Source organism: Sorangiineae bacterium MSr11367, assembly GCA_037157805.1.
GTDB classification, from domain to species: domain Bacteria; phylum Myxococcota_A; class Polyangia; order Polyangiales; family Polyangiaceae; genus Pendulispora; species Pendulispora rubella.
In genome coordinates this window covers 6282519-6340189 of record CP089983.1, presented here as the reverse complement: position 1 = coordinate 6340189, position 57671 = coordinate 6282519, and the positions used below count along the sequence as shown (strand labels likewise).

Annotated in this window: 39 protein-coding genes and 1 tRNA gene (2 of these 40 cut by a window edge); 23 read left to right on the top strand and 17 right to left on the bottom strand. The window is 67.4% G+C overall.

The features are described from left to right. The 7 genes in view from LVJ94_24270 to LVJ94_24240 are tightly spaced (each overlapping or abutting the next) and all read left to right on the top strand, a layout consistent with a single transcriptional unit that may run on beyond the window. Positions 1 to 3600, top strand: partial view of an SDR family NAD(P)-dependent oxidoreductase gene (locus LVJ94_24270; protein WXB10332.1) — the 3' portion only. It extends 3483 nt beyond the left edge of the window; only the last 3600 of its 7083 coding nucleotides appear in the window; the start codon falls outside the window, past its left edge; it ends in the stop codon at positions 3598 to 3600. Continuing rightward, positions 3597 to 7910, top strand: a complete 4314-nt coding sequence (locus tag LVJ94_24265) for a 4'-phosphopantetheinyl transferase superfamily protein (protein ID WXB10331.1) — start codon at positions 3597 to 3599, stop codon at positions 7908 to 7910. Before LVJ94_24270 ends, LVJ94_24265 begins: the two co-directional genes overlap by 4 nt. After that, positions 7894 to 8223, top strand: coding sequence for a phosphopantetheine-binding protein (locus LVJ94_24260; protein WXB10330.1), 330 nt, complete (start codon positions 7894 to 7896; stop codon positions 8221 to 8223). The genes LVJ94_24265 and LVJ94_24260 overlap by 17 nt, the downstream gene beginning before the upstream one ends. After that, positions 8196 to 8957 (top strand): alpha/beta hydrolase, encoded by a 762-nt coding sequence (locus LVJ94_24255; protein ID WXB10329.1) that lies wholly within the window; start codon positions 8196 to 8198, stop codon positions 8955 to 8957. The genes LVJ94_24260 and LVJ94_24255 overlap by 28 nt, the downstream gene beginning before the upstream one ends. Next, on the top strand, positions 8950 to 9735 hold the full coding sequence (locus LVJ94_24250; protein ID WXB10328.1) for an alpha/beta hydrolase: 786 nt from the start codon (positions 8950 to 8952) through the stop codon (positions 9733 to 9735). The genes LVJ94_24255 and LVJ94_24250 overlap by 8 nt, the downstream gene beginning before the upstream one ends. Then, a complete protein-coding gene (locus tag LVJ94_24245; protein ID WXB10327.1) occupies positions 9732 to 10937 on the top strand; it encodes a hypothetical protein in 1206 nt (401 codons plus the stop codon). Before LVJ94_24250 ends, LVJ94_24245 begins: the two co-directional genes overlap by 4 nt. Next, entirely contained in the window at positions 10934 to 12766 is a 1833-nt protein-coding gene (locus LVJ94_24240) for a class I SAM-dependent methyltransferase (protein WXB10326.1), read from the top strand. The genes LVJ94_24245 and LVJ94_24240 overlap by 4 nt, the downstream gene beginning before the upstream one ends. Before the next feature lie 313 nt (positions 12767 to 13079). Here the strand turns inward: LVJ94_24240 and LVJ94_24235 are convergent, their stop codons facing one another. Next, positions 13080 to 13436: a four helix bundle protein gene (locus LVJ94_24235; GenBank protein ID WXB10325.1), complete on the bottom strand. Its 357-nt coding sequence runs from the start codon at positions 13434 to 13436 to the stop codon at positions 13080 to 13082. Positions 13437 to 13906: 470 nt separating this feature from the next. Here LVJ94_24235 and LVJ94_24230 point away from each other — a divergent pair, with 470 nt between their 5' ends. After that, positions 13907 to 14263, top strand: a complete 357-nt coding sequence (locus tag LVJ94_24230; protein ID WXB10324.1) for a four helix bundle protein — start codon at positions 13907 to 13909, stop codon at positions 14261 to 14263. Positions 14264 to 14481: 218 nt separating this feature from the next. On the opposite strand, the gene LVJ94_24225 is transcribed toward LVJ94_24230, so the two are convergent. Both LVJ94_24225 and LVJ94_24220 read right to left on the bottom strand, forming a co-directional pair. Beyond that, positions 14482 to 14979 (bottom strand): hypothetical protein, encoded by a 498-nt coding sequence (locus tag LVJ94_24225; GenBank protein ID WXB10323.1) that lies wholly within the window; start codon positions 14977 to 14979, stop codon positions 14482 to 14484. Next, positions 14976 to 16550, bottom strand: coding sequence for an FAD-binding oxidoreductase (locus LVJ94_24220; GenBank protein WXB10322.1), 1575 nt, complete (start codon positions 16548 to 16550; stop codon positions 14976 to 14978). The genes LVJ94_24225 and LVJ94_24220 overlap by 4 nt, the downstream gene beginning before the upstream one ends. A 71-nt stretch (positions 16551 to 16621) precedes the next feature. Between LVJ94_24220 and LVJ94_24215 the strand changes: the two genes are divergently transcribed. From LVJ94_24215 to LVJ94_24195, 5 genes are all read left to right on the top strand, one after another. After that, on the top strand, positions 16622 to 18526 hold the full coding sequence (locus tag LVJ94_24215; protein ID WXB10321.1) for a bifunctional homocysteine S-methyltransferase/methylenetetrahydrofolate reductase: 1905 nt from the start codon (positions 16622 to 16624) through the stop codon (positions 18524 to 18526). A gap of 15 nt (positions 18527 to 18541) precedes the next feature. After that, positions 18542 to 19852: a hypothetical protein gene (locus tag LVJ94_24210; GenBank protein ID WXB10320.1), complete on the top strand. Its 1311-nt coding sequence runs from the start codon at positions 18542 to 18544 to the stop codon at positions 19850 to 19852. Positions 19853 to 19895: 43 nt separating this feature from the next. After that, a tRNA-Ile gene (locus tag LVJ94_24205) sits at positions 19896 to 19969 on the top strand. A gap of 74 nt (positions 19970 to 20043) precedes the next feature. Next, positions 20044 to 20784, top strand: a complete 741-nt coding sequence (locus tag LVJ94_24200) for a C4-type zinc ribbon domain-containing protein (protein WXB10319.1) — start codon at positions 20044 to 20046, stop codon at positions 20782 to 20784. Between the two features lie 8 nt (positions 20785 to 20792). Further along, the gene (locus LVJ94_24195; protein ID WXB10318.1) at positions 20793 to 22256 is read left to right on the top strand and encodes a serine/threonine protein kinase; all 1464 of its coding nucleotides are present in this window, start codon (positions 20793 to 20795) and stop codon (positions 22254 to 22256) included. Between the two features lie 3 nt (positions 22257 to 22259). Here the strand turns inward: LVJ94_24195 and LVJ94_24190 are convergent, their stop codons facing one another. The 7 genes from LVJ94_24190 to LVJ94_24160 are packed head-to-tail and all read right to left on the bottom strand — an operon-like array spanning position 22260 to position 35750. Continuing rightward, a complete protein-coding gene (locus LVJ94_24190) occupies positions 22260 to 27125 on the bottom strand; it encodes a VWA domain-containing protein (GenBank protein WXB10317.1) in 4866 nt (1621 codons plus the stop codon). Continuing rightward, positions 27125 to 27994, bottom strand: a complete 870-nt coding sequence (locus tag LVJ94_24185; protein ID WXB10316.1) for a DUF58 domain-containing protein — start codon at positions 27992 to 27994, stop codon at positions 27125 to 27127. The genes LVJ94_24190 and LVJ94_24185 overlap by 1 nt, the downstream gene beginning before the upstream one ends. Next, on the bottom strand, positions 27991 to 29622 hold the full coding sequence (locus LVJ94_24180) for an ABC transporter permease (GenBank protein ID WXB10315.1): 1632 nt from the start codon (positions 29620 to 29622) through the stop codon (positions 27991 to 27993). Before LVJ94_24180 ends, LVJ94_24185 begins: the two co-directional genes overlap by 4 nt. Further along, positions 29619 to 30710, bottom strand: a complete 1092-nt coding sequence (locus tag LVJ94_24175; GenBank protein ID WXB10314.1) for an ABC transporter ATP-binding protein — start codon at positions 30708 to 30710, stop codon at positions 29619 to 29621. The genes LVJ94_24180 and LVJ94_24175 overlap by 4 nt, the downstream gene beginning before the upstream one ends. Then, positions 30707 to 32866, bottom strand: coding sequence for a hypothetical protein (locus LVJ94_24170; GenBank protein WXB10313.1), 2160 nt, complete (start codon positions 32864 to 32866; stop codon positions 30707 to 30709). Before LVJ94_24170 ends, LVJ94_24175 begins: the two co-directional genes overlap by 4 nt. Next, complete coding sequence (locus LVJ94_24165; protein WXB10312.1) at positions 32863 to 33897, bottom strand: AAA family ATPase; 1035 nt, start codon at positions 33895 to 33897, stop codon at positions 32863 to 32865. The genes LVJ94_24170 and LVJ94_24165 overlap by 4 nt, the downstream gene beginning before the upstream one ends. A 23-nt stretch (positions 33898 to 33920) precedes the next feature. Further along, positions 33921 to 35750, bottom strand: a complete 1830-nt coding sequence (locus tag LVJ94_24160) for a hypothetical protein (GenBank protein WXB10311.1) — start codon at positions 35748 to 35750, stop codon at positions 33921 to 33923. Positions 35751 to 36000: 250 nt separating this feature from the next. Between LVJ94_24160 and LVJ94_24155 the strand changes: the two genes are divergently transcribed. Beyond that, positions 36001 to 37644, top strand: a complete 1644-nt coding sequence (locus LVJ94_24155) for a hypothetical protein (GenBank protein ID WXB10310.1) — start codon at positions 36001 to 36003, stop codon at positions 37642 to 37644. A gap of 251 nt (positions 37645 to 37895) precedes the next feature. Further along, positions 37896 to 38771, top strand: a complete 876-nt coding sequence (locus LVJ94_24150; protein WXB10309.1) for a hypothetical protein — start codon at positions 37896 to 37898, stop codon at positions 38769 to 38771. A gap of 5 nt (positions 38772 to 38776) precedes the next feature. On the opposite strand, the gene LVJ94_24145 is transcribed toward LVJ94_24150, so the two are convergent. Continuing rightward, entirely contained in the window at positions 38777 to 39400 is a 624-nt protein-coding gene (locus tag LVJ94_24145) for a DUF4347 domain-containing protein (protein WXB10308.1), read from the bottom strand. A 182-nt stretch (positions 39401 to 39582) separates the two neighbouring features. Between LVJ94_24145 and LVJ94_24140 the strand changes: the two genes are divergently transcribed. After that, a complete protein-coding gene (locus LVJ94_24140; GenBank protein WXB10307.1) occupies positions 39583 to 40560 on the top strand; it encodes a hypothetical protein in 978 nt (325 codons plus the stop codon). Continuing rightward, on the top strand, positions 40557 to 41660 hold the full coding sequence (locus tag LVJ94_24135) for a M15 family metallopeptidase (protein ID WXB10306.1): 1104 nt from the start codon (positions 40557 to 40559) through the stop codon (positions 41658 to 41660). The genes LVJ94_24140 and LVJ94_24135 overlap by 4 nt, the downstream gene beginning before the upstream one ends. Before the next feature lie 18 nt (positions 41661 to 41678). Here LVJ94_24135 and LVJ94_24130 read toward each other — a convergent pair whose 3' ends face one another. Next, complete coding sequence (locus LVJ94_24130) at positions 41679 to 42209, bottom strand: hypothetical protein (GenBank protein WXB10305.1); 531 nt, start codon at positions 42207 to 42209, stop codon at positions 41679 to 41681. A gap of 280 nt (positions 42210 to 42489) precedes the next feature. Between LVJ94_24130 and ggt the strand changes: the two genes are divergently transcribed. From ggt to LVJ94_24115, 3 genes are read left to right on the top strand one after another with little or no spacing between them, the layout of a single operon-like run. Then, positions 42490 to 44370 (top strand): gamma-glutamyltransferase, encoded by a 1881-nt coding sequence (gene ggt / locus LVJ94_24125; protein ID WXB10304.1) that lies wholly within the window; start codon positions 42490 to 42492, stop codon positions 44368 to 44370. Then, a complete protein-coding gene (locus tag LVJ94_24120) occupies positions 44370 to 46217 on the top strand; it encodes an OPT/YSL family transporter (protein ID WXB10303.1) in 1848 nt (615 codons plus the stop codon). The genes ggt and LVJ94_24120 overlap by 1 nt, the downstream gene beginning before the upstream one ends. A 56-nt stretch (positions 46218 to 46273) precedes the next feature. After that, positions 46274 to 47779 (top strand): carboxypeptidase regulatory-like domain-containing protein, encoded by a 1506-nt coding sequence (locus LVJ94_24115; GenBank protein ID WXB10302.1) that lies wholly within the window; start codon positions 46274 to 46276, stop codon positions 47777 to 47779. A 9-nt stretch (positions 47780 to 47788) separates the two neighbouring features. On the opposite strand, the gene LVJ94_24110 is transcribed toward LVJ94_24115, so the two are convergent. Continuing rightward, positions 47789 to 48895: a hypothetical protein gene (locus LVJ94_24110; protein WXB10301.1), complete on the bottom strand. Its 1107-nt coding sequence runs from the start codon at positions 48893 to 48895 to the stop codon at positions 47789 to 47791. 2 nt (positions 48896 to 48897) lie between these two features. After that, positions 48898 to 49947 (bottom strand): hypothetical protein, encoded by a 1050-nt coding sequence (locus LVJ94_24105; protein ID WXB10300.1) that lies wholly within the window; start codon positions 49945 to 49947, stop codon positions 48898 to 48900. A 114-nt stretch (positions 49948 to 50061) separates the two neighbouring features. Here LVJ94_24105 and panC point away from each other — a divergent pair, with 114 nt between their 5' ends. Both panC and tmk read left to right on the top strand, forming a co-directional pair. Beyond that, complete coding sequence (panC, locus tag LVJ94_24100) at positions 50062 to 50988, top strand: pantoate--beta-alanine ligase (protein ID WXB10299.1); 927 nt, start codon at positions 50062 to 50064, stop codon at positions 50986 to 50988. Then, complete coding sequence (gene tmk / locus LVJ94_24095) at positions 50985 to 51650, top strand: dTMP kinase (GenBank protein WXB10298.1); 666 nt, start codon at positions 50985 to 50987, stop codon at positions 51648 to 51650. Before panC ends, tmk begins: the two co-directional genes overlap by 4 nt. A 21-nt stretch (positions 51651 to 51671) precedes the next feature. Here tmk and LVJ94_24090 read toward each other — a convergent pair whose 3' ends face one another. The 3 genes from LVJ94_24090 to LVJ94_24080 form a co-directional block, all read right to left on the bottom strand. Next, on the bottom strand, positions 51672 to 52472 hold the full coding sequence (locus LVJ94_24090; protein WXB10297.1) for a hypothetical protein: 801 nt from the start codon (positions 52470 to 52472) through the stop codon (positions 51672 to 51674). Between the two features lie 346 nt (positions 52473 to 52818). Further along, positions 52819 to 53871 (bottom strand): hypothetical protein, encoded by a 1053-nt coding sequence (locus LVJ94_24085; protein ID WXB10296.1) that lies wholly within the window; start codon positions 53869 to 53871, stop codon positions 52819 to 52821. Between the two features lie 8 nt (positions 53872 to 53879). Then, entirely contained in the window at positions 53880 to 56552 is a 2673-nt protein-coding gene (locus LVJ94_24080; protein WXB10295.1) for an MFS transporter, read from the bottom strand. 68 nt (positions 56553 to 56620) lie between these two features. On the opposite strand from LVJ94_24080, the gene LVJ94_24075 reads away from it, so the two are divergent. Beyond that, positions 56621 to 57671, top strand: the 5' portion of a protein-coding gene (locus LVJ94_24075; protein WXB10294.1) for a bifunctional serine/threonine-protein kinase/formylglycine-generating enzyme family protein. 1010 nt of this gene lie beyond the right edge of the window; 1051 of the gene's 2061 nt are visible here — the first part of the coding sequence; its start codon is at positions 56621 to 56623; its stop codon lies beyond the right edge, outside the window.

Sequence of the window (57671 nt, the reverse complement as noted above, 5' to 3'; positions counted from 1 at the left end):
GCATTGGTCGCCACGTCGATGGCCGATCTGCGCGACAAGCTGGCGGCGGTGCGCGAAGGGCGCACGGTCGACGGTGTGCACGTGGCGCATGCCGCGGCGGAAGGCGGCAACGTCGCCTTCGTGTTCCCGGGGCAGGGGAGCCAGCGGCCGGGCATGCTGGCCGACCTGTTCGTGACCTTCCCCGAGGTGCGCGAGCTCCTCGACATCGGGCGCGAATACGGCGATCGGCTGTTCCCCGGCGGGGCGTACCGGCCGGAGATCCGCAAGGCGCAGCAGCAGGCCATCACCGATACGCGGGTGGCGCAGCCGACGCTGGGTATCGCGGATCTGGCGATGGCGCGGCTGCTCAAGCGGGTCGGTGTCCGGCCGGCGATGACCGCGGGCCATAGCTACGGAGAGCTGGTGGCGCTCTCGGTCGCGGGGGCCTTCTCGGCGGATACGCTGCTGGCGCTCTCCGAGGCGCGAGCGCATTCGATCCTTGCCGCCGCCGGCGAAGAGCCGGGGACGATGGCGGCGGTGCGCGCGGCGCCGGAGCGTGTGCGCGAGGTGCTCGGCGAGGGCGTGGATGCCGTGCTGGCGAACCACAACGCACCCGATCAGACGGTGATTGCTGGGTCGAAGAAAGCCGTCGAGGAAGCGTGCGAGCTTCTGGCGGCGGCGGGCATCGGGGCGCGGGCCATTCCGGTGGCGTGCGCGTTCCACAGCCCGATCGTCGCAGGGGCGGTGGGGGCGTTCGCGGAGCATCTGTCCGCGGCGGACATCGAGGAGCCGCTCATTCCGGTGTACGCAAACGCGAGCGCGCAGCCGTACGCGGCGACCGCCGACGGCGTGCGTGAGACGCTGGCTTCGCAGATTGCGTCGCCGGTGCGGTTCGTGGAGGAGATCGAGGCGATGTACGCTGCGGGGGCGCGCGTCTTCGTCGAGGCGGGGCCGGGCGGCGTGCTCACCGAGCTGGTGGGGCGCATCCTGAAGGGCCGGCCGCACGTCGCCGTCGCGTGCGACAAGAGCGACATGCATGGCGTGACGTCGTTCTTGACGGCGCTGGCCCGCCTTGCGGCGGCCGGCGTTGCGATCGACTTGACGCCGTTGTTCGCGGACCGCGCGACGGGGATCGATCTCCACGCGCCGTCTTCCTTTGCCGCGCCGGCCACGGCGTGGGTCATCGATGGCGGGAGCGCGCGGCCGATCCGCGGCGAGCTGCCCGACTTTGCCATGCGCCCGCTTCCGGCGCCCGTTTCTTTGGTTCCACCGGTCGCGGCTGCGGCGGCTTCACCCTCTCAGAAAAGCTTCGAAGGTGCCTCCATGGATGATGAATCACAAAGTGTCATGCGCGAGTACCTGCGCTCGATGCGCGAGCTCGTGGACGCGCAGCGTGAGGTCATGCTGCGCTTCCTCGGTGAGAACTCGGCGCCGCGGGTGGAGCGCGTGCAAATGGAGCCCCGTACGCAGCGCGCCTCCGCGCCGCCGCCGAAGAGCAACGGTATTCATCATTCCAATGGCACGAATGGCGTTTACGCGAATGGGCACGCCGGCAACGGCGTAAACGGCCACGCGAATGGCCATTCCAATGGCTACCACGCGAACGGCCATGCCAATGGCCACGCGAATGGGCATACCAATGGCCACGCGAATGGGCATACCAATGGCCATGCGAACGGCCACACCAATGGGCATACGAATGGTCATACCAATGGCCACACCAATGGCCACACGAATGGTCATACCAATGGCCACACGAATGGATCGATCAAGCCGCCGCCCCCGGTGAAGTCGGCCTTCGAGATCCTCGTCGCCACGGTGAGCGAGCGCACGGGCTACCCGGCCGACATGCTCGACGCCGACCTGGACCTCGAAGCGGATCTCGGCATCGACTCGATCAAGCGCATCGAGATCCTCGGTGAGATGCGCGAAAAGCTGGGCATCCAAGGCGCCGACGCCGGCGATGTCCTCGTCGAGAAGCTCGCCGCCGCGAAAACGCTGCGCAGTATTGCCAAGCTGCTCGAACCCGAAACCGCGCCGGCCTCCGAGGTAAAGGCAGAGAAGGCGGAGAAGGTCGAAAAAATCGAGAAGGCCGAAAAGGTCGAAGAGCCTCCGCCAACCCTGGCGCCCGCGGCCCTGAAGGAGAAGCAGACGGCCGACAGCACCCCGCCGCCCTCCAGCGTGAAGCGTTACGTCATGGAGGTGGCCTCCGTGCCGCCGCCCTCGATGTCCAGCCTTCGCCTTGCGGGCAAGCAGTTCGCGCTCACCGCCGATGCCACGGGCGTCGCCCGCAAGCTCGTCGAGAAGCTCGAGCGCGAAGGCGCCAAGGCCCGCATCGTCGAGCCGGGCGACGAACTCGGCGAGGTCGATGGCCTCTTGCACCTGGCCTCGCTCGGCGACGGCTCGCCGGACACCCTGCGGCGCCTCTTCGTGCGCGCCAAGGAAGCCACCGCCCGCGGCAAGCTGCACTGGGTCGTCGCGGTGACGGGGCACGGTGGCCGCTTTGGGCACCACACCCATGCGCAGAGCCCGAGCTTCACCGCCGCCGGTGTTTCCGGCTTCCTCAAGAGCCTCGCCAAAGAGTGCCCCTCGCTGCACGTCCGCGCGATTGACCTGGACATGCACGAGGACGTCACCCAGCTCGCGCAGCATGTCATCGACGAGCTCCTCGCCGACGACAACCACCTCGAGGTGGGTTACGCCGGCGGCGAACGCAAGACCCTGGTCGTCGCCGCCCGCGCATCAGCCTCGTCGCCCGAGGTGCCGCTCACCATCGACGAGGACACGGTGGTGCTCTTCACCGGTGGAGCGCGCGGCATCACCGCGACGATTGCCCTCGCCATGGCGCGCCGCTTCCGTTGCACCATCGAGTTGGTCGGCCGTTCGCAGCTGCTCGCCAACGACGAGGACGACGCCGAGCTCCAGGGCGCGAAAGACGTCGCCTCCCTGCGGCGGATCCTCATCGGGCGCATGAACGGCGCAGGCCCCTCGAACCCGCAGGCCATCGACGCCCATGCGCGGCAGATCCTCGCCGACCGCGAGATCCGCGCCACCTTGGCGGCGATTCGCCAAGCCGGCTCGCCGGTGGATTACCACGCGGTGGACGTGCGCGACGAAGCGGCCTTCCAGGCCGTCATCGACAAGGTGCGCGCGCACCATGGTCGCATCGACGGCGTCGTCCACGGTGCGGGCCTCATCGAGGACAAGCTGCTTCGCGACAAGACGCACGAGTCCTTCGCCCGCGTCTTCTCCACGAAGGTCAACGGCGCACGGACCCTGGCGCGCAAGCTCGCCAAAGAGCTTCGCTTCTTCGTGCTCTTCTCCAGCGTCTCGGGGGCCTTCGGCAACCGCGGCCAGATCGACTACGCGGCCGCCAACGACGCGCTGGACAAGCTTGCGCACCATCTGCACGCGACGGTGCAAGGGCGCGTGCTCTCGATCAACTGGGGCCCGTGGCGTGGCGCGGGCATGGTCCGGCCCGAGCTGGAACGTGAATACGAGCGGCGCGGCATCGCGCTGATCGATCCCGAGGCCGGTGTGCAGCGCTTCTTCGACGAGCTCCTGGAGGGAACGGATCCGCAGGTCATTCTGACTGCGGCGTCGGCCGAGGCCCTTGCGTGAGTGTCGCCATCGTCGGTATGGCGTGCCTGTTCCCAGGTGCGCCGGACCTCGATACGTACTTCCGTAACCTCTGCGACGGCAAAGACGCTATCACCACGGTCTCGCCGGCGCGGCTCGACCCGGTGTTTTTCGACAAGGGCAAGCGCGCCCCGGACCGGTTCTATTGCCAGCGGGGCGGCTTCGTCGACGCCTTTGCCGACTTCGACGCGACAGGCTTCGGCGTCATGCCGGTCGCCGCGAAGGGCGGTGAGCCCGATCAGCTGCTCGCGCTGGAAGTGGCCTCGCGGGCGCTGGCCGATGCGGGCTACCACGACCGACCCTTTGCGCGCGATCGCGCGGCGGTCATCGTGGGGCGCGGTGGGTATGCCGGCGCCGGGCGGACGCGGCTCGAGCAGCACGTGCGCGCGGCCGAGCAGATCGTGGTCACGTTGCGCGCGCTCTTGCCGGATCTGGACGAGGCGACCCTGGGGCGCATCAAGTCCGAGTTTCAAGCGCAGACGGGGGCGGCGCGCGCGGATGCGGCCATCGGGCTCGTTCCGAACCTGGCGGCCTCGCGCATTGCCCATCGGCTCGACTTGCACGGGCCTGCCTTCACCGTCGACGCGGCCTGCGCGAGCGCCCTCGTGGCCGTCGACCAAGGTTGTTCCGAGCTTGCGAGTGGCCGCTGCGATCTGGTGGTGACCGGCGGCGTGCACCTCTGCCAGGACGAGGCGTTCTGGAGCGTGTTCTGCCAGCTCGGTGCGCTCAGCCCGAGCGAAACGATCCGCCCCTTCGATCGGCGCGCGGATGGTTTGCTCATTGGTGAGGGCATCGGCATGGTCGTCCTCAAGCGCCTCGCGGATGCGGAGCGCGACGGCGATCGCATCTACGCCGTGGTGCGGGGATGCGGTTCGTCGAGCGATGGCCGCGCCACGTCGCTCATGCATCCGTCCCTCGAGGGCCAAATTCTCGCGCTCGAGCGGGCCTGGAAGCAAGCGGGCCTCGATCCCAAGAGCGTCGGGCTCGTCGAGGCCCACGGCACCGGCACGCCGACGGGCGATCAGACCGAGCTCACCACCTTGGCCCGCGTGTTCGGCCAGGCCAGCCCCGGCGAGCGTCGCGCCGTCGTGGGCTCGGTGAAGTCGATGATCGGCCACGCCATGCCCGCCGCCGGTGCCGCAGGCATCATCAAGGCCGCACTCGCCGTCTACCACGGCGTGCTCTTCCCCACGTTGCACTGCGACGAGCCGAGCCCGCTGCTCGAGGGCACGCGCTTCCGCGTCATCGGCCGCTCCGAGCCGTGGGAAGCTTCCGCGGAACCACGACGGGCCGGCGTCAATGCCTTCGGCTTCGGCGGCATCAACGCCCACATCGTGTTGGAGCAACGCGTTCTTCGCGGCGAGAAGTCGGCCCCCGTGGTCGCGGGCGGCGATCACGTCGCGCTGTACTCCGCCCCCACGCACGAGGAGCTGCTCGCCGATCTCGCGAATGGCCGCGAGCGCACGGACGCCGGCCCCGCGCGCCTGGCGCTCTTCGACCCGACGCCCGCGCGCCTGGAGCGTGCACGCACCATCGCCCAACGCGGCAGGCCATGGCGCGGCCGCGAAGGCATCTTCTTTGCGCCGCAGGGCCTTCTCGCGTCGGGCGGATCCATCGCGTTCCTCTTTCCCGGCGTGGATGCCTCGTTCGAGCCGCGCATCGAGGACCTCGCGGCGTACTTCCACGAGCCGTTGCCGGCGTGCACGCGCCCGCAGAACCTCTACGAGACGGGCGTCGGCATCATCGGTGTGAACCGCCTTCTCGATGGCGTCCTGCGCCGCCTCGGCATCGTCCCCAAGGACGCTGCAGGCCACAGCATCGGCGAGTGGAGCGGCATGATCGCCACCGGCATCACCCCCGAGGGCGCGGTCGACGACTTCGTCGCGAACCTCGGGCCGGACAAGCTCAAGGTGCCCGGTGTGGTCTTCGCGGCCGCCGGGTGCAGCGTGGAGCGCGCCGAGCAGGCCATGACGGGCCTCGACGAGATTGCGCTCTCGCACGACAACTGCCCGCACCAGATCATTTTCTGCGGGCGCGAAGAGTCCGTCGACATCGCCCTCGCGCGTCTGAAGATCGACGGCGTCCTTTGCCAGAAGCTTCCATTCCAGTCCGGATTCCACTCGCCGCTCTTCGCCGGCTTCCTCGGCCCGCACCGCGAGCACCTGGAGCACCTCGCCATCGGCACGCCGAAGGCGTCGCTTTGGTCGGCCACCACGTGTGCGCCGTACCCGTCGTCGCCGGCAGCCATTCGCGCGCTCGCCCTCGAGCACCTGGTGGAGCCGGTTCGCTTTCGCCAATTGGTCCTGGCGCTCCATGCGCAGGGCACGCGCGTCTTCGTTCAAGTCGGGACGGGCAGCCTCGTCGGGTTCGTCGAGGATACGTTGCGCGGGCAACCGCACCTGGCCATCGCCTCCAACGTGAAGGATCGCACCGGCCTCGAGCAGCTCCGGCGCGTGCTCGCGTCGCTGTTCGTCGAAGGCGCGGACGTCGGCGCGGGCTACCGCGGGCGAAAGCTCCTTCCCGACGATCCGCCGCTCACCCTTCCGCCGCCTTCGAAGGAAGGAGTGTCGGTGCGTCCGCCGCCGGGGCCGCGTCCCCGCTTGCCGCTCTCGCTCGGGGTGCCGCTGATTCGCGACATCGCCCCGCTTCGCCGTCCGGCCGCAGCACCCGCGCCCGCGCCGGCACCGATGGCGCCGGCACGCTTGGTCGCCCAGGACCTGCCCATTCCCGATTCTCCCTTTGCTGCGGAGTTTCTCGAGAGCCTCGATGCCATCGCCCAGGCGCAGCGCGAGGTCCTCACCTTGCTCGCCAAACCGCGCCTGTCCCCGCGGGAGGTCACCACGCTCCGCACCTTCTCCATCGAGACGATGCCCACGCTGGTCGATCACTCGTTCTACCGCCAGCCACCGGGCTGGCCGGTCATTTCCGATCGGTACCCCGTGGTGCCGATGACGACGCTGATCGATCTCATGATCGAGCACGCCGAAGACACCGTCCCCGGTCGCGTGGCCGTTGCGGTGGAAGACATCCGTGCGTACCGATGGTTCGCCGTTCACAATCCCGTGGAGCTGCCCATAACGTGCCGCTTCGATGGACGCGATCGCGTTCACGTGCGCCTCGGTGATTACAGCGAGGCGACGGTCATCGTCGCCGAAGACTACGATCCCGCACCGCCCGACGACACGGGGCCTCTCGAAGATGCCGTGCCCGCACCCATCGATGCGCGCACGCTCTACGAGGATCGCTGGATGTTCCACGGGCCCGAATTCCAGGGCGTCGTCGACGTCGGCGTGCTCGCGGCCGACGGCATCCGCGGTGAGCTCGAGGTTGGCCGCGCCCGCGGCGCCTTCCTGGACAACGCCGGACAACTCTATGGCTACTGGGTCATGGCCCGGCACGAGACGAACCGCTTGGCCATGCCCGTGCGCATCGGGCGCGTGCGCCTCTACGGACGCCACCCGCTCGCGGGCGAGCGGTACAACTGCACGGTGCGCATCCGCCGCATCGACGACAAGAGCGTCGTCGCGGATCTCACCCTGGGGAGCAACGGCCGCGCGTGGGCCGTGCTCGAGTCGTGGGAAGACCGGCGCTTCGACAGCGATCCGCGCTTCTGGAACATGCTCATCTGGCCCGAGAAGAGCGCCCTCGCCGAACCGCAGCGCGAAGGCTTCATGCTCTTCGAGGACCCGTACCGCGCCGCGCCCACGCGCGACCAAATGCACCGGCGCTTCCTCGGCGAGGCCGAGCGCGCCGACTACGAGCGCCAAGGCCCGCGCAAGCAGCGCGCATGGCTCAGCGGCCGCGTCGCTGCCAAGGATGCCGTGCGGCACCTGCTCGGGCAACTCGGCCACGGCCCGCTCTTTCCCGTGGAGGTGGCCATTACCAACGAGCCCTCGGGCCGCCCGGTGGTGACCACGCGCTTCGCGGAGGACATCCGCGTCTCCATCGCCCACAAAGACGACACTGCGGTGGCCATCGCCCGCGAGGGGCAGGACGTGGGCATCGACATCGAGCGCATCGAGCCGCGGACCGATGCCTTCGCAGAGCTATCCTTCTTGCCCGAGGAGCTGCGCCTCGTCGCCGACGAACCGCGCGACACGGGCTGGACGCGCCTCTGGGCGGCGAAGGAGGCGGCGGCCAAAGCCCGCGGCACCGGTCTCGAAGGTGCGCCGCGCAAGTTTCCCATACGCGACCGCGTCGGCGGGCGCCTGCTCGTCGACGGCGTGTGGGTCGATACGAAACGCCACGGCAACTACATCATCGCCTGGACGGTCCATGAACGAACGAAATAACCTTTCCAACACATCCAACGCAGCGAACGACAACGTCGTCCTCGCCGATCTCGGGACGATGATTCGCGAGGTCATCGGCGAAGAATGGGCCGAGGACGTGCCCATCGAAATGGAGACGTCGTTCGCCAAGGACCTCGAGCTCGAGAGCATCGAGTTCGTGGCCCTTGCAGAACGGCTCAAGGAAAAATTCGGCAAGGAGGTCGACTTCGCTGGCTGGCTCGGCTCCATGGAGCTCGAGCAGATCCTGCAACTGCGCGTGGGCCAACTCGTGGAGTTCATCGTTCGATGCAACTCGGCATCGCCCACGGCGTAGACCTGCACGTTCAAGAGCTCGGAAGCGGCCCGCCCGTGGTCATGCTCCACGGTTTGTTCGGAAACCTGGCCACCTGGTACTTCACCACCGCCGCCGAGCTCTCGAAGTCGCACCGCGTGATCGTTTACGACCTGCGCGGCCACGGACGCAGTGCGCGAACGCCGTACGGCTACGACGTCGCGACCATGGCGGGCGACCTCGACGCGGTGGTGGAGCAGGTTGCCCAGGACGACGTGACCTTGGTGGGCCACAGCTACGGCGGTGTGATTGCGCTGGCCTATGCGCTGCGCTGTCCCCATCGGGTGCGCAAGCTGGCGCTGATCGAGGCGCCGCTGCCGCCGCTCGATACCGGTGAGCTCTGGTCGCGGTACACGGCCGTCGCCAAAGCCGATACCGCGTCGATGCTGGCGTCGCTGCCGAATGCCGTGCGCGATGCGTTGGTGGCGGGCGGGCGCAGGGCAGGACGCTTTCTGGAGACGGTGCGCTTCTTGAGCCTCGAGAGCTCGCTGCGCGATGACCTCGCGCGCGCAGAAATGTCCGATGCGGCGCTGGCGTCGCTCGCGTGTCCGCTGCTGGCCGTGTACGGCACCGCATCGGGGGTGCGTCCTTCGGGCGAGCGGCTCGCGCGCGTCGTTGCCGGGACGGACTACGTCACGTTGGAGGGGGGACACGATCTGCCACAGGAATCCCCCGTGGCCCTGACCCGAGAACTCGTGAGGTTCATCGATGGCTGAAACCGTCGTAGAAGGCGTGCGCCTGCATTACCAGCGGCTCGGTGTGGAGGGGGCGCCGCTCCGCGCCGTGTTCGTGCACGGGCTGGTCATGGACAACCTGTCGAGTTGGTACTTCACGGTGGCCAATGCGCTGGCAGCGTTCGGTGACGTGGTGCTCTACGATTTGCGCGGCCACGGTCTGAGCGAGCGTCCCGCGGAAGGTTACCGCGAGGTCGACATGCTGGGCGACTTGCGCGGCGTGCTCGATGCGACGGTGGGCGATGCGCCGGTCATTCTCGTGGGCAACAGCTACGGGGCTTTCCTCTCGGTGCGATTCGCACTGCGCCACCCCGAGCGGGTCGCGGGGCTGGTGCTCGTGGACGGGCACCTGGGCGACGACGACTTCGGCGAGCGCATGGCCGCGACGCTTTCGCTCCAAGGCGAAGAGGCCGATCGCGCGATTGCGGCCTCGTTTCAGAACTGGCTCGGCCGCCAGAGCACGCGCAAAGCCACCAAATTGGCCAACATGGCCCGGGCCTTGGTGAACGGCACCAGCTTGGTGCGCGATCTCCGGGCGACGCCACCGCTCACCGCCGCGGACTTCGAGCGCATCACGGCGCCGGCGCTGGCGCTCTACGGCGAAAGCTCCGACGTGATCGCGCGCAGCCTGCCCCTGGTGGCCCGCATGCCGCATTGCACGGTGCGGGTGCTGCCGGGGTGCACGCACTCCATCCTGTGGGAGGCCACCAACGAGGTGAAGACGCGCATCGTGGACTTCTGCCGCGAGGTGCGACCGTGACCGCGGCGCGGCCGAAGCGCATTCTCTTCGTGGTGCCACCGCTCACCGGGCACGTGAACCCCACCGTCTCGGTGGCGCGCGCGCTCATGGCGCGCGGGCATCGCGTGGCGTGGGCCGCGCATGCGCGCTACGTCGGGCATCTGCTCCCCGAGGGCGCCGAGCTGGTCCCGCTCGACGATCCGCGCTTCGATGAAGCGTGGGTCGACCTGCGCGAGCGCTCCAAATCGGTGCGCGGCTTCGAGAGCCTGCAGTTCCTCTGGCAGGAGGTGCTCGTTCCGCTCGCACGCGGCATGCTGCCGAGTGTCCAAGAGGCCATCGCGCGCTACGAGCCCGACGTTCTCTCCGTCGACCAGCAGGCCATCGCCGGTTCGCTCGCCGCGCGTCGCGCGCGCATCCCGTATGCGACTTTGTCGACGACGTCGGCCAGCGTGGTGGATCCGCTGGAGGCGTTGCCCAAGGTCAAACAGTGGGTCGACGCGCAACTCGAAGGGCTCGAGCGCGAAGCAGGCCTCACGCCGATGCGCGCGCCGGATATCTCGCCGCATTGCGCGATTGTGTTTTCGACGGAGGCGTTGATCGGAGGTGTGCCGCTTGCGGTGTCCGACTTTCAACGCAGCGAGCAGGCGTGGCCGGCGCATTACCGCTTCGTGGGGCCCTCGATCGAAGATCGGCCCGATGCGACGCCATTTCCGTGGGAATCGCTCGCGCCCGGGCCGCGCGTCTTCGTGTCGCTGGGGACGGTGAGCACCGAGGTCGGCGAGCGCTTCTACGCCAACGTCGTCGAGGGGCTTCGCGACGTTGGCGCGCAGGTCATCCTCGCAGCGCCGCCCGCGTTGGTGCCCGAACCGCCGCCCACGTTTCTCGTGCGCGAGCGTGTGCCGCAGCTGGCGCTGTTGCCCAAGGTGGACGCCGTCGTTTGCCACGCCGGGCACAACACGGTGTGCGAGTCGCTGGCCAATGGCCTGCCGCTCGTGGTGGCACCCATTCGCGACGACCAGCCGGTGGTGGCGAGCCAAGTCGTTCGCGCCGGGGCGGGCGTGCGGGTGCGTTACGGCCGCATGTCGGCCAAGAGCCTACGCGAGGCCGTGGTGAGCGTCCTCGGTGATCCTTCGTACCGGCGCGCTGCCGAGCGCGTGCGGGATTCGTTTCGAGCCGCAGGCGGTGCACGGGCCGCCGCAGATGCATTGGAGGCACTCGCGTGATTGCTGGCGCACTAATCGGTGGGGCACTCGTGGCCCTGGGTCTGTTCGACTCCCTGAACAAGCGCGGTCGCGCGGCGGCGCTTCAACGCTTGGCGCCTGCGACGGCGGATGTGGCACCCGAGCACATGTTCATCGTGCGGCCCGGGGTCGTCCTCGACGACGCCACGCGCCGTGCGGCGAGTGCGCACGCGCGTGCCATGGGGCTCTTGGCGCTCGACCTGGTGTCGCCCAAGCTGGCCTCGTGGCGTGTGCAACTGTTCCTCACCATGGGGAACCCGGCCACGTACCGGCGCGACCGCATCGGCAATGGCGTCAGCGCGTGCGATGCGCTTCTCGTGGATCGCGAGACCCTTGCGCGGGCGACGCACGGCGGCCGCGCCCCGGCGGAGCCCAAGGATGCCATCGAGTTTGCCAAGCTCGCGGCGACGTTGAAGCACTACGCCTCGACTGAGATGGACTTTGCCGTCGCCCCGAGCCTCGAGACGCCGGGCATCTCGCTGGACGAGCGGCGCCGTCTTCTTCGCATGGCGTTCGGCAACTACGTGGGCCCCGTGATTGCGCTGCACGTGGCGCTTACCCTCCTCACGCTTTTCCTCGCCCCGATGTGGGGCCTCGCCGCGTTGCTCATTCGCCACCTGGAGATCTTCATCTCCACGCTGGGCACGCCGCTCGCACCGCGCGATCGCGCCGTCTACTTCGTGGCGCGCACGCCCGTGGAGCTCGCGAGCACGTTCGGTTCCATGAAAGAAGCGCCCGGTCGCCGCACCACCGAGCAGGAGTTGCAGCAGGCCTACGACACGCTGCTCGCGCAGGGCACGTCGCGCTTTTTCGAGCGGCCGCGGGAAGATTGCCCCATCTGCGGTAGCCGCGCGCTGTCGAAGGCGCTGGAAATCGGCGATCGCTACCAAGGCAAGCCGGGGCGCTTCACGCTCTCGCGGTGCGATTCCTGCCGGCACGTCTTTCAGAATCCGCGCCTGTCGATCGAAGGGCTCAATTTCTATTACCGCGACTTCTACGACGGCCACGGCGAAGAGGAGCTCGCCGGCCTGTTTGCCTCGACGCCCGATCTCTACCGGGCGCGCGCCCGCATGGTCGCCGGTGTGGATCAACCGCGCCGTTGGCTCGACGTGGGCGCAGGCCACGGGCACTTTTGCAGCATTGCGCGCGACATTCTGCCGAACACGCGCTTCGACGGCCTCGATCTGGCCGAGAGCATCGAGGACGCCGAGCGCCGTCGCTGGGTGGATCGCGGCATCCGCGGTCTCTTCCCCGAGGTGGCCCCAACGCTGGTCGCCGCCGCGGAGCACTACGACGTCATCAGCATGAGCCATTACCTCGAGCACACGACCGATCCGCGCGCCGAGATCGCGGCCGCGGCCAACGTTCTGCAAGAGGGTGGCCTCTTCTTCATCGAGGTTCCCGATCCCGAGAGCCGCTTCGCGCGCCTTTTGGGCCGCCAGTGGATGCCGTGGTTCCAGCCGCAGCACCTGCACTTCCTCAGCACGGGCAATCTGGAGCGTCTGCTGCGCGAATACGGTTTCGAGCCAGTCCTCTGGCACCGCGGCGAAGCGCACCAACCGGTGGACTTCACCTTCGGCACCTATTTGCTCTTCGCCGATCTGGCCCCGCTCATCGACGGCCCCTGGCGCAACACCCGCAGCGGCGCCATCAAGCGCGTCTTCTGCGGCTTCCTGCGCATGCTCTCACTCCCGGTCTTCCTGTTCGCCAACGTCCTGGACCGCATCCTCGCTCCGTTCGTGCGCCGCCCGGGCTGGTCCAACACCTACCGCGTCGTCGCCCGCCGCACCTCCCTCAGCCCTGCGGAGTGACGCATGGCGCGACGGCATTTGCATGATGATTTCCCGCATCGGCGGCGGCGAGAGGGAGCCGTGCGGGCGGCGTAGAGAGGGATCGAGAACGGAATCGGATTCGGAATCGGATTCGGATTCGGATTCGGATTCGGAATCGGAATCGGATTCGGAATCGGATTCGGATTCGGATTCGGATTCGGAATCGGATTCGGAATCGGAATCGGAATCGGAATCGGAATCGGAATCGGAATCGGATTCGGATTCGGATTCACCAGATACAGACGCGGCGGCGGGAGCTGGACGGTGTCGTCCAGCTCCCGCCGCGCGCTCGCTATCGCACCGCGCCGAGGCGGTGAAGCATGGCGGCGATGCGATTGAGCAACTGCTCGCCCGCTTCGATTTCGTGGGGGTGTACGTAGCCCCAGGCGACCGCAACGCGCAAGGCGGCGCGTGATTCGCTGTTGGAGCCCGCGGCGGTGGAGAAGCGCGCGATGCGATGGCCGCCTTGGCTGCGGTTGCCTTCGGCGATGTTCAGAGCGATGGAGCTAAGGGCGCGTCGAAGCTGCTCGCCCAGGTCGCGGTCGCAGCGCCGGATATGTGCAACGATGGGGCGAAGGAGCTCGATGGCTTGAATCGCGAGTTCGAGGACGTGAAAGCCAGAGGGGCGGTGGGCCGGTTTTGCTTGCATGCCCCCCCAAGCGAAAGAAGCGTGACAGCGCCCCCGCCTCTCGAATGCTGCCGCGTGCGGGCGCTGGCGCGCTTCTTTCGCGTTCGGGCAGGCAAGCAAAACCGGCACACCGCATCGAGATTCAGTTCGAGGCGAGATTCATTCGAGCGATGCCATCGCCGATGCGACACCGATGCCCGCATCGCTGATGCGACACCGATGCCCGCATCGCTGATGCGACACCGATGCCCGCATCGCTGATGCGACACCGATGCCCGCATCGCTGATGCGACACCGATGCCCGCATCGCTGATGCGACACCGATGCCCGGGTGCCGATGCAGATTCGGAATCCGCCCTCGAACACTGAACCTCGGTGCGGTGGGATGTTCTTGCTTGCCTGCCTGTGCGCGAAAGAAGCGTGCCAGCGCCCGTCTTGAGGCGGCATTCGAGAGGCAGGGCGCTGTCACGCTTCTTTCGCTTGGGGGGGGCATGCAAGCAAGAACACCCCACCGCCCCTCCAAATTTCATGTCCTCGAACTGGCGATTCAAGCCATCGAGCTTCTTCGCCCCACGGTTGCACATATCCGGCGCTGCGACCGCGACCTGGGCGAGCAGCTTCGGCGCGCCCTCAGTTCCGTCGCCTTGAACATCGCGGAAGGCAATCGTAGCCAAGGCGGCCATCGCATCGCACGGTTCTCCACCGCCGCGGGCTCCAACAGCGAATCCCGCGCCGCCTTGCGCGTTGCGATTGCCTGGGGCTACATCCTTTCCCACGAAATCGAAGCCAGCGAGCGACTGCTCGACGAAATCGCCGCCACGCTTCACCGCCTTGGCGCAAGGCACTAACGCGCGCGGCGCGGGAGCTGGGCAACATCGCCCAGCTTCCGGCCGCCGCCCCAGCTTGATAGTCGGAATCGGAATCGGAATCGGAATCGGATTCGGAATCGGATTCGGATTCGGAATCGGATTCGGAATCGGAATCGGAATCGGATTCGGAATCGGATTCGGAATCGGAATCGGAATCGGAATCGGAATCGGAATCGGATTCGGAATCGGATTCGGACTCAGATTCCCTTCCGAACTCCGACGCCGATCGCGTTGGGCGCGAGTTCGCGCTCCAAGGCGGCGAGGAGTGCGTCTTCGTCGGGTGAGATGGTCGGGTTGCGCTCGGCGTGGAAGGGCTCGGTCGTGGGGCGGGGGATATCGCGACGATGCACGCGGAGCCAGGCGCGTGTAATGGTGACGAAGCGGCCGTGGGCGCCGAAGGCCAGGGCGACCAGATCGGGGCCCGTGGAACGGCGGGGGGCGGGGCGGATCGACAAGACGGAGCCGTCGGGGAGGGTGGCGTCGAGGCCGGCCACGAGGTGATCGGCGGGGTCGAGCCAGGGATCCGGTGCGCCGGGTGCGCCTTCGCCGAGCCAGGTCGCCACGTCCTTGTCGCGCTGCAAGGCAAGATTGGCGACGGCCAGGGTGAGATTGTCACTCGAGAGCGCGACCTCGATGTCACCGAGCTTCATGCGGGCGTCGATCTCGATGAGAAGGCTTTTCCGATCCAGATTCATGCGTGCACCGCCTTCGGGTGTGCGTCGTCCGCATAGGGGAATGGCTCGATGGGCGGGATCAGATTGCCCGGGTTCAAAATGGAATCGGGATCGAATGCGCGCTTCAAGGCGCGCACGACGTCGACGCCGCGTCCCAACTCGCGGCCGAGGCGGGGCGCTTTCGAGCGGCCCGCACCGTGGTGGTGGGCGAGCGTACCGCCCGCGGCGATGGCGGCATCCAGCGCGCGCTGCCATGTGGCGTCGTAGACGCGTTCGCACGCGGCGTCCCACTCGCCGGCTTTGGCTCCCGGTGCAGCACTTCCCGCGAACGAAAAATAGATGCAGCAGCCGTCGGGGTAGGCGTGGCTCAGGTGCGCCATCACGAACACGCTTTCCCCGAGGGCGCGGCGCACGCCATGGTAGAGCGCGCCGAGGCGTGACCACGTCGCGCAGACCTCCATCGTGTCGAGAAAGAGCCCCGATGCGATGGTGGGAGCCTGCCGGTAGCTGATCGAATAGCGATGCGCCATCCAGCGGCGCGCGGGCCCCTCGCCGAGGTACTCGCCGCGGCACGACTCCACGAGCCTTCGCGCCGCCTCGGCATCGCGCGTCGGCTGGTCACCCTGTCCCTCGAACACGGCGACGATGAGCGCGCCGCCGAAGGCCTTCGTCCCGAGGCCGCTGTCGACGAGCGCATTGAACGCCGCCGGTCTCCGCAAGAGCGCCCGCAACGCCGCGGCGCCTGCGCCCGGAGCCTTCTTCTCGCGAGACGAATGACTCTTCACGCTTCCGCGCCGCGCGAGCATCGCATCGAACGGATCGTACAGACGGCAGACCGCCGGCCGCAGCCCCGATTGAAACAGCACCCGCATCGCCTCCCACCCGTCTTCGGTCGAGGGAAAGCTCCACGAGGCGAAGCCGCGCGACGACGGGGCGCGGTGAAGGCGCAACGTCGCGGACGTGACGATGGCCAAGGTGCCTTCGCTGCCCACCACCAAGGGCACCAAGTCGGGCCCATTCGTGCGGCGGTGCAGGCGCACCACCTCGCCGCGCCCGGTGACGCATTCGAGGGAGGCGACCATGTCCTCGATCTTTCCGTAGTAGCCCGAGTTCTGCCCCGCACTGCGCGCGGCCACCCAGCCGCCCACGGTGCTACACAGAATCGAGGAAGGGAAGTGCCCCAACGTGAAGCCACGCCGCCCGAGTTCCTCTTCCAGCGGCAGCCCCACGTGGCCCGCCTCCACGTCGAGCGATGGCGCGTTTGGCTCCAACGTGCGCCACCGCGTCATGCGTTTCAAATCGACGACCACCACGTCTTCGCGCGGCAGGATGCCCGCGCACACGCCGCTGCCGGCACCGAAGGGAACGAGTGGCGTGCGCGTTCCTCGTGCCCATTGCACGAGGGCTCGAACCTCCTCGGTGCAACTCGGCCACACGATGACACCCGGACGATGCTCGGCCACGTTTCCTGCGCGCACGGCGAGGTGATGGCGTGGCCAGAGATCGCGCGCATAGGCGACGCGATCGGCGGGATCGGTACTTCTTCGCAGCGAAGGAAGGGCGCGTTCCAGTTCGATGGAGAGCTCGCTCACGGGATCCTTTATAGCGGCCCGGGCGCGTTCCCGCTGCGCTCCCGATACATCCGAGCTATACCTTCGCGGAAATGACTGCGCGTCCCCTCCGTCCGTTCCTCGAGCACCTTGTGTCCGAACCCCTCGTCGTCGATGGGGCCACGGGCACGCAGCTCTACGAGCGAGGCATCCTGTACAGCACGTGCTTCGAAGAGCTCAACGTTTCCCGCGCCGAGGTCGTCACCCGCGTTCACGAGGACTACGTGCGGGCCGGCGCCACCGTGCTGGAGACGAACACGTTCGGCGCGAACGCTCTGCGCCTCGAGAAACACGGCCTCCAGTCGCGGGTGCGCGAGCTCAATCTCGCCGGCGTCAACCTGGCGCGCGAGGCGGCAGGCGGGCGTGCCTACGTGGCGGGCGCCATCGGGCCGAGCGGCTACTTCCTCGGTGAGGCGAGCGCGGGCGACCTCGCCAAGGTCCGCACCGCCCTGCGCGAGCAGGCCGATGCGCTCGTCGAGGGTGGGGTCGACGTTCTCGTCGTGGAGACCTTCCGCCAGCCCAACGAGCTGCTCGTGGCGTTGGATGCGGCGGTAAAGGCTTCGGCGGGCAAGGTTCCCGTGGTGGCCTGCGCATCGCTCGACGAGCACGGCCGCATGGCCGACGGCACCTCCGCGCTGGACATTGCGGCGCAGCTTCGCGACGAGGGTGCCTCGGTCGTGGGGGTCAACTGCTCCGATGGCCCCATGAACGTCCTCTCCGCCGCCGAGCAGATGCTCCGCCTCGGCCTTCCCGTCTGGGCGGTGCCCAACGCAGGCCTTCCGCGGCGGGTCGACGAGCGCCTCGTCTACGTCTCCACGCCCGAGTACTTCGGCCTCTACGCGCGCCGCATGTTCAAGCTCGGCGTGCGCGCCGTCGGCGGGTGTTGCGGCACCACGCCCGAGCACATCAAGCGCATTGCCGCCTCGGCACGCATGGCCGGCGCCGCCGATGCGCGCGAGCCCGACTCCAACGTCGTCGTGCGCGACGAAGGCACCTCGCAGGTCTCCGTCCTGCCGCGCGGCCTCTTGCCCGTACCCTTCGAAAAGAAGAGCGATCTCGCCGCCAAGATTGGCAAACAGTTCGTCGTCTCGGTCGAGGTCAATCCGCCCATCGGCCTCGACCCGACGAAGGCCGTGAACGCCGCGCGCATGCTCAAAGAGGGCGGCGTCGATGTCATCAACATCGCCGACGGTGCACGCGCGCAGGCGCGCATGAGCAACCTGGTCATGGCCGGTCGCATCCAGCGCGAGATCGGCATGGAGACCATCCTTCACGTCTGCGGGCGCGATCGCAACCTGCTGGGCACCCTGGCGCATCTTCTCGGGGCCCATGACATGGGCATTCGCAACCTCGTGGTCATCACCGGTGACCCGCCGAAGATGGGCGAGTTCCCCGATGCGACGCCGGTCTACGATCTCGATTCCATCGGCATTTTGAAGCTCGCGGCACGCTTGAACAACGGCATCGACCCCGGCGGTCGCGCGCTGGGCGATGTCACGCGCTTCGTGCTCGCCACCGGGGCCGAGCCCTCTGCGTTGAACTACCCGCGTGAAATCGAGCGCCTCAAGGCGAAAAAGGAGGCGGGCGCGGAGCTGGTGATGACCCAGCCCGTCTACGATCCGGAGGCGCTGGAGCGGTTCCTCGTGGACATCGCGCCGCTCGAATTGCCGGTGCTCGTGGGGCTTCTGCCGCTGGCGAGCTATCGCAATGCGGAGTTCTTGCACAACGAGGTGCCGGGCATGCAGGTGCCCGAGCACGTGCGCGAGCGCATGCGCAAGGCGGGAAGCGGCGCCGCGGGGCGCAAGGAAGGCGTGGCCATCGCACGCGAGATGCTCGCCGCCGTGCGCGACAAGGTCGCGGGCGCGTACATCATGCCGCCGCTCGAGAAGTACGAGCTGGCACTCGAGGTGATCGACGGCTTCCAAGGCCCCATCACCGCGACGCGCGCGCTCGGCTAGACCATGCCGTTCGGCATGCCGAAAAGGCTTCTCCTCACCGTCGCGGCATGGGCTGCCGTCTGCGCGGTGGGCTTGACCCTCGTCATCCGCGCCTGCTCCTCGCCGGGGCGCGCGGAGTCCGCGGCCGATGCAGGCGTGCCCGAGGGCGGTGCAGCCGTGCGCTGCACGCGCGAGTCGAACGCCGTCGCGCTCGGCGAAGGCTTCGCGCGCGGCGATGCCTTGGTGGGCGAGGCCGTGGCGACGAACGACGGCTACGCCATCGGCCTCGTGCGGCCCGTCGGCAAGGAACGGCACGCCGGCATGGCCGTCGTGAAGGGCGATTTGAGCGGCGGCCCGACCTTCATCGATCTCGGCCAGGCCACGGGCGATCTTCCACCGCCTCGGCCCTTCGTGCAGCGCGGGGAACTCTTCGCCGCGGCCTACGCGCGCGGCACCGACAGCCGCAACCTGGTGCTCTCCCGCGTCCAGGGCACGGCGGCCGCGGTGTTTGCCGAGATGGCCCAAGAGCGCGACGAATCCCTCGCCTTCGACGTCGTCACCTCGCCCGCGGGCCGCGGCATCGTCGCCTGGGACGAGGACGCCGCCAGTGGCGACGCCGGCGTGGAGCGCGGCGTCATCAAGGTGGCGCTGATTCCCCAGTCAGCGGAAAAAAACATTGCCGGCGCGATCGTTTCCGCGAGCGGCGCCGACGTCGAGCGGCCGCACGGCATTGCGCGGGCAGGCGGCGGGTATTGGCTCGGATGGATTGCACGCCGCCGCGATCCACGTGGCGAGAATGATCCAAAGGGACTCGAAGGCCCGGGCGAGGATCGCGCCTACGCGTGGGTCGAGGTCGCGCGCCTCGACGACGCGGGAAAGCGCGTGGGCGAGGTGCGTCGCGTCACGAGTGACGCGGGGCACGTGACGGCGTTCGATTGGCTCGCCGCCGCCGATGGCAACGTGGAACTCTTCGTCCGCGACGACGGCGAAACCACGCAAGAAGGCGAGGGAGGCCGCATCCTTCGCATCGGCGTCCGCGACGACGGGTTGCAGCCCTCGCAAGCGTTGGTGAGCGGAGGCGTCGGGCAGGGCGATCCGGCTCCGCTGGGCGATCCCGGCAACCGCTGGCTCTTCTACACGGACGTCACCGAGCACGCGCAGGCGCTTTTTCTCGATGGATCGCCCGCTTTGGCCACGCCGATGGCGATGCCGGCGCTCGACGGTCAGAGCCCGCTTTCGTCCAAATCGTCCGGACCGGTCGTGCTTCTGCTCGCTGTAGGCGCATCCGCTGAAGGAAAAGATCAGGCCGAGGCACGTCTCGTACGTTGCGAGGCGTTGAATAGATAAGCTGATTCGACTACGGTTCGCCCCGTGCTACCCCCAGCTTGCCGGGCCCATAGCTCAATCGGTCAGAGCCCCCGGCTCATAACCGGGCTGTTCCTGGTTCGAACCCAGGTGGGCCCACAAAAGCATGATTCTCAGGAAGCCGGTGGCCTCGCGGCACCGGCAAGCGCCGGTGCCGGCAATGGAGTGAAAGCTTGAGCATTACCGAGCAGATTCGTTCGCTCGAGGAACTGGCCTCCGTCGATGCGGAGCTGAAAATCCTCGAGGACCAGCTCACACAAGAGCGTTCAACGCTCGACGCCCTTCGAGGAAGCCTCGAGAAGCTGGAAGACAAGTTGAAGACGGACCGCGCCCACATCGCTGCGCTCGACAAGACGCGCTCCGATTTGGTGGCCGAGGTTCGGCAGATGAACCAGCAAATCGAACACTCGCGCGAGAAGATGAACCGCTCGCGCAACGAGCGCGAGGCGAACGCCGCGCAGCGCGAACTCGAGGAGCTCCGCAAGCTCCTGCGCGATCGCGAAGAGGAAATCGGCAAGCTGACGACGGAGGCCGAAGGGGCCCGTCAGCAAATCGAGTCGACCGAGGGTGAGGCCAGCAAAATTTCCGCTGAGCTGGGATCCCAAGAAGGCGACATCAGCTCGCGTTTGAGCGAGGTCGAAGCGCAGAAGGCCAAGCGCGTGAGCGATCGCCAGGTGGCGATGAAGAAGCTTCCGCCCGTGCTCTACCGCCGCTACGACCAAATTCGCAGCAAGCGCGGAACGGGCATCGCGCAAACGTCCGACGGCACGTGCAAGGCCTGCAATATGGCCCTTCCGCCGCAACTTTTTCATCGCCTGCGACGTGAGCCATTGCTCGACCAGTGCCCGTCGTGCAACCGTATCATTTACTTCGTATCGCCTGCGGCGGCAGCGCAGCCGGTGAAAGAAGGCTAATCGAGCCAGTGAAGAGTTGTCCCAAGTGCCAACGGGTGTACCCCAACGATGCCGGCTTTTGTGCCGCGGACGGCACGGGACTCGTCTTCACGAGCATGGTCCCTGTGGCGAGCGAGGACGACCGCCGCATTGGCCTACGTCTTTGTAACCGCTACGAGATTCGGCGGGTCATCGCCGACGGCGGCATGGGGCGCGTGTACGAGGGCGTCGACAAGGCCACGGACACGCGCATTGCCGTCAAAGTTTTGCACGACGACGTCGCGCGGGACGAAGTGTCGGTCGAACGCTTCCGCCGCGAATTCGAAATAAGTGCAAAGCTCCCGCACGATCATATCGTCCAGGTTTTGGACTTTCAGCAGGATCCGCAGACCCGCGACTGGCTGATGGTGATGGAGTTCCTCGACGGCGAGGAGCTTCGCCTGGTGCTGCGCCGCGAGCATTCGATTGCGCCGGAGCGGGTCATTCGCATGCTGTCGCAGACGGCGATCGGGCTGGATGCGGCGCATGCCATCAACTTCGTTCACCGCGATTTGAAGCCGGACAATCTGTTTTTGTGCGGCAGCCGCGATGGCGACATCGTGAAGATTTTGGACTTCGGTTCGGTGAAGGACAAGAACACCGACGCGAAGAAGCTCACGGTGCTGGGGACCACGATTGGGTCGCCGTATTACATGGCTCCGGAGCAGGCGCAGGGCTTGGAGACGCTGGACAGCCGCGCGGACGTGTTCGCGCTGGCCGCCATTGCCTACGAGTGTCTGTGCGGCGGGGTGCCGTTTCCCGGGACCAATGGTCCGTCGATTCTCTTGGCCATCCTGACCAAGGACGCCGATGCGCCGAGCGTGCGCTGCCAAGGTCGCTCCAATCCTCCGCCGCCCGCGTTGGACGACGTGATGGAAGAGGCCCTGGCGAAGAACCCGAACATCCGCACCCAGTCGGTGGGCATGCTCGCGGACGCGGTGGGCCGCGCCTATGGGCTCACGGGCGACCATTTCGCGTGGGCGAGGATGGCGCAGGGAGAGCTTGCGCAGCTCATCGAAACGGCGCGGCCGCACCTGCTGAAGACGCGACAGCTCAACGTGCTCGAGGCTGCAGCCGATCCGTTTGCGATGCCGGCGCATGCCGGAGCGGGCATGGGCGCTGGGCTCGCGCACGCGCAGAGTGCGTCGGGCGGCATCGTGGTGCAGGCCCCCGATGGCGGCGCCGTTCCCTACGGTGCACTTGGTGGCAATCCCGCGGCGGGGACGTACACGCCCGCGATCGCGCCGCCACCCATGCACCAATACGACGCGCGCGCCGCGGAAGTCGCCGCACGCACCGCCAACACGGTGCCGGGTCGATCCAACGGCGTCGAGGACGAGCCCATCGAGATCGCGGGGCTTTCGTCCAAGGGACAGCCGAAGTGGCTGTTGCCTGCGATCGCGGGCGGCGTGGTGTTGCTGCTGCTGATCGTCGTTCTCGTTGCGATGAAGTAGCGCTTAACGGCGTTCGCGGCGGCGGAGCGCGAGTTTCTCGGCCGCGGTGAGCTCACGTTCGGCGGGATTCGCCGGCGGATTGGGACTTGGGCTCCCGGGTGGGCGGGGGACTTGAGGGCCGGAGGGTGGGGGTGGGGGAGACGTGAGGGGTTTCGCCCCGGGCGGAGGCGCCTTCCTCTTCGTCGCGAGGAGCGCGGCATTGAGCCGTTCCAGCTCGCGTGCGCGTTGAGCGGCTTCGGTCCGCCGCTCGCGTCGGTGTTCCTTGGCACTTCGCATGCGCGCCCACGCCGTCGCGGCAAAATCGGGCACCCCGAGGCGGCGTGCACCCACGCCGAGCACCATGGCCACGGCGGCGAGAAGCGCCAATGGGGCCACCAGCGGCGAATACGCGAAACGACGCGGTCCGCGTTCGTCGTAGATACCCGCCAGGGTATCGCGCACCTTGCCGCCGCTCATCATGGCAATGCGCGCGAGCAGCGCGCGATCCGTCCCCGTGGGGCGCAGCTCCTCGCCCGCCATCATCGCGGCGCCCGTCGTTCCCACGGCCTCGCCGCTCAATTCGTCCTTGGCCGTGGCCACGTACGTTCCCGGCCGTGACAGCGGGACCGACGCCGCATAGCGCCCAGCGCCCACGGCCTCCAGCGCCACATCGCGCGCAAAGCCATCCGGCCCCGCCACGTGCACCGTCAACCGCCGAAACGTTTGCGCACGCCCATCGTCGCCCACCACGTCGGCGCGCACATGAAGCTCGCCCCCCGAGGTATCGCTCTCCAGGCGCACCCGCGGATCGTCCGCCTTGCGCGCCGTATCGCGCGCCAGCTGGCCGAACATCTTCGTCGCCCCCGGAAAGCGCAACCAATCGCGCCCCCATCGATCCTTGAAGTCGCTCGTGAACGCGGATGCGCGGCCGATGCCCACCGACCACGTGGCCAGCAGCGGATCGCCCTCCTCGGCCACCAGCCCCACCGTCGCGCGCGGCTTTTTCACCGCGATGACATACCCGCCGAGCGCCGGGGCGCTGCCGAAATCGATCCCGCGCGTGGCCGGCATCGGCGAACCCACGCCGGCATGGAACGGCGTCTCCTTGATGGCGCCCTTGCTCGCCAGAATCGTCTCTTGCGAGAACACGGCCGGCAGCTTGCTCGCGTCGTCGATCAAGTAGAAGCGCCCGCCGCCAATCTTCGACAGCACCTCCAGCTCGGCGGTGTCGTTGCCCCGCCCCAAGGAGATCACGCTGGTCGTCATTCCGCGGTCCATCGCGCTCTTCACCATCGCGCGGCATCCGCCGAGCCGCTCGGCGTCATCGCCATCGGCAAAAAGCAGCAGGTGCTTCAAATTCACCGACTCCTTTGCCAGCGCGTCGTACCCCTCGCGCAGCGCAATGTCCGTGTAGATACCGCCACCGCCCACGTCCACGGACTGAATCTTCTTCGCAATGGCATCGACATCGCTGACCGGGCCCACGGGGATGGTCCACGCCACGTGATCGTCCACGTGCTCCACGCCGAGCCGATCCCCCGGCCCGAGGAGTGATGCCGAGCGCGCGGCGGCCTCGTTGGCGAGGGCCAGCTTCGTCTTGCCGCCCACCGTCATGCCCATCGAACCGGAGTAATCGATGACGATGACTTCCGCGAGGGAGGCTCGGCGTTTCTCCTCCTTCAAATCGAACGATACCGGCGACACGTCTTCGATGGGGGTGCGCGCGTAGCCGCCCGGCCCCATCGACCGATCGCCGCCCATCAGCAGAAGACCGCCGCCCAGGTCCTTCGTGTAGCTGGCCAGCGCGTCGATCTGCGACGGCGCGAGATCGCTCGCGCGCACGTCGCTCAGGATCACCAGATCGAACCCCGCGAGCTCGCCCACGTCCGCAGGCACGCCGCTGGTCGTGCGCTGGGCCACCTGGAAGCCCGTGGCTTCCAGGGCCTGCGCCAAGGGCTCGCCCTTGCCGCGGTCGCCTTCGAGCACCAACGCCAACGACGGCCCGCGTACCCGCACGAACGCGCTTCCTGCATTGTCCTCCGGTGCGCCATCGGCTTTCGGATCGAGCGCCGAAACCTCGACATCGTAGCGATGCAGGCCCGGCGCCGCCGCCGTCTCGCGCAGCCGCAGCACGTCTTCGCCCGCACCGATGTGCGCGCGGCCCGTGTGCAAAAGCTCGCCGTCGCGCTTGATGCGCACCTCCACGTCCGTCGGTGCGGCACTGGACGTCACCACCCGCAGATCGAGCGGCTCGCCTTCGTCGGCCCGCACGGGCGCGCGCACGCTGACCACACGCACGTCGGGGATCGCGCGCTGATCCAGCGGCACCACGTCGATGGGAACGTTGGCCGCCACCGCCAGCGCGGCCGCCGAGAGCGCGTCGCCGCGCGTTTGAACGCCGTCGCTCATCAGCACGATGCGCCCCGCGGTGTCGGCGGGCAGCTCGGCCAACGAGCGCCGGATCGCCCCCGCCAGATCGGTCCCATCGCGCCCCACGTTGGCGCGCTGGGGCGGAGGGGCATCGCTCTTCGGGCGCGGCGGATCTTCGGTCTGGGCATCGGCCGCGAAGACCACCACCCCGATGCGATCGTCGTCGTGCATCCCGCGTTCGGCGAGCTCGAGCTCGCTGGTCATGCGCTTTTCGGCCGCGGAGACCAAGTCGATGGACCGCGAGCGATCGAGCGCCACGATCAACGTCGTCCGGTCCAGCGGCCGCCCCAGCTCGGGCTCGGCCACGGCGAGAAGCGCACCGAGGATCGAGGCGGCCACCAGCCAGGTCACGAATTGACGCCGCCCTCCGCCCATGCGCCCGGGAAGCTTCGCGAGCCGCCACGCCACGAACGCGCCGCCGGCCAGCAGGAACCACAGCGCAAACGGCACCCCGAAGCGCACGTACGTCTCGCGGATCACGCCCGCGTGCGCAAGCCACACGTAGGGCAGCGGCAACGCCGCAAGGATCGCAATGGCGATGGCGCTCTTGCCGACCTTCGCCACGGTCTCGGTCCGCGCGCGACGCGTGAGCCACCACAGGTCGAATGCCAGGATGGCCGCAGCCAGCGCCAGAAGCCACGTATTCCACTCGCGGTGCGCCGGTGCGGTTTGCACGGCGGCGGCCGCTCCGCCCGGTGCCTCGACGGTCACCGGTCGCGCGACGATGTTGCTCTCCGCCTCGCTCGTCAGGTTCGCGGCAATGGCCGTGGCCCCGACGCGCGGAGCACTCCATCGCACGTGGTAGATGCCCGCGCGATCCACCGCAGGAACCACCACGAACCCGCCGCTGACGGCGACCTCGTGATCGGCCATCCCCGGGCCTTCCACGCGCACCGACCCGACGCCGCTCGGCACGGCCACGCGCAGCGGATCGCCCGTGCGCAAAGGCCCCGCGGCCCCTTGCGCGCGGTGGAGGCGCGCCTGCTCGACCAGGTTGCGCACGAACAGCACGAACGACGCTTGAAGCGGCCAATCGCTGTCGCCCACGTCGAACCCGACGAGGGTCACCGCCTTGCCGGGGATGGACGCATCCGCGATCAACGTCGTCGTACCTGCGCGGACGAGCGACGCCGCCGACCCGATGGCGCGCAGCGGAGTGGCGCGTGCCACGTGCATGCCGTCCAAGGTGAGAAAGCGAAAGCGCGCATCCCCCGATTCCCACGACGTGAGCTGCGGCTGCATCACGGGGGCGAGGACGTCCGTCTCGCGGCAGCGCCCCTCCGGTGGCGCGAGCACCACCAGATCGCGGCCCGGCGGATTCTCCGGGCATGCACCCTCGACGATGACCAGCGCCTCAGGGTCGACGTTGACCGTCGCCAGTTGGTCCACGGTGATGCGCTGCAGATCGATGCTCGGATCGGCATCGAGCGCACGCGCCACCCACGAGTACGGCGCGCGGGATGCCAGGGTGACCGGCATTTTGTACCCCGACGGCACGCGCCCGTAGGCCGCGTCGTCGAGCGCCAGCGCATCGCCCTCGGAGGCGAGCTGCACCACGAGCCCCTTGCCGCGATCGGCCACGTTGGGCTCGAAGGTCAGCACCACCGGCGTTTTGTCCTTCGCCGGCAAGAGAACGCGGCGCGAGGCGACGGGCTCTGCGCGATCGTCAATGCGCAAGGTCACGAAGGCGTCGCGTGCGCGGTCCGCGTAATTGCGCACCATGACGAAGACCTGCGCCTGTTCGTGCTGCGTGGCCGTGTCGACGCCTGCGCGTACGTCCACGCGCACGATGGCCGCGTTCGGCGCCGGCTCGCCCACGGTGATGACTTGGACCGGCACGTCCGCGGCGGCGAGCGGAGCATCGTGCGCGAGCGCGCCATCGGTCACCAGCACGATGCGCCGGCGCCCGCCCATGCTCCGCAGCCGATCGGCGGCCAAGGCAATGGCTGGCGCCAGATCGCCTTCGAGCTCCCGCACCGGAAGTGCATCCACCGCGGCATCGAGCCGGCGGCGATCGCGCTCGGGGGGCGAGACGAGCTTCGCCTCGCGGGCCGCTTCGATCACGATGGCATCGGCCCCTGGTTCGAGGGCCGCGACCACACCGTGCGCCGCTCTCCGCGCGAGATCCATGCGCGTGCCGGCCCCCATCGACGCACTGGTGTCGATCACGATGGCCACGTGATCGCCGGCGATCTTCCCGCCGCGGGCCGCCGGCCGCGCCAGCGCGATGGACAGGGCCACCAGCGCGAGGATTTGCAGGATCAACGGGAGCTCCGCCACGAGCTTGCGGAACGGATGCTTGGCCATCAAATCGCGTTGGGCTGCGGCCCAGAGCCACGTCGAGCCGACGCGCGTGCGCTGCCGGCGCACCTTCAAAATGTAGAGGACGATGAGCGGCACCAAGGCCGTGAGCAGCCACAGGCCTTTGGGGTTGAGGAACTCCAGACCGCCGAGTGCCATCAATCGACCCCGCGCGCGACGAAGCGGCGCACTGGGGAAATGGTAGGTTCCACGTTGGTCGTGCGCACGTAGATGCCGCGGCAACGCTTGGCCAGAGCACGCACGGTGGCAAGGAGCCCGTTCAGGCGTGCGAGGTAGGCCTCGATGGCGCGCGCGTCGACGGTGACCTCCACCAGGTCCGCGGTCTCGGCGTCTTCGAAGGCGAGATCGCCCTCGAAGTTGGGCTCGATCTCGTCTTGGGCGAGCACCTGCACCAGTGCCACGTCATGGCCCGCGGAGGCTGCACGCGAGATGGCCAAGTCGAACGGCCCCGGATCCATGAAATCGCTGAGCACGACCAGGAGCCCCGGCCGGGCCGAGCGCTGCACCACCGTGTCGATGGTGCGCGCCAGATCGGTCCCGCCGCGCGCGTCCACACCATCGAGCGCGCGCAGAAGGGCAGGGAGGCTCGCCCGTCCGCGCGTGGGCTCGCTCATGCGAAAATCGCCCGCGTTCGCGGCCACGACTTGCGTGCGCTCCGATTGGGCCAACGCCATGTAGCCGATGCTCGCGGCCATGCGCTTTGCCGTGACGAGCTTCGTCGGTGTGCCGTAGTCGAGCGAGGCGCTCGCGTCGAGGACGAGCCGCACGACGATGTCCTCTTCCGCACGAAACAGCTTGAACACGGGCTCGCCCGTGCGGGCGAAGGCCAGCCAGTCGATGCGCCGCAGGTCATCGCCTGGGGCATAGGGCCGGTGCTCGAGGAACTCCGCGCTCCCGCCCCGGCGCCGTCCGAGGTGATCGCCGCCCGCGCCCGAGCGCGCACGGACCCGCAGTTTTCGGCGAAGTGCTTCCAGTTCGCGCGCGAACGCCGGATCGAGCAAGCTCACGTGGCCTCGAGCCCCGTTCCTGCCTGGTCCTCCGCGGCGAGGGCCGCATCGGCTTGGGCCAAAGCTGCATCATGGGTGGCCACCGTACGCCGGCACCGCCGCGAGGCCAGCGCGAGCAAGACCACGCCCAAGATGCCCCAAATCGCGGCGCACGTGAGACCGGCGATGGCCGAGGGAATGCCGTCCGTCGTCGGATGATGGACGTCGCGGAGCATCACGATGACGTAAAAGGGACTCGGCGCACCGGCCACGAGCCAATCGTGCCCGCGCGAGTCGGTCACACCGCCGATGAGCGCAGCCACCCAGGGCCCGACCGCGATGAGAAAGAGGATGCTGCAGGCCACGAGGCGCGCGGCCCACGGACTCGGATTGCGCGCGCGCAGCCAGGAGATCAGCCCGACGACGAAGACGTAGAAGAACATCTCGTAGGCTGTGAAGAGGAGCACCTGTTCGATGGCTTCGTGCGTGGAGGCGAGGGCCATGCCGTGACGCGCGATGAACGCGATGTCCACCCCCGCGATGAGCGCCATCCCCAGGAGCCCGAGGAGGGTGGCCAGCACCTGCGTCTTCACCAGACCCGGGCCGAGAAAGCGCCGAACGAGCCCCGCGCCATCGCGCTCCCAATGGATGCGCACGCGCCGCGAGGGGCCCGGCGGCTCGGCGCCGAAGCGCAACACGCAGAAGCCTGCATGAAGCGAAAACAGCGCGAGCCCCCAGATGGCCCACATCGCCGCGCGCTCCACGGTGGTGGCGGCGGCGCTGGGAATGGCCGCGGCGACGGCCAGGAGCGGCGTGCACACGAGAAACCAACGCTTCACGCCGCTCGAGCGGTCGTCGGCCTCGCCGGTCAGGTTGGCGATGGTCGTCTCGTAGAGGAACCACACGGGCACCAGCACCAACAAGAGTGGCACGCCCAGAAGCAGCGCGACGTATTCCAGCCCGAACGGGGCGCGCGAATAGGCGAGGGGGAGCCAGATGGGGTGCGCCTCGGGCACGTCGTTCCAGATTTGATGCACGGCGAAGGAGCTGCCGAAGCCAAACATCGAATAGGCGAGCGGGCCGATGCAAATGGCCAGGATCAAGGTGACGACGATGGCGCCGCGCAGGCTCGACATGAGCGAGCTGATGGCCAGCCCGAACGCGACCCCCAGCGCCGCGAGCAAGAAGAGGAAGAAGAAGGCGATGATGACCTCCGTGGCGGTGACGCCGCCAAAGAGGAACGAGAGCGCGCCCACCGGCGCGAGCACGACGATGTAAAGGGCAATGGTAGTGTACGCGGCGAGGAATTTGCCGCGCGCGATGTCCGTGGGCGTGAGGCCCGTGAGGAGAACGGCCTCCCACGTGCGCCCTTCGCGCTCGGAGGCGATGCTGTTGGCCGCGACGGCCGGCCCCACGACGACCACGACGAGGTAGGCGAGTGAGAAGAAGACCTGAAAGAGCCAGCTCCCGAGGTTGGCGGGGCTGGTGTTGCGCGCGGCGGCGATGCCGCCGATGGAGCACATGAGAAGCGAAATGCTCAAGGTGAGTGCGAAGAGGATCCACGGCGTGCGCCCAAGGCGTGCCGACTGGCGCATCTCCCGCATCCAGATGGCATTGGGCTCGGCGAGCCAGCGCTCGAGGAGCTTCATTGGACTTCACCTTTGGTGACTTCGAGGAAGATGCGTTCGAGCTCGTTTCTCTCGGGCTCCACACCACTGACGCCGATGTTGGCCATCACCAGGGCGCGAACGATGTACGCGACCATGGTGTCGTCGCCGGCATAGGTCACGAGCACGGTGTGGGCGGGGCCGGGGGCGACGCGGTGGACGTTGGGCATGCCGGTGAGGGCAGCGGCGACGGCCTCGCCCGGTGCGAGCACGCGAAGCTTGACGGTGCGCGTCGGGATCGGAGCTGCCGCCCCCCACCCCGACCCTCCCGCTGCGTTGAAAGTCGGCCGCGGCGAGCCGCGGACCTCCGAGGGGGAGGGAGCCGGGACGGCGGGGGCGCCTTCGGAGGGGGCAGGTGCCGGCGGTGGCTCGAGGCGGCGTGCGATTTCGGAAATGGGGCCCGATACGACGAGGCGGCCCCGTTCCAAAATGGCCACCGAGGTGCACACGTCGGCGAGCTCGGTCAAAATGTGGCTCGATAGAAAAATCGTCTTTCCGAGGTTGCGCAGCTCCACCAAAAGGTCGCGAATCTCGATGCGGGCGCGCGGATCCAGATCGCTCGCTGGCTCGTCCAAAATGAGCACTTTGGGATCGTGCAGCAACGTGCGCGCCAGTTGCAGCCGCTGCTTCATGCCCTTCGACATGGTGGCCACGAGCTTGTCGCGCAGCTTCGTCAAATCGGTCAGCTCCATCACGGCGTCGACCACGGCGTAGCTCGTTCCCGCCGTCGGCACGCGGTACGCGTCCGCGAAGAACTCCAGGTACTCGCGCACCGTCACGCGTTCGTACACGCCGGCGTGGTCGGGCATGTAGCCAATGATCTTGCGCACAGCGTCCGGATCGATGGTCACGTCGTAGCCATCGATTTCCACGCGCCCCGCGAGGGGCTCGAGCAAGGTCGACATCACGCGAATCGTGGTCGTTTTGCCCGCACCATTCGGCCCGATGAAGCCGAAAATCTCGCCGTGCGCCACGTCGAAGCTCACGTCGCGCAGCACGTCGAACCGCCCGAATCGATGCCACAGATGCCGCACCCGGATCGCCGGAGCGGTGGTCGTCGCCGTCGTCACAGGGCACCTCCCTTGCCGACCACGCGAAGCAGCAGACGATCGCTCTCCACGGGGAGATTCGCATCGCGCTTGGTGGCGCCTTCACCGCCGTCCACCTCCGCGAGCACCACGGGCACCGCATCGGGCCACCAGTCGACGTAGCCGCCAAGTGCGGTCTCCATCACGCCCCATGCGCTCCGAAGCGCCTCGCCGTGCTTGTCGTTCTTCCCGGAAAACCCCGTCAGGATGTGTTCCATCGAGAGAGTGTGCGTCGCGGCCTTGGGCGCGCTCCCCGTGGTGAGCACCCCGCTCAGCTTCTGCGTATCGGCGGCATGTACGCTCGTGCCGTCAGCCAGTTGCTCGACGAAGTGGATCCCATCGCCGGGGACGGAGACGAGCACGTTCTTCAAAAGCCGCCCCGTGTGGTTGCTCACGTCCAGGCTTCCGTCCTTCGCCGCAACGATGCTTACCCCGCCTTTGAAGTCGTGAAATCCGTCTTCTTGGACCACGATGGTCTGCCAGGGCAGCGCATTGATGTCCTCGAGCGTCACGCCGTTGCGATCCACCGAAAGCGCGCTCCTCTCCTGCGACGAGGACGAGTCGGCGCTGGCCACCGAGAGAACGGTGGCCGCATCGCTCGAGGCCACGCTCAGGGCGCGGCTCTCGCTGGTGAAGAAACCGCGGAAGCGGCGGATGGCTCCCCGGTTCACGCCGGCGCCCGTCTCGACGATGGCCAAATGGCGCGCTCTCCCGTGCCACCCTTTGACGAGGAAGCCAACGGCCACGATGGCCAGGAACGTCACCAAGCTGAAAACCGGCGCCCACACCAGCGGCGCGAGCGGCTTGCCCTTGCGGGCCGCGCGCAGAAACACGAGAGGGCCGCACACGATGGAGTAGAGCACGAGCAAAATCGCAGCAACGCCCAGCGCCAGGCGGAAATTCTCGTTCGGATCGAGCGCGCGTCGCACGCCGTCGAAGTTCATGCTCTCGTACTCGCCGCCGCCGTGCGCCACGACGTTGATGGCGCGCCGGTCCCACGCGTGCTCGAGCAGATCGATCAGCCGCCCCTGCGCCCACGCATCGTCGAGCATCGGCGCTTCGGTCGGGTCGAAGGCCAAAAGGTGCACTTCCCCGGTGCCGTACGCCGCGCTCGCGCCGTAGACACTGGGCACGAGGTTTCCTCCCGTGTACCCCTGCAGGCGGCTGCGAATGGCCGGGCTCGGGCCCGGCGCCGTGCGCCCCGACGGCTCGGTGGTGCGAATGGGCACGAAATGCAGCGGCGCGGGCTCGTCGTCGGGATCCACCGGGTTCGTCGGAAAGAGGCCCGGATCCGCCGGCCGCGCTCGCGTGGGGAGCGTGAGCAGCACCGGTGGCGGCGGCGCCGGCGCCACCGTGCCCCCGACGAGGGCGGTCACCAGCGGACCGCGCAAATCGTCCGCGCGCGCGGGCACGAGGGCGAGGGTGCCCCCGCCGATGACCCAGTTCATGAGCGCCTCGGCCGCAGAGGCCTCCAGGCGCGCGAGCACGTCCGTGTGGATCAACACCGCCGTCGCGGCCGAATAGCCGGCCGCGCGATCCGGCAGAATGGGATCCCCCGTCGCGCGATCGAAGGTGGGCACGCCGACGGAGAGCCCCACGCCGGGCATCGCGGCGCTCGCATAGGGCACGCGGCTCGGCGACCACGTGGTGGCGATGGGCCAGTTGCGCAGGGAAGGGCCGAGCCGCGACGGTTGGTGCACGTCGACCAAGAGCGGTGCGGCGAAGGGGATGTTGCCCAGGCTCGTCTTCGACAGCTGCTTTCCCGCAGGATCGAGCACGCGCACGGACAGGTTCGGCGCGGAGAGCCGCGTGCCGTGGGTCGGCAGCTTCACCACCACGCTGCGCCCTCCGGCGACATGGAATGGTGCGCGCGCCACGAATTCTTCTTCGCGCGCCCACGAGGCCTCGCCGAGGAGCTCGACGGTCCCTTTGCGCGCAGCCGTCCCGGTGTTCTCGAGGCTCACGGCCACCTCGCTCCACCCGGTGGACATCGAGGCTTCGTTGCCAAAAACGGGCGTCGCCCGCAAGGCGAGCTCCTTTTCGCCTTGATCGGCGGGCGGGCTCTGAGCATTCGTGGGCAGCGCAAAGAGGAGGCCCACGGTGGCCATCATCGTCGCTGCCGCCAGGCCTCTCTTCATGCCTGCCTCGTGCGCTCGGCATCGACGCTCGCGGGGCGGGCCTCCACCGACGCGAGCAGGGCATCGATCACCGTGTCGGTCGACACACCGTCGGCCTCGCCCTCGAAGGAGCGGATGATGCGATGGCGCAGGGCGGGTTTGGCCACACCCGCGACGTCGGCGAACGACACGTTCGCGCGCCCTTCGCAAAGCGCCACCGCCTTGGCCGCGAGCACCAAGGACTGCGCACCGCGCACGCCGGCTCCGTAGCGGAGGCTTCGCTTCACCAGATCGGGCGCCTCCGGCGACGTGGGATCGCTCGCCCGCACGAGCCGCGCGGCATAGCGGGCCACCGGCTCTGCGACCACTACGTCCCGGCACATCGACCGAAGACGCAACACACCGTCGCGCCCGAGCACGCGCGGCGGTGCACCTTGTTCATGGCCCGTGGTGCGTGCCAGCACCTCGACGAGTTCGTTCTCGCTCGGGTTAGGCACGATGACCTTCAACAAGAAGCGATCGAGCTGCGCCTCGGGCAGCGGGTAGGTGCCCTCCATCTCGATGGGGTTCTCCGTGGCCAGCACGAAGAACGGCTCCTCGAGCGCGTGGCGCGTTCCCCCGATGGTGACCGCATGCTCCGCCATGGCCTCGAGCAACGCCGATTGCGTCTTCGGCGTGGCCCGGTTGATCTCGTCGGCCAGCACGATTTGCCCGAAAATGGGGCCTTTCTGCACCGAGAACATCGCCCCGGCCGCGCGCTGGGACGGATCCATGACGAGCACGTTGGTGCCCGTCACGTCGCTCGGCATCAAGTCGGGCGTGAACTGAATGCGCGAAAAGCGAAGGTCCAGGCACTGCGACAGCGTTCGCACGAGCAGCGTCTTGCCGAGGCCCGGTGCGCCCTCGAGCAGAACGTGGCCGCCCGCGGCCAGGCCCCACATGACCTGATTCACGACGTCACTCTGGCCCACGACGACGCGTCCGATCGCGTCTTTGAGCATGTTGACCGCAGCCGCTGCCTGCTTGAGTCCCGCCTCGAACTGTTCCGACATCGATTCCTCGCGCCGCCAGGCGGCTATGGCTGAAAGTACTGCCGAACGTGCTCCCGGTATTCCTCGGGCACGTCACTTCGCTCGACCCCGTCCACTTCACTCGGTCCCACGATGCGCAAGTCCCCCGTGCCGCGCGTGTTGGCGGTGCCGCCGGCCTTTCCCGGCACGAACGTATTCACCGTGCCCGGCATCGCTTGCCCCTTCGACAGCGTGCCCCGCGCCCGCGACTTCATCGTCTGCGCATCCCCCGCGCCCCCACTGTTTCCCTTTTTCGGTCCCCCGCCGCCCCCGGTCCCGCTTCCCGCCGTCTGGCCATCACCCGGAATGGGAACCCCTCCCATTCCCTGCCCGTGCCCGTGCCCCTGCCCCTGCCCGTTCTCCTGCCCCTGCTGCCCCTGCTGTCCCTGTTGCCCCTGCTGTCCTTGTTGCCCCTGTTGCCCCTGTTGCCCCTGCTCTCCAAGGCCGCGCTCCATCCCTTGCGCGCCCCGCTCGGCGTCGTCCAGCGCTTGCTGCCGCTTCGATTCGCTCGACGCGTTGTCCTCTTTGGCGAGCTCCTTGAGCTTCTCCTCCAGCTCTTTTTGCCCCTCAGGCGACCCCAGATCCTTCGCCATGTCCTTCATGCGGTCCGCATCCGCCTGCGGCACCCCCGACTGCTTCGCCATCTCGCGCAGCTTCTCCGCGAGGCGCTTCCGCTCCTCCGGCGTCAGCTTTTCCAACGCCTTGCCCAGCGACTCGGCCAGCTGCTTCGCCGCCTTGTCGCTTCCTTGGCGGTCCAGCGCCTCGCTCTGTGTCTTTAGCTCGTCGCTCGCTTCCCCGGCGCCTTTCATCGCATCGGCGAGCTCGCGCAACGTATCCGCGCGCTCTCCGCGCCGATCCATGAGCTTTTTCTCCTCTTCGAGAGCCTTGCCCACGTCGCCCGCGCCGTTCTTCTTCGCGGCGTCGGCCGCCTCCTCCAGCTTCTTCTTCGCCAGCTCCCGATCCTGCTTCTCCCGCTCGTTGGCCAGCTTCTCCATCTCGCGATCAACCGTCAGCAAGTCGTGGTCGCCCAGCGCCTTCGCGGCCTTCTTCGTCGCCTCGCTCTCTTGAAGCTTCGACACCGCGCTCTCGAGCCCCGCGCGCTGCTCGCCCTCGCCGAGCGACAGCCGCTCCTGGGAAAGCTGCTCGCGCAGCCGCGCAATCTTGTCCTGCGCCTCGCGCTTCTCCATGCCCTTGCGCAGCTCCTCCTTCAGAGCCTCCGCATCTTTCGCGATCTTTTCGAGCCGTTGGCGCTGCGCTTCGTCGCGTGCGGACAGTTCTCCCAGCTTCGCGATCTTCTCCAGCCCCTCGACCTCAGTCGTCTGCACCTTCGTCGTGCCCGGTGCCGCCATCGCCAGCGGAACTACGGGCAGCGGTTGGCGCGCGATCACCGCCAGCCCGATCACGCCCACGGCCCCCAGCGCATGCACGGGCTTCCACAGCTTCGGGTTCGCCCGGTGTCCCGTTTCCTTGGCCAGCGCCGCCGTTGCGGTCGTGATGACCACTCCTTGCGCCGGGTGCTCCGCGTCCGTCTCACCCGCCACCGCCGTGGCAATCGCCTCTTCCGTTTCGAGGCGCGCATCCAGAAAGAGCGCCACGTCCGTGTCCGTCCATCGACGACGTCGCGCCACGACCCACCCGAGCCCGAGCCCCACCAACCCCAGCGCCGGCGCCCCAACCCGCAGATCGGCCCAGCGCATTTTCCAGCCCACGGCCGCGGGGATCAGCGCGACCGCCAGCCCGATGGCCGCTCCGGCCAGCATGCGACGAAGCGCGAGCCTCGTGCGCACGCGACGCGCCCAGCGTTCGAACAGCGCGTGAAAAGCAGGTTCGGTCATCGTCCGTATCTTTGTCCGACTCGGAGCAAACGGTAAGCCCGTCGATTGTAGTCCCAGCGGGATCGTACGATCGAAGGCTCGGCTAGATCCTTTGATTCTGGATCTTCGGACCCCCAGATCCGTGGCCGGACGCGGAAAAGGCCTGGGTGGACTCGCGCGAGCACGCGAGCGAGGAGCGAGAAAAGACCTTGAAAATCGCGCTTTGGGCCGTCGTGTACGGTTTGGCTCGGGGTCTGCAAGTAGTCTCTCCGTGCTCCCGTTACCCAAGCGCAGCGCTCGCATCGAACAGTTCGACGTCGATGCTTCCGAGGCCCACGAGAGAAATGGACGGAAGCTGCCGCCCACGCGGCCGCCGCCCAGGTCACGGCTCGACTCGTTGCAAGAGTCGGCGCGTCCGCCCCGGCGGCCGCCCGTTGCAACGCCACGCGAGCCTTCGCGTACCTCCGAAGCGTCGGAACGCTCGGCCGCGATGTTCTTCTCGAACCCGCGCGCCAGCCAAGATTCGCACGTGGAGGGCAGCGAGGACGTCACCACCTTGATGCCGCAACGCTCGAGGCAGACGATGCCGCCGCCGCGCGAAGCTCCGTCCGAGCGTCCGCCGGCGGTCTCGTTCCCCAAGTCCAAGCGCACCCCGCGTGTCCCCGACGAAGAGCAGACGCAGGTGCGTCCCGATCTCGCGGCGGCAGTGCTCTCCGGCGCGACGGGGCAGGTGCCGGCCGCGAGGCATTCGGCCCCGCCGCCGGCTCGCTCCTCCGCGCCCGCGCCGCGCAATTCGGCGCCCGTCCCGCGTTCCGCGCCCCCAGCGCCGCGCTCGCAGCCGGCGCCCGTCTACGTACCCCCGGCGCCCCCGGTGTACCATCCGACGCCTTCCGAGGTGTACGAGGCCGAGACCGAGCCGCAAACCACGGCCTTCATGAACCCCGCGCCCTCGGCGTACTTGACGCCCCCGCCGGCGGCCTATGTGACGCAGGCGCCTCCGCCGCCCGAGCCCATGCCGCCGGCCATGGCGGTGCAGGCGCCGCCCTACTCGGAGGCGCCCACGCGCATCGGCCCGCCGCGCATGATGACGAACGAAGCGCCGGCGCCGTACTTCCGCTCGTCGCCGCCTCCGCCGCCCAACGCCGGCCCGATGGGCATGTCGACGGGCCGTCAGGATCCGACGGAGCAGCGCGCGGCCATCCGCCTGGAGAAGCCGGCGACGGTGTTCTTCTCGCGCGACAAAGATGGCCGGCCGACGATCTCGTGGGTGGCGGTCTTCGTGGCGCTCGGCGTCCTCGGTGGCCTGATCATCGCGCTGGTCGTTCGCGGAGACAGCGATGTTGCGCTGGACGAGATGGCGAAGTTCATCGACACGCCGAATGCGCAAGCCGCGCAAAGCGCACCCAATGCGATGGCCTCGGCAAGCGCCCCGCAGCAACCGGCCCCGCAACCGCAGGCCGCCGCGCAAGGGGCGCTCACCAGCCCGCAGTCTCCGCGAGGTTCGGCCCCGCCGGCGAGCTACCCCGGCGCGCCGGGCGCGATGTTCCCGCAATCGGGCTATCCCGCCTCCGCGTACCCGTCGGGGCAGCAGGGGGTCGTGATGGGGCAGGGGCCCGGCATGACGGGATCGACCCCGCTCGGCGTGGTCAAGCCGGCGCCGCCTCCGGCGAGCCGTCCGACCTCGCGTCCGCGTCCCCGTCCGGCGCCCACGGCCGACAAAGACACGAAGGCCGAGATGAAGCCCGACGCGGACACGAAGCCCGAGGCGAAGGACAAGGCCGAGGCGAAGGAGAAGCCCGAGAAGGACAAGGGCCGTAAGAAGGAAGACAAGGGCTCGGGCGACAAGGACAAGGAGAAGAGCCTGGCCGAGGAGGCGAAGGCGCTCGCCGACAAGCAGCTGGAGCAATCGCTGTGACCCACGCGTCGTCCAGTGGCCCCGCAGGGGGCCATTGGATCGACGGACCGCGGCAGGGACGTGAGCCGTTGGCCTACAAGCGCGTTTTTGCGCGGCCATCTGCGTGAACGCAGGACATAAGGCCACCTTCTGTGGTTGGATCGCCCTCTGCAACGATGCTTGCGAGGGCCTGCTGAATGTTGCCACCTATCAAGACGCCCCCGCCGCGGCCGGCAGCCGCGGGCGAGGAGGATGAGAACGAAACCGTTGTCTTGAATCGCCGCCGTTCGTTTCCTGCCGACCCGCCCGAGGAAGAAACCCGGAAGCTGATCGCCGACGCGGCCACGCGCCGCATGCCGGGCCGGCCGCTCGATGATGACGAGCACACGAACTTTCGCCCCTTTCAGGGCGCTGCGCGGGCGGAGCCCGAGCCGGAGGTCGAGACGCGCATTCCGCTGCACGCGCCGGCGGCGGGCATCCCGGCCGAATCGAGGCGGCCGGAGCTCACCGCGTTTGCGCCGCTCACGCCCGAGCGCATTCAGGCGCAGCTCGATGCCGCCCGCGAGGCGCGTCGCATGAATCGTCCGCAGGAGGCCGAGGGCGTCTTCGCACCGCCGGAATGGGGACGCGGGCGCGTCATGGAATCCGATCCGATGCCCTTGGCGCGCAGCATGCACGCGTCCCAGGTGCGCGAGCCACGCGAACGTGGCGCGCAGCCGACCGTGTCGTGGGCGTTCGCCTTGGCGGCCATGGCGATCATCGGCTCCGTGGCCACAGTGGCCATCGTCGAGGGCAGCGGGGACGATCTGCTTCGCACCGGCGCCGAGTTCGTCGACCCTTCGATGGCCCATACGGACGCAACCCCGGCCGACCCGCCCAAGGCCGCGACGCCCTCCACGCAGCCCATCTCCGTGATGGATCTGCCGCCCGCGTCACCGCCCCCGGTCGTTGCGGTACCGCAGGTGCTTCCTCCGGTGGTGTCGCCCGTGCCGGAGCCCCGGCCCGCCGTGACCGCGTCCAAGCCCGCACCGAAAGCGCCTCGCGCCACGGCGAAGGGTTCCAAGAAGAGCGGCGCAAGCGACCAAGACATCGCCAACGCGGCCGCCGCCGATGCCCTCGCCCGGGCGCAGCTGCAGCAATCCATGTAGTTGCCTTAGCTCGCGAACCAGGCGTCCGGCACGGCGTTGTTCATGAAGTGAATCGTGTGCGGCGCGTCGGGGGAGGAGCCCTTGGCCGACACCGGAGCGTCGGGGGTCCCCGAGGCGAGCCCCTCGGAATCGGACCAGCGGGGGGATTCGCCGGGGTGCAACCCGTGAAGTCCGCTCTGCAGCACGCCAATGACGTGCGTGTGGCCGGCCACGCGGGCGCCGAGGAAGTTCGACAGCCGCGATGCGAACGCATGCCCCGCCCGCGCGCCGAATGTCTCGCAGGTGCGAAACCACACCAGCGATTGCGCGTTCGGTAGCATGCGCGCGCGCAGCGCGGCGAGGGCCTCGAAGTGCGCATGCCCTGCGTCGAGGGCACGTGCGGTGAAGACATCGTTGGCGATGAACACGGTGCCCCACTTTCCGTGTCCCCAATATTGAATCCCGGAAATGGGTTCCCCTTGCCGGAACTGCGTGAGCCACGCGAGGGCATCGGCCCAACTCGTGGCCCCGTGGTGCGCATCGACGCGTCCGAGTGCGCGGTACAAAGGTGCACCGCTGGACCATGCCGCACGCAGAAGGCCTTCTCCCTTCTTGGGGGTGCCATCGAAGACGAGAAGCCGAAGACCCATGCCCCGAGTTTAGAGGTTTGACGGAACGGAGGAACGAGGAGATCCGCCGATGGAACGGATCCTTCCGGCTTGCCCGCGGAAATAGCGGAAAATCGCGGCAATTTTGTGTGGTTCGTGCGTTGCAGTCATTCGCGGCCACCTAGTCCACGCAGGTCTAAGCAGGTCTAAGCAGGGGAGCTCGCATGAAAACTTGGAATGCAGTCTTCGTCGGGTGTGCGATCGTTGGCTCGTTGATGGTGGGATGCTCGTCGACGTCGGACGAACCCCCCGCGACTCCGAAGCTCAGTGGCACGTACCAAGCGACGAGCGCCGGAGCCATCACCGAGATCACGTTTTACGATTCCGCGCACTACTTCTTGTGGCGCAGCCCGTGTGCGGCCACGGAGAAATGCCTCGAGAGCGGTTCGTACGCGGTCAACGAGGCGCAAACCGAGCTCGCGCTGACCAACGTCGACACCGGCGAAACGAAGCGCATGCCGTTCCATGCGATGAACGTGAACCGCGACGCGAACCTCACCGGCCTGCGTGCGGAGAGCATGACGACCTTGGGCGGTCCGTTGGTGGGCGAGGATGCGGGGCCGCTCGTTCCCGGAGACGGCGGCTCCATCGTCGGAGACGGGGGGAGCCTCATCGAGTTGATCAAAGCGCTCATCGAGGCCTTCACCGCGGGCGACCAATCCTTCTCGAACGGCGACAAAGGCGACGGCGGGAGCGGCAACGGCGGCGGGAACAACGGCGGCGGCGGGAACAACGGCGGAGGAGGCGACAACGGCGGCGGCGACACCGACGGCAAGAAGACGACCCAGCGCGTGAACCTGAAGTACGAAGGCGACTGCGACTTCCTGCGTTCGTGCTCGACGTACTCGCAGAACATGCCGGAAGGCCAGGTTTCCTGGGGATGCACGGGCCAGGGCGCGTGCTCCGACAGCGATCTCTGGGTCGCCGCGCCGACCAAGACGTACTGCTCGAAGAAGACCGCGACCCTCTGCAATGGAAGCGGCAAGTGCGTCGTGGCGAACATCCGCGACACCTCCGTCAGCCGCGATTGGGAAGGCGGCAACGCGGTCATGTCGGGGCTCGGACTCAGCCACGGCGTCACGAATCGTACGGCGGGCAGCTGCTCGGGCTACGGCGGCGGCAACGTCACGGTGACGTATTGAGAACCCTTCTTTGCTTGGGGCTCGCCGTGGGCTGCGCCATCGCGGCCGGATGCTCCTCCTCGTCGAACGCGACGCCGCCGACCGGCGACGAAGCCAAGCCACCCGTGCTGCGTGGCTCGTACAAGGCCACCAGCGCGGGGCCCATCTCCGAGCTCGCCTTCGTCGATGCCACGCACTATCTATCCTGGAAAAGCCCGTGCGAACGCGCCGACGAGGTCGCACAGATCGGCCCCGACGCCTGCCTCGAGAGCGGCACCTTCGCCGTGAATGCGGCCCGCGACCGGCTCACGCTCACCAGCGCGTCGGGCAAAACCACGCAGCTTCCCTTCCAAGCGCGCGACGGCGTCCTTCAAGCTCAGGGCGGCCTGTTCGATCCCGATGGCGGAGGCCTCGTTCAGCCCGGCGGCCCCGTGCTCGGCGGCTTCTCGTTGGACGGCCAGAGCTTCCTCAACAGCAGCACGGAGAGCTTGCTCGCACCGGCCATGACCGTCGAGCAAGCCGTGGACTCGGGGTGCTCGACCGTCACCGTTCTCGGATTGAGCCGCCAAATCGTCAGCGAGGTGAATTGCCTCGTCCCCAACGCGCTGACCCCCGTCGATGCCACCTCGAACCAAACGCGCGGCGAGGCCGTGTTCGCGTACCTGCAGCCGCCGGCCGCCAAGGCCCTGGGCGATGCGCTCGCTGCCAACCCGAACACGACCATGCGCATCAACTCGATGCTTCGCGGCCTCCCGCAGCAGTACCTCCTTCGCCAGTGGCACCTGGCGGGTCGCTGCAGCATCACCGCCGCGGCCACCCCGGGCGCGTCGAATCATGAACAGGGATTGGCCATCGACATTGGCGACAATGCCACCTGGAAGGAGGCCTTGGAGGGGGCGAGCTTCCAATGGTTCGGACCCGGCGATCGCATGCATTTTACCTATGTCGGAGCCGACACCGTCGAATTGCGCGGCAAGGACGTGCTTGCGTTCCAAAGGCTGTGGAACCGCAATCACCCCGACGAGCCGACCGGCGAAGATGGCGATTACGGTCCCGACACGGAGAAGAAGCTCAAGGCCGCTCCTGCGAACGGTTTCGAGAAAGGGGCGTCCTGCAGCTAACTTGACCAGCGCCTCCGCTCACGGATCCTTGTCGTCACACTCCGAGTTGGTGGCGCAGACTCTGTACGCGGCGCACTTCGAGTCATTGTCGCATGCCGTTTTGGCCGTTTCCTCGCAGACTTCCGACTCTTTGAGGCATTGTGCGCACTCGGCGGATGCCGGTTTGCCGGAGCAGTAGTTGTCCCCGCAATCGGCTTTGCATTCCGAACCGTCTTTGCAATTGCAATCCTGAAACGCTTTGTTGATCACCGCCCGGCCGCCGGACGACGTCGTGTCGCAACAGGCGAGGCAGGCTTCCACTTTCGTCTCACCGATGCATGGAGCGCCGGGATTGCCGTTTGCGTCCTTTCCGGCATCGTCCTCGTCGTCGCCCGCGTCGGTCTTGGTACCGCTGTCGTCGTCGTCGTTTCCGCTATCCGTCTTTTTGTCGTCCGAGCCTCCCCCGTTCGAATTGCTCGAACCGCTGCATGCGACCATGAGCACCACGACCCCTGTCGCGGTAAGTGCGAGAACGGGAATCGACAGGAGAGATTTCAAAACGGTTTTCATTGGAGGGTGGAACTTTGCACGTGTCAGGCCAGTTCAACCGCCCGCGATCCCTCCCGTAGGACGCCCGTGCGACGCGATTCGCCGGTCGTCCATTCGAGGAACCGTCGCGCCGGTACGGTGTACGTGAACAAAACCGGCGGTCCACTGGATCGCGGGATCCTCAGAATCGCACCGTCGGCCTCGACGCGGCGCGTCCGCGGGCCGCCATGCCCGTGCGCGCCCGGCGGCGGCCTTTTTTGAGGCATTGCCCGCCGCGCTACGGTATGCGAAATCTCGCGCGATGAAAAAATGGCTTGCCCTCTCGCTGATCCCGCTGGTGTCGCTCACCGGTTTTCTCGCGTGCGACGACTCCACGCAGGTCTCCGCCCCGCCCGACGGCGGATCGCCCGACAGTGGCTCGCCCGATGCGGGGAACGCGTTCCGGAGCCTGGCCAATCCACCGGCGCCCGTGCCGACGGCCGTGGGGCGCGGTGGGGCGGCGGCGACGGTCGACGTGCGCGCGACCTTGGCGGCCATCGAAATTCTGAAACTCGGTGGCAACGCCATCGACGCGAGCGTGGCGGCTGCCGCCGTGCTGGGGGTCACCGATCCGTTCTCCTGCGGCATCGGCGGTGGTGGCTTCATGGTCATCTACCTGGCGAAGGAGAATCGATTCGTCACCGTCGATCACCGCGAAAAGGCGCCAAAGGCGCAAACCGCCTCGCTCTTCTATGCGGAGGGTAAGCGCATCGATACGAACGAGATCATCGCCAGCGGTCTCTCGGTGGGTGTGCCGGGCACGGTGCGCGGTTGGGACGAGGCCTTGCGGCGCTATGGAAAGAAGTCGCTCGGCGAGGTCTTGCAACCCGGTATTTTCGTGGCGGAGAACGGCTTCGTCGTCGACACCACGTTCGTCGACCAGACGAAGCGCAATCAGGCACGGTTTCAACGCGTCTCCAGCGCGCGCAAACTGTACCTCACCGATGCGGGCGAGCCCCGCGCCGTCGGGGATCTGTTCAAGAATCCCGACTTGGGCGCCACGTACCGCAAAATCGCCGAGGGTGGCACGCGCGTCTTCTACGAAGGGGAAGTGGGGCAGAAGATCGTCGACGCGGTCCGCCAGCCGCCCGAGGCCAATCCGCCGCTGCGCCCCGGCGTCATGACGATGGAGGACCTTGCCAATTACGACGCGCGCGTCCGCCTTCCCGTGGAGAGCACGTACCGCGGCCACACGGTCGTCGGCATGCCCGCACCGAGCAGCGGCGGCATGACCCTCGCCGAGACGTTGAACATCCTGACGCCGTACACCGAGACGGGCGATCGCGAGCTGCACCTGCATCGGTACATCGAGGCGTCGCGCCTCGCCTATGCCGATCGCAATGCCTTTCACGGCGATCCGGAATACACGGACGTACCGCTCCAAGGCTTGCTCTCGCCGGCATTTGCCCAAACCCGCCGCGCGCTCATCACCGACACGGCCGCCACCGGCAGCGCCAAAGCGGGAGATCCCTATGCGCACCAGAGCGATCCCAGCCCCGGCCGCCCGCCGGTGCAGCCGCCGGCGCTCGATACGTCGCCCGGCGGGGCCACGCGCGAGACGACGCATCTCACCGTGACGGATTCCGAGGGCAACATCGTTTCGTACACGTTCACCATCGAGTTCGAGGGCGGCAGCAGCATCGTCGTGCCGGGGCTCGGTTTCATCCTGAACAACGAGCTCACGGACTTCGACATCCCCACCGACCCCAACGCCAAGGCCGCGAACATCCTCGAGCCCGGCAAGCGTCCCCGCAGCAGCATGACCCCGACCTTGATCTTCAAGGACGGCAAGCCGCGCGTCGCACTGGGAAGTCCCGGCGGCAGCACGATCATCACCACCGTCGGGCAGACCGTGATCAACTACCTCGATTTCAACATGCCCATCGCCGAAGCCCTCGCGTCCCCGCGCGTCTCCGAGCGCAACATCGTCGTGACGCCGGGCACCGACACGAAGAGCACCGCGGAGCCGGCCTTCATCAACTCGGACATCGGTACGAAGCTCAAAGCGCGCGGCCACCAATTCGTCGAGATGGCCGAAATCGGCGCGGCCACGGGCATCCAATTCAACGAAGACGGCACGCTCACCGCCGTGGCCGAGCCCGTGCGGCGTGGTGGCGGCAGCGCGATGGTGGTCACGCCCTGATGGCGCCTCGCGAGCAGAAGGATCCGCAGGAAAAGCCGGAGGAACAGCAGCACACCGAGGCGCAATGGTTTCGTGAGGTCTATCAGCCCGGCGCGGTGCAGCTCACCGTGCGCTCGATCGTCACGGGCATGTTTCTCGGCGGCATCATGTGCCTGTCGAACCTGTACGTCTTCCTGAAGACGGGCTGGAGCCTCGGCGTCACGGTCACCGCGTGCGTTCTCGCCTTCGCGATGTACCGCGTGCTCGCGGCGTTGCGCATCACCAAGAGAGAATTCTCCGCGCTCGAGAACAATGCCATGGGGTCGGTGGCCTCGGCCGCGGGCTTCATGACCGGCGGAGGCAACATGGCCGCCATTCCGGCGCTCCTTCTGCTCACGGGCATTCGCCCCGACAGCATCCCTCTGATGGTCTGGTTCGCGGTCATCGCGGCCATGGGCGTCTTCGTGGCCATTCCGCTCAAGCGGCAACTCGTCAACATCGACAAATTGCCATTCCCCACGGGCACGGCCACCGCGGAGACGTTGAAGTCGCTGCACCACCACGGCCAATCGAGCAACAAAGCGCGCTACCTCATTCGCGCGGGCGCGATTGGCGCCGTCATTGCGTTCCTTCGCGATGCGAAAATGCGCTGGCTCCCGTTCAATCTGCCGGCGCATTTTGGATTGCCCTTCAAACTGGGCGGCGTTGCTGCGGAGAAATGGACGCTCGCGTTCGACGGCAGCTTGATCCTCTTCGGCGCGGGCGCGCTCATGAGCTTCAAGACGGGGTGGTCGATGCTGCTCGGCGCGATCATGAATTACGCCGTGCTCGGCCCGGCCATGTACGCGCGTGGGGCCATCGAGAGCGTCGTCTACAAGAACATCGTCCAATTCACCTTGTGGCCTGCCGCGGCGCTCTTGGTGTCGAGCAACCTGCTCTCCTTCGCGTTCCAATGGCAAAGCGTTGCGCGCTCCTTCAGCAGCGTGTTCGCCCTGTTTCGCAAGCGCAAGAACGAGGAGGACGATCCGCTCGCCGACGTCGAATGCCCGACCTGGTGGTTTCCGGCGGGGTTTCTCGTCCTGGCGCCCATCGTGGTCTTTCTCATGATGTCGCTTTTCCAAGTGCCGCTCTGGGCGGCCATCGTGGCCTTGCCGCTGACGTTCGTCGTCGGCATCGTGAGCTCGCGCGTCACGGGTGAGACCGACATCACGCCGAGCAAGGCGATGGGGCCGATGACGCAGCTCATTTTCGGTGCGATCTTGCCGGGCAACGTGGTGGCGAATGTCATGACCGCCAACGTGACCGCCGGCGTGGGCCTGCACAGCGCCGATCTGCTTACCGACTTGAAGAGCGGCTATTTGCTGGGCGCCAATCCGCGCAAACAGCTTTTTGCGCAATTGTTCGGCGTGGTCGCCGGCGCCGTGGTGGTCGTCCCTGCGTACAATCTGCTGGTGCCCTCGGCCGAAGTCCTTGGCTCGACGCAGTTTCCCGCGCCCACCGTGCTCGTATGGGCGGGCGTCTCGCGCGCGCTTTCGCTGGGCATCGGTGGCCTCCATCCGGCGGCGCGGACGGCCATCGGGATCGCCTTCGTCCTGGGCATCGCCATCACGTTGCTCGAGCGGTGGGCCCCTGCGCGCCTCAAGCCCTACATTCCGTCGCCGTCGGGAATCGGCATGGCGATGGTCGTTCCGGGTTCCAATTCCATCGCCATGTTCATTGGCGCGTCCATTGCGGAGTTCATGCGCCGCCGGCATCCGCGTGTCGCCGAACAAACAGTGGTACCCATCAGCTCGGGATTCATTGCGGGTGAAAGTTTGATGGGGATTGCGATCGCTATATTGATTGCCACCGGCGTCCTTTCCAAATAGCCTCCCGCTCGCCCACACGCCCGACAATCGATAGTTCCCTCCAGGGAGGCATCACCATGAGCAGCCGATTCCCGTTGAAGACGATGAAGGCCGTAGTGCGCGTCGCGGCCGTGGTTCCCGCAGCCATTTTGCTGGCAAGTTGTTCCTCCGCATCGGCACCCGACACGGACGTGTCGACGAGTGCGGACGAATTGATCGCCGGCGCCCACGGCGCCCGTCACCTGGTGACATTCCAGCTGACCGACTATCCGCGCCAGATGCAATTTTTGCAATCGCGCGGATTTGACATTGCCGGTGTAGATTTGCCCGCTTCGCAGGCAGATGTCATTTTGACCGATTATGAAGTCGAAGAATTGACGCACCAGGGAATGAGCGTCGCTCGTCACAAGCTCGCCGCACAAGCCGAGTTTGCGCCGGACCCCGCCTACAAGACGTCGGCGGAAATTGATACGATCATTCATCAATACGCGTCAGCGCATCCTGCCATTGCCTCGGTCAAGTCCATTGGCAAGTCCCGCGAGGGGCGCGACATTTGGGGCATCAAGATCAGCAAAGACGTCGCGCAGCATTCGCCGGCCAAGCCGGTCATCCTCTTCAATGGGATGCACCATGCGCGCGAGGTGATGTCGCCCGAGGTGGCGCTGGACACCATCGAGCAGCTTCTCACCAAGTATGGCACGGACGCGAACATCACCCGCTGGGTCGACTCGAACGAGATCTGGGTCGTTCCCATGCTCAACGTCGACGGCAACAACAAGGTGTGGAACACCGACAGCTACTGGCGCAAGAACACCCGCGGATGCCCATCGAGCGGGTCGTGTCCGTCGGGCACCGGCGTCGACATCAACCGCAACTACCCGTACGCGTGGGGCTCGTGCAATGGTTCGTCGGGAAGCGCCAGCTCCGAGACCTACCGCGGGCCGAGCGCGGGCTCCGAGCCCGAGACCAACGTGCTGATGAACCACGTCGCGGCCACCCGCCCCGTGATTGACATCTCGTACCACTCGTACAGCGAATTGATCATCTATCCGTACGGCTGCGACGGCGTGCAAGCCCCCACGCGGGACATCTTGCGCAACCTCGCCACCGCCATGGCGGCCAAGCTTCCCTCCGACAGCGGAAGTGGCAACTACCGATACGGCACCTCGTGGGAGACGCTTTACGCCGTCGACGGCGGGGACATCGACTGGATGTACAACAAGTACTCCGTCGCGCCCTACGTCATCGAGGTCAATCGCTCCGCCCAGGGCTTCCAGCCTTCGTACGCCACCTGGCGCGATCGCACGGTCACCAAGCTGCGCGGCGCGTGGCAGGTCGCACTCGCGCGCCTCGATGGCAGCGGCCTGCGCGGCGTCGTCCCCGCCGGCGTCACGGGCGCCACCGTCACCGTGACCCGCTCGGGCACGACGACGCAGAGCCGTGCCGTCAACCCCGACGGCTCCTTCCACGTCCTGGTGCTCCCCGGCACGTACCACGTGAGCGTGGCCGCACCGGGGAAGACGACATGGGAGAAGGACGTCACCGTGGCCGATGCGAGGGTCAACCTCGACGTCCAGTTCTAAACCGCGCGTTCACGGACGGGGAAGCGGCGGGCCACACGTGGCCTGCTCTTTCCCGTCGTTGGCGCGCTGCGTGATGCACTGCCCGAGGCCATAGTCTGCGCACTTGATGGTGGTCTCATTCCCGCCGCGGCGGCACGCGATGACATTGCCACCTTCGCAGCGGTCGACGCATGTCGCTTTGGGGTCTCCGCAGGCGCGGGATACGTCGAACGAGTCGCCGCCGGGGAGGGCCGTGCAGAGGAGGCCCAAGGCTTTGCAATCCACCCGCTCCTCGATGCCGGAGGGGCAGCCGACCGCAATGTAGCCCTGGCACGTGACCGTCGCATTGGGGCACCCCGGTTTGAGGCCCGCATCGACGCCGCCATCCGGAGCCTGCGGCACGGAGGGCTTGCACGCCGCGACTCCGGCATCGATCTCGATGCAGTCCTGGTCGCCGAAGTTCTCGCAATCGATCCCGTGATCTTGCGGGGTGCTGCTATCGGGGGCGCACCAGTGCAGGCGTTTGTCCTCGCAGCCCGTTTTGGTGCAGCTGCCGTTGTTCGAGCCGGCGCAGACGATCTCCGTCCCGGCCTTCCCGCACATCCGTCCGCTTGCCACGCAAGGATCGAAGTTTCCTCGGGGGCTACCGTTGCGGCATTCGGCGCGCTGCGGGCCCACGCAGTTGATGAATCCCGGGGCATTTTGGCATACCGACGGGGCTGCCCCGCCGTCATCGGTCTTGAAGCACGACGCGACGTCGTTTTCCTTCGCCGGGTCGGCCGCTTCACACGTCTGGGCGCGCCACAGGCAATCCCAAAACTCCCTCGTTTTTCCCCTCACGGGCAAGTTTGGATTGGCCTCGCAACTGTACGCCATGATCGCGCGCTTGATGCACTCGCCGTACGCGTTGGGCGCATCCGCCGAGAAGCCGTTCTCGCAGGACAGCAGCATCGTGCAGGCATCGACAGCATGTTTCTGCGCCGTTGGGATGTCCCACTCACAAAAATTGGGCTGACCCTGGATGAACTTCGACTTCTCGGTGAAGTCCGTGCCGTGCAGCAGATCGCCGCAGCCCCAGATGGCGCCGACGAAGGCCGTCGCCAACACGGTGGAGTAAATCATGGAAGAACGACGCACGATCAAAAGCTCCCTTCGAGTCGCATGCCTTGCCCCCACGGAACGACCCGCACGTAGCGAGGGCCGTTTGCGGCTGCCGTCCCACTCGAAGCGCTCGCCGGCGCGGGGCGGGTCCACAAGTAAATCGCCAAGCCACCGAGTGCCGCGCCCGCTGCCCAGCCGGTGATGGCCAGAGCATCGAACGTGCGAATCGTGCTGCGCGAATCGGTGCACGCGTTGCCGTTCCCGCCTTCGCACTTGCTCCGTGCATCGTCGGCCTTGCTGCCGGCCAAGAAGTACGAGCCGAAGCCCAGGCCCACCAATGCCACGGCACCTGCCGTGGTCGCGATGGGAAGCGCGAGGCTGCGCCCCTCCGGGGGGGCGGGTTGGCTGGCCGGCTCTTTCGGCGGCGGCGTGCTCGTGGTCGCCGGCGGCGGAACGGCCACGGCGGCCGGCGCTTGCTGCGTCACCGGAAGCAGCGGAGGCTCCACCGTCGTGATCTCGCGCTCGACCACCTTGATGGACTTCGCGTAGGGCTGCCGTCCCGGCGCCCGGACCTCCAACGCGTGCGCTCCGGGTTCCAGGTTGGTCACGAAGCCCGCCTCGCTCGAGGCGATCGACTTCTTGTCGACGAGAACCTCCGCGTCGTTGACCCCCGAGGGGATGACCACCTTCAGCACGGGGATGCGCTGCTTCAACTGGGCGAGCGCCTCCGTGGAGGCGTCCAGCACGTCCTTGCTGTTCTCCGCGCGCGCCTGCTCCTGCGCCCCGGTGTAGTCGGCCTGCGCATCCAGCAGCCGCCCGAGGTTCTCCTCGCAAAGCGCGATGCGAAAGCGCACACCGGCCGTCATCTTGATGGAGGCCACGCGCTGGTACTTGTCCAAGGCCTGGGCCCACTGGCCGGCCTCTTGGTCCTTCTCCGCTTTGGCGAACAAGTCACGGGCCGTGCGGATGTCCGCTTGCGAGGGGGTAGCCCCATTGGGTCGCTGCGCGAACGCGCAGGTCGAGGTCGCGAGCTGCAGCGTGAGCGACGACGCGGCAGCAACGGCGACGAGCCATCGAGCTCGAATCATGTGAAAAACGCCTCCTCGAATTTCGTCGAAAAAGGAAAATTGCAGTCTGAAGACCAGGGCGGGCACACGTCACACGGGCGGCGGGGGGCGAACCGTACTACGGTCTCAGGTCCAATGGCATCGCCGCCCACCCGTGTTTCTCCCGTCATTGCAAAAACCCCCGCCGATTTTCGAGCCGCCTGCGACGCCGCCCGCCGGACAGGCGCCAATGTGGGCTTCGTGCCCACGATGGGCGCCCTCCATGCCGGCCACTTGGCCTTGGTGACGCACGCCCGTGAGCAACTTTCCGCGCTCACCACCGCGCCTCCCTTCATCGTCGTGTCCATTTTCGTCAACCCCACACAGTTCGGCCCCAACGAAGACTTCGTTGCCTATCCACGCGATTTTCTGAGCGATGTCGAAAAACTAAGCGGCGTCGGCGTCGATCTCGTGTTTGCCCCCGAGGCCTCGGCGATGTATCCGGAGGGCGAGCAGACGCGCGTTCGCGTGCAGCGCCTCACGGAGCCGCTTTGCGGGGCCTTCCGTCCGGGGCACTTCGAGGGCGTGACCACCGTCGTTGCGAAGTTGTTCGCGCTCTCCGGGCCTTGCCTCTCGGTGTTCGGCAAGAAGGACTACCAGCAGCTCGCGGTGCTGAAAAAAATGGTGCGCGATCTCTTCCTTCCCATCGAGCTCGTTGGCCACCCCATCGTGCGCGAGACCGACGGTCTGGCCATGAGTTCGCGCAACGCCTACCTGTCGAGTACCGAACGCGAACGAGCGCTCGGATTGTCCCGGGGGCTCCGCGCCGCGTGGAACGCCTTCGAGGCGGGGGAGCGTGATGCGGCGGCGCTGCGGGCCCACGCTCACCGCGAGGTGCATGCGGTCGCGGATCGCATCGACTACGTCGAGGTGCTCGATCCCGACGAACTCTCCAGCTTCGCATCTGTGCCCATCGCACAGAAGGGGAGGGCGCTCTTGGCCATAGCCTGTCACGTTGGAAAGACACGTCTCATCGACAACGTCGTGCTGGGCGAGGATCCGCTTCCGGGGAGAGCATCATGAGCGCGATTGCAGGTCACTTCGTCGTTCTCGAGGGCATCGACGGCGCGGGCACCACCACGCAAACGGCGAAGCTCGCCGAGGCGCTGCGCCGCGACGGACTGCGCGTGCGCGCAACCCGCGAGCCGAGCGACGGCCCCATCGGCGCCTTCATCCGCCAAGTGCTCTCGGGGCGCGTCGTCGCACCGCCCACCGCCCCGGGTGAACCACCGTCCGCACCGGGGTGGGAGACGATGGCGCTTCTCTTCGCCGCCGACCGCATGGATCACGTCCAGTCGGAGATCGCGCCGTTCATCTCCCAGGGTGGCATCGTCCTTTCGGATCGCTACGACGCCTCGAGCCTCGCCTACCAAAGTGTGACCAGCGGCAAGGCGAGCGACGACCCCCTCTCTTGGATCCGCTCGTTGAACCGCTACGCGCGTCGCCCGGACCTGACCATCGTGCTCGACATCTCGCCCGACAGCGCCGCCGTGCGTCGGGCCCACCGTGGCGAAGCAGCCCAGCTCTACGAACAGAACGAAGTGCAGCGTGCCTTGGCGGCGTTCTACAAAGACATCGCGCGGTATCTGCCGAAGGACCGCATCACCACCGTCGACGCCGAGGCGGATCTGGAGACGGTGCACGCCCGTGTGTTGAACGCGTACCGCGCGGCGTTTCCGTCTTAGCCAAACGGAATTTTCGCGGCGTCAGCGAGCCAAGGATTGCGAAAGCTGCCCTTCGGCGAGCTTGCGTGCGGCCTCCGCCAACGCCTTTTCCCGCTTCATCGCTTTGTCGTCCGCCGCCGGAATGGACGGGGCAGGCGCCTTTTCGGCAACGGGCGGTGGCGTTTGCGGGGCTCGTGCCTCCAGGCGCGGCGGCTCCAGGCGTGGCGGCTCCGGGCGTTGCACCTCGGGGCGCCCCGCCTTTGGTGGCGTGGTCACCTTGGTGTCCTTGGTTTTCTCTTTGCTGGTACTCGGAGTGGCCGCGGCCTTTTTGACCTTCTCGGTCTTCTTCACCGGTGGCGGATTCACCGGTGGTGGCGCTGCCTGTGGCGCGGGGGACAGGGCCACAGGCATCGGGGGAGGGGGCCCCGCCGGTGTTGGCTCCACCGAAACGCGTGGCGGCGGCGCATCGATGCTACTTTCCAGATCACGAAATACGATGTCCTCGCCATAGAGGAAAATGGCAATCAGCGTTCCGCATAGAATGCCCAATGCCACTGCGGCGGGAACTCGTACGACCCACGCGAGCCATGTGGCATTCTTTTTCGATACGGCGCGAACGACGCCCGATCTATCGGGTGGCTTCTCGCGGATGGTCGGCGCCGTCGTCAGCGCCTGGTTCAGTTTCGACAGCGCCGCCGACACCGTGAGATCGGGTCGTATCAACGTGGGGATCTCGACTTCGCTCCGCCGCGCGGCGCGCTTCTTTCGCAGCTGTCGTGCCTGCGGAAACGCTGCATCGAGCAACGCCTCCACGGCATGAAACGACAACAGCCGCGGTCGCATGGGCAGTGTTTCGGCTTCTTCGGTCCAATCCGCGTCCGGCCGATCGGGATCGTGAAAGATCAACGCGGAAGAGTCAGCCGAGCGCCGTGGGAACGGCGGTCGAACGTGATGTTCATTTGATTCTTCTTCTTCGGTATGGATGCTGGCACGACTTTCGGGTGCGGAAATCACATTTCCCAGCGTGCAGTGACCGAGCCAATCGCTCCAATCGAAAAGTTACGCTTGCAATAAGCAAATAGCCTTTGCCACATAGCTATTCCGTTCCCAGGGAAGTTCTCAATCATCGCGCGCACGAGGACCCATGGAGGTCGGTCGATCCATTGGAGGACACTCCGCACCTTGTGCGTCAGCGAGCGCTTCGCACCGATTCGGGCGGCGCTTCGAAGAGCGACGAGGACGCGCGGGGCACCGCGATGGTCGATCCATCGACGACGAACGAGATCGTCGGAGCTGCCCCCGCTTGGCGGAGTTGGTCCAGCCGCGCGCGTCCGATGCGTTCGAACACGGTCATCGCCGCGGCGGCGAAGGCACCGAGGCACTCCATGGTCATGTCGAAGTGATCTTCGAGCGCATCGTAAAGATCGTCCAGATCGATCCGCAGGAAAATTAGGTCGTTTCCCGCATAGGCGTCGTAGAAGCGAGGGCGATGTGCGAGCAGCTCGAGAAGGCCGGGCGGTGAAAGGGGGCCGAGTGTCATCTCGCCAGCTTTCTTCATCAGCGTGTTGTTCCGGGTGGTCATCGACCCGGAGAGGACGACACCGCCCCAGGTCTCCACGTCCCCCGACTGCCAGATGCGCTCGCCCGGGGTGAAGTGCACGATTCGCGTGGTCCGGCAAAGCGCGGCCAGCCCGTCCACGCTGGCGCCCTGGAAAAGTGACACGTGCCTCAAAATGAGAATTTGGTCCACCACGTCGGGGTTCGTGGGAATAGGCGGTGGATTCGGTGGCGTTGTGATATCGCGCAGAGGTACCTCGAACCCATACTCGCCGATGAAATGCATGAGGATGCGCGTCAGGCCACGAAAGGTATGAACGACGACATCGAAATAGTCTTCCAGAATACCTCGTAGCGCCAATGTCGATATCTGCAGCATCACGGTGTCGGACGTGGTGCGCAGCGATTGGTGCGAGCGCCCGGCGAAGAACTCGAAAACCCCGAGTACGGCGTGCCCGGGCATGTTCCACGTTTCGCCGGTCTGGAGAAAACCCTGCACGTTGCCCTCCACCACGATCCGGAGCTGATCGGTGGTGTTGCCCTCGCGCTGAAAGACGGTGTCCGCCGGCACGAAGAGCTCGTTCATGTGTTCGGAGAGCAGCGCCAGGCGCTCTTGGGGCAAGTCGCCAAAGAGCGGGACCGTGCGAAGGAAGAGGAGGCGATCGATGCGGTCGACGAAGTGCATGGCCTCGCTCAGCTGGCCTGGGCCGCTTGCAAGCGCGCGGCGTAGTGGGCGGCGATGGACCGCACGGTGAGATCGCTTCCGCGAACCATTTCGTCCAGCAGCGCGGCGAGGCCGGTTTCGCCGATGGGCACGCGGATGAGCGGGCGTCGCGACTCGACCGACGCGCGCATCGCGTCGAGCAAGGGCACGAGCTGTCCGCGCAGCGGTTCGTCCACCACGTTTTCCACGAGCTCGCGTGCGCTGTCGTGCATGCGTGCCTTTTTGCTCTTGAGCGCCGCCACCACCTGCTCCCAATCTTCCCGTGGATTGGTGAGCCCGATGAGGCGGAAAATGCGCTCGAGCGCATGCACCACTTGCTCGACGAGCAACGTCGCGAGCAAATCGTGCTCGGCCTTCAATGCGTTGGACGTGGTGGCGTCCATGAGGCTTTCGTACCACGCCAGGGCCAGGTGGGCCTGCCCCAGGTTGCGCTCGAACAGCGGCATCAGCCGCGGGAGGTCCACGTCGACCCTTGCGCCGTTGGCCGTCAGGCGGCCGAGCCCGCGAAGCGCCTTGAAGCGAACCATTCCATCGGGGTGCGTTTCCAGAATGCGAAGAAGAATGGGCACGGCCAGCTCGGGTTCGAACCGGCTGATGGATCGCGGCACGTGCACGAGCACCTCGCGGGGTGTGCTCGGGCTCTCGAGCGCGGCCTCCAGCGCGTCGAGCGCGCGCGTTCTCGCCGCCACGAGCGCTCGCCGCGCCGGCTCGCGCGTGCGGTGGTGCTCCAGCATGGCGATGAGCGCGGGCAGCGCCTCCGGCGTCGGATCGGTTTCCAGCGCGCGGGCGACGGCGGCTTTGATCTCGGGATCATCGCATTGGGCCAGCGGCAGGGCGGCCAGCAACAGCGGCCGCGCGCGGGTCGTGGCCAGCGCCGTCAGGATGGCCCGCTGGGCGCGCACATCACCGCCCTCGGCGAAGAGGGTTCCCACCCACGCGATGTCCTCGTCGTTTTGCAGTCCACGCCCCCAGAGTTCCACCATGGCCGTTGCGCGCACGCCGGTATCCGGATCGCGCAATTGCGCGCGCACTTGCTCGGCATCGAAGGCGAGCGCCGCCGCGGCATGCACCGCGCGCACGCGCACATCGGCGTTCTCGTGGTTGACCAAACGCCAGGCAAAGGTCCCCGCATCACGCCGGTTGGCGGCGATGAAGATCTCGAACGCGCGGATCACCACGCGCGGGTTGGGGTGGTACAAAATGAGCGTGGGAATGAGCGGCACCTTGTTTCGGTCCGCGAGGACCTCCATGGCCGTGATGACCTCGTTGTCCTCCGCGCTGCTCAACGCACCCACGAGGACCTCGACGCTGGTCAGATCGAGCGGGGGCAGCTTCACGCGGGTGGTGATGGAGCCTTCCTCCACCATGGCGCGAAAAAGCTCCACGTGCGGCGCGCGCAGGCGCTGCACGAGGTAGAGCCACGTGGCCGAACCCACGGCGAGCACCGCGGTCAAGATGCGGAGCGGGATCTGCGGGGGCAAAAGCAGGATCGCCACCGAGGCCAGGGCCTGCCCACCGCGCTGGGTGACCACGTCGACCAGCGTCTTCGCGCGGGTGCGCAGCGATGCCTTCACGGGCACGAAGAGCAGCTCCACGGCGGTGCGGTGCAGCGAAAATCGCAAGGTCCCATCCACGAGGCGCATGGCCACGGCCACGGCCACCACCGGTCCCAATGTACCGGCCACCGCGCCGGTGAGGAGAAGGGCAGGAAACACGATGAGCGAGCCCACCGCACCGTGCAGGCGGATGATGCGCGGAACGAGAAAACTCTGACCGACCGCACTGCACACGTTCGTGGCCAGCGCCACACTGGCCAGGGTCCCGCCCAGGCTCTCCGCAGGCACGCGGGCCACGAGGGCCCGCTTGAAGACGTAGTCGAGCAAGGTGAGCGTGATCGTCGCGGTCAGCGCCATCGCACCGATGCGCCGCAGGTACATGTTGTCGAACACGTCGCGAACGAGCGCCGGCTGCACGGCGAGTTGGCTGGCCGGTGCCTCCGCCTCGGCCGCGGACGCGCGCGTCGCCGAAAATGCCGAGAGAATGCCCGCCCCCGCGAAGGTGGCCGCCGCGAGAAAGAGCAATGCGCGGGCGGGCGCGACCAAAAAGAGCCCCCGCGCGAGCGCCGCCCCCGAGACGCCTCCCAAAATTCCGCCCAGGTTGATGCGCGCGTACACGCGCTTGGCCTCTCCCATGGTGAAAAGGCGGGCCATGGTCGACCAAAATTGCGTCACCGCCGTGGCCCCGATGAGGCCCGACCACAGGTACAGCGTGTAATAGAATCCGCGCGCCGAAGCCGTGGCGAACAGCCCGAAGGCCGCCGTGCCGAGCGCCGCCGCGCCGAGGCCGGCCCCCAGCCACACCGGCTTGGCCTCCGACTTGCTCCCTCCGCGCCGAGGAACCATCACCAGCAGTGCCGAAAGGGCGGCAATGGCTAGGTACATCCACGGTAAATGCCGAAGCGGAACTTTCTCGAGAAACAGCGTATCGCGCGCTGTTTCCAGCATGGTGTGCGCCGCGAGAATCGCCCCCAGGGTGATGGCCGAGCGATTGACCAGACCCCAAAATGGAGCGGGGCCCGAATGCCGAGCGCCAAAATTCGAGGAAGGAACCGTGGATTGACTATCGCCGAGGCCGGAAGCCATGAAGGACATCGCAATCTAACGCGAGTTCTTGCGGAAGGTGGCGCGCATCTGGGAGCATGGCGACGACGATGACGATGCCCCGCGACCCGCTCCACCTCGAAGGCCAAGTGGTGGCGGAGAAATATCGAATCGAGCAAGCCGTGGGCGAGGGCGGTTTCGCCATCGTGTACCGGGCCATCCACACGATTTGGAACAAGCCGGTTGCCATTAAGTTCTTCCACGGCCTCGCCGCGTCGCGGCTCGACCAGCGCGAGCTGTTCATGCAGGCCTTCGTTCAAGAGGGCGCGCTCCTCACGGAGCTGAGCAGCCAAACGGCGAGCATCGTGCAGGCGCGCGACATCGGAACGTACATCTCGCCGCAAGGGCATTGGGTGCCCTTCATGGTGCTCGAGTGGCTCGATGGGCTGTCGCTCGACGACGTGCTGCTGCGCGAGCGTGAGGCCGGTGCACCGCCGTGGACGGTCGCGGAGATGATGGGCGTGCTCACGCCGGTGGCCAATGCGCTGGAAATCGCGCACATGCGCGGCATCGCGCACCGCGACATCAAGCCGGCCAACTTGTTCGTGGTGGGCGCGGAGCCACGCAGCGGTCGCGCGACCATCAAGGTGCTGGACTTCGGCGTGGCCAAGATGATGGCCGACAACACGCAGCTGCAAGCCGCGTTGGCCAAGACCGGGGCGAGCGTCAAGTCGTTCAGCCCTGCGTACGGGGCGCCGGAGCAATTCAGCCGAACGTACGGTGCCACCGGGCCGTGGACCGACGTGTTCGCGCTCGCGTTGGTCGCTCTGGAAATGCTGCGCGGTGCGCCCATCCTCGAGGGCGACGATCTCGTGCAGCTCGCCATGGCCTCCTCCGACGTGAAGCGGCGCCCGACGCCGCGCACCTTGGGAATTCCCGTCTCGGATGCCATCGACCAGGTCTTTGCGAAGGCGCTCGCCGTTCAGCCGACGGAACGTTACGCCCGTGCGGGGGAATTCCTGGATGCGCTCGTAGCGGTGACGCGCGGGCCGTCGGCGTACGCCTCGCCCGATGATTTGAGCCTTCGCGCTACGGTCGCGTCCGTACCAACGCCCGTGCCCATCGCCCCACCGCCGCACGTCTCGACAGGATCGGGCGCGG

Bases quoted from the DNA above. Each gene is read 5' to 3' on its own strand.
- LVJ94_24080 (WXB10295.1), bottom strand. From the start codon at position 56,552: ATGGCTTCCGGCCTCGGCGATAGTCAATCCACGGTTCCTTCCTCGAAT.
- LVJ94_24140 (WXB10307.1), top strand. From the start codon at position 39,583: ATGAAAACTTGGAATGCAGTCTTCGTCGGGTGTGCGATCGTTGGCTCG.
- LVJ94_24115 (WXB10302.1), top strand. From the start codon at position 46,274: ATGAGCAGCCGATTCCCGTTGAAGACGATGAAGGCCGTAGTGCGCGTC.
- LVJ94_24090 (WXB10297.1), bottom strand. From the start codon at position 52,472: ATGCGACCGCGGCTGTTGTCGTTTCATGCCGTGGAGGCGTTGCTCGAT.
- LVJ94_24085 (WXB10296.1), bottom strand. From the start codon at position 53,871: ATGCACTTCGTCGACCGCATCGATCGCCTCCTCTTCCTTCGCACGGTC.
- LVJ94_24180 (WXB10315.1), bottom strand. From the start codon at position 29,622: ATGAAGCTCCTCGAGCGCTGGCTCGCCGAGCCCAATGCCATCTGGATG.
- LVJ94_24130 (WXB10305.1), bottom strand. From the start codon at position 42,209: ATGAAAACCGTTTTGAAATCTCTCCTGTCGATTCCCGTTCTCGCACTT.
- panC (WXB10299.1), top strand. From the start codon at position 50,062: ATGGCATCGCCGCCCACCCGTGTTTCTCCCGTCATTGCAAAAACCCCC.
- LVJ94_24170 (WXB10313.1), bottom strand. From the start codon at position 32,866: ATGAAGAGAGGCCTGGCGGCAGCGACGATGATGGCCACCGTGGGCCTC.
- LVJ94_24105 (WXB10300.1), bottom strand. From the start codon at position 49,947: ATGATTCGAGCTCGATGGCTCGTCGCCGTTGCTGCCGCGTCGTCGCTC.
- tmk (WXB10298.1), top strand. From the start codon at position 50,985: ATGAGCGCGATTGCAGGTCACTTCGTCGTTCTCGAGGGCATCGACGGC.
- LVJ94_24210 (WXB10320.1), top strand. From the start codon at position 18,542: ATGCCGAAAAGGCTTCTCCTCACCGTCGCGGCATGGGCTGCCGTCTGC.
- LVJ94_24225 (WXB10323.1), bottom strand. From the start codon at position 14,979: ATGAATCTGGATCGGAAAAGCCTTCTCATCGAGATCGACGCCCGCATG.
- LVJ94_24230 (WXB10324.1), top strand. From the start codon at position 13,907: ATGCAAGCAAGAACACCCCACCGCCCCTCCAAATTTCATGTCCTCGAA.
- ggt (WXB10304.1), top strand. From the start codon at position 42,490: ATGAAAAAATGGCTTGCCCTCTCGCTGATCCCGCTGGTGTCGCTCACC.
- LVJ94_24235 (WXB10325.1), bottom strand. From the start codon at position 13,436: ATGCAAGCAAAACCGGCCCACCGCCCCTCTGGCTTTCACGTCCTCGAA.
- LVJ94_24120 (WXB10303.1), top strand. From the start codon at position 44,370: ATGGCGCCTCGCGAGCAGAAGGATCCGCAGGAAAAGCCGGAGGAACAG.
- LVJ94_24190 (WXB10317.1), bottom strand. From the start codon at position 27,125: ATGGCACTCGGCGGTCTGGAGTTCCTCAACCCCAAAGGCCTGTGGCTG.
- LVJ94_24250 (WXB10328.1), top strand. From the start codon at position 8,950: ATGGCTGAAACCGTCGTAGAAGGCGTGCGCCTGCATTACCAGCGGCTC.
- LVJ94_24255 (WXB10329.1), top strand. From the start codon at position 8,196: ATGCAACTCGGCATCGCCCACGGCGTAGACCTGCACGTTCAAGAGCTC.
- LVJ94_24260 (WXB10330.1), top strand. From the start codon at position 7,894: ATGAACGAACGAAATAACCTTTCCAACACATCCAACGCAGCGAACGAC.
- LVJ94_24145 (WXB10308.1), bottom strand. From the start codon at position 39,400: ATGGGTCTTCGGCTTCTCGTCTTCGATGGCACCCCCAAGAAGGGAGAA.
- LVJ94_24215 (WXB10321.1), top strand. From the start codon at position 16,622: ATGACTGCGCGTCCCCTCCGTCCGTTCCTCGAGCACCTTGTGTCCGAA.
- LVJ94_24165 (WXB10312.1), bottom strand. From the start codon at position 33,897: ATGTCGGAACAGTTCGAGGCGGGACTCAAGCAGGCAGCGGCTGCGGTC.
- LVJ94_24160 (WXB10311.1), bottom strand. From the start codon at position 35,750: ATGACCGAACCTGCTTTTCACGCGCTGTTCGAACGCTGGGCGCGTCGC.